53 protein-coding genes (2 of these 53 running past the window's edge) are annotated in these 55,604 nt (G+C 73.9%); 26 read left to right on the top strand and 27 right to left on the bottom strand.

All coding sequences use genetic code 11. The features are described 5' to 3' along the window. A protein-coding gene (locus tag AB0R04_RS06225) for an MMPL family transporter (RefSeq protein ID WP_363368617.1) crosses the window boundary here: on the top strand, window positions 1–275 show its final stretch. Its footprint begins 1,987 nt before the window's first position; only the last 275 of its 2,262 coding nucleotides appear in the window; its start codon lies beyond the left edge, outside the window; the stop codon is at window positions 273–275. Here AB0R04_RS06225 and AB0R04_RS06230 read toward each other — a convergent pair. Then, window positions 255–680 carry a MarR family transcriptional regulator gene (locus AB0R04_RS06230; RefSeq protein WP_363368619.1) on the bottom strand — a complete coding sequence of 142 codons (426 nt, stop codon included), beginning with the start codon at window positions 678–680 and terminating at the stop codon, window positions 255–257. The genes AB0R04_RS06225 and AB0R04_RS06230 overlap by 21 nt on opposite strands. Window positions 681–742: 62 nt before the next feature. Here AB0R04_RS06230 and AB0R04_RS06235 point away from each other — a divergent pair, with 62 nt between their 5' ends. Together AB0R04_RS06235 and coaE are read left to right on the top strand one after the other, a co-directional pair. Continuing rightward, window positions 743–1,384, top strand: coding sequence for an MBL fold metallo-hydrolase (locus AB0R04_RS06235; RefSeq protein ID WP_363368621.1), 642 nt, complete (start codon window positions 743–745; stop codon window positions 1,382–1,384). Window positions 1,385–1,454: 70 nt separating this feature from the next. Then, on the top strand, window positions 1,455–2,057 hold the full coding sequence (gene coaE, locus AB0R04_RS06240; protein WP_063347131.1) for a dephospho-CoA kinase: 603 nt from the start codon (window positions 1,455–1,457) through the stop codon (window positions 2,055–2,057). 3 nt (window positions 2,058–2,060) lie between these two features. On the opposite strand, the gene AB0R04_RS06245 is transcribed toward coaE, so the two are convergent. Further along, entirely contained in the window at window positions 2,061–3,383 is a 1,323-nt protein-coding gene (locus AB0R04_RS06245; protein WP_363368623.1) for a histidine kinase, read from the bottom strand. Window positions 3,384–3,484: 101 nt separating this feature from the next. On the opposite strand from AB0R04_RS06245, the gene AB0R04_RS06250 reads away from it, so the two are divergent. Then, a complete protein-coding gene (locus AB0R04_RS06250) occupies window positions 3,485–4,024 on the top strand; it encodes a GNAT family N-acetyltransferase (protein WP_363368625.1) in 540 nt (179 codons plus the stop codon). A gap of 54 nt (window positions 4,025–4,078) precedes the next feature. On the opposite strand, the gene AB0R04_RS06255 is transcribed toward AB0R04_RS06250, so the two are convergent. Beyond that, the gene (locus tag AB0R04_RS06255; protein WP_363368627.1) at window positions 4,079–4,720 is read right to left on the bottom strand and encodes an HD domain-containing protein; all 642 of its coding nucleotides are present in this window, start codon (window positions 4,718–4,720) and stop codon (window positions 4,079–4,081) included. After that, window positions 4,717–5,517, bottom strand: coding sequence for a hypothetical protein (locus tag AB0R04_RS06260; RefSeq protein WP_363368629.1), 801 nt, complete (start codon window positions 5,515–5,517; stop codon window positions 4,717–4,719). Before AB0R04_RS06260 ends, AB0R04_RS06255 begins: the two co-directional genes overlap by 4 nt. Window positions 5,518–5,596: 79 nt before the next feature. Between AB0R04_RS06260 and AB0R04_RS06265 the strand changes: the two genes are divergently transcribed. Beyond that, window positions 5,597–6,484, top strand: a complete 888-nt coding sequence (locus AB0R04_RS06265) for a LysR family transcriptional regulator (protein ID WP_363368777.1) — start codon at window positions 5,597–5,599, stop codon at window positions 6,482–6,484. A gap of 156 nt (window positions 6,485–6,640) precedes the next feature. After that, window positions 6,641–7,195, top strand: coding sequence for a hypothetical protein (locus AB0R04_RS06270; RefSeq protein ID WP_363368631.1), 555 nt, complete (start codon window positions 6,641–6,643; stop codon window positions 7,193–7,195). A 712-nt stretch (window positions 7,196–7,907) separates the two neighbouring features. On the opposite strand, the gene AB0R04_RS06275 is transcribed toward AB0R04_RS06270, so the two are convergent. The 3 genes from AB0R04_RS06275 to AB0R04_RS06285 all read right to left on the bottom strand — a co-directional run bounded on the left by AB0R04_RS06275 (window position 7,908) and on the right by AB0R04_RS06285 (window position 10,401). Next, window positions 7,908–9,167: an alpha/beta hydrolase-fold protein gene (locus AB0R04_RS06275; RefSeq protein ID WP_363368633.1), complete on the bottom strand. Its 1,260-nt coding sequence runs from the start codon at window positions 9,165–9,167 to the stop codon at window positions 7,908–7,910. A gap of 170 nt (window positions 9,168–9,337) precedes the next feature. Continuing rightward, the gene (locus AB0R04_RS06280; RefSeq protein ID WP_363368634.1) at window positions 9,338–9,559 is read right to left on the bottom strand and encodes a DUF397 domain-containing protein; all 222 of its coding nucleotides are present in this window, start codon (window positions 9,557–9,559) and stop codon (window positions 9,338–9,340) included. Next, window positions 9,556–10,401, bottom strand: coding sequence for a helix-turn-helix transcriptional regulator (locus AB0R04_RS06285; protein WP_363368636.1), 846 nt, complete (start codon window positions 10,399–10,401; stop codon window positions 9,556–9,558). Before AB0R04_RS06285 ends, AB0R04_RS06280 begins: the two co-directional genes overlap by 4 nt. Window positions 10,402–10,720: 319 nt before the next feature. Here AB0R04_RS06285 and AB0R04_RS06290 point away from each other — a divergent pair, with 319 nt between their 5' ends. The 3 genes from AB0R04_RS06290 to AB0R04_RS06300 all read left to right on the top strand — a co-directional run bounded on the left by AB0R04_RS06290 (window position 10,721) and on the right by AB0R04_RS06300 (window position 12,008). Continuing rightward, a complete protein-coding gene (locus tag AB0R04_RS06290) occupies window positions 10,721–11,170 on the top strand; it encodes an ATP-binding protein (protein ID WP_363368638.1) in 450 nt (149 codons plus the stop codon). Continuing rightward, the gene (locus AB0R04_RS06295; protein ID WP_363368640.1) at window positions 11,167–11,454 is read left to right on the top strand and encodes a hypothetical protein; all 288 of its coding nucleotides are present in this window, start codon (window positions 11,167–11,169) and stop codon (window positions 11,452–11,454) included. The genes AB0R04_RS06290 and AB0R04_RS06295 overlap by 4 nt, the downstream gene beginning before the upstream one ends. 92 nt (window positions 11,455–11,546) lie before the next feature. After that, window positions 11,547–12,008 (top strand): hypothetical protein, encoded by a 462-nt coding sequence (locus tag AB0R04_RS06300; protein WP_363368642.1) that lies wholly within the window; start codon window positions 11,547–11,549, stop codon window positions 12,006–12,008. A 22-nt stretch (window positions 12,009–12,030) separates the two neighbouring features. Here the strand turns inward: AB0R04_RS06300 and AB0R04_RS06305 are convergent, their stop codons facing one another. Further along, window positions 12,031–12,462, bottom strand: a complete 432-nt coding sequence (locus AB0R04_RS06305; RefSeq protein WP_363368644.1) for an SRPBCC family protein — start codon at window positions 12,460–12,462, stop codon at window positions 12,031–12,033. Between the two features lie 73 nt (window positions 12,463–12,535). Next, window positions 12,536–13,180 (bottom strand): CatB-related O-acetyltransferase, encoded by a 645-nt coding sequence (locus AB0R04_RS06310; protein WP_363368646.1) that lies wholly within the window; start codon window positions 13,178–13,180, stop codon window positions 12,536–12,538. Window positions 13,181–13,256: 76 nt separating this feature from the next. Here AB0R04_RS06310 and AB0R04_RS06315 point away from each other — a divergent pair, with 76 nt between their 5' ends. Continuing rightward, complete coding sequence (locus tag AB0R04_RS06315) at window positions 13,257–13,901, top strand: SUMF1/EgtB/PvdO family nonheme iron enzyme (protein ID WP_363368649.1); 645 nt, start codon at window positions 13,257–13,259, stop codon at window positions 13,899–13,901. Between the two features lie 66 nt (window positions 13,902–13,967). Next, window positions 13,968–14,489, top strand: a complete 522-nt coding sequence (locus tag AB0R04_RS06320; protein ID WP_363368651.1) for a GNAT family protein — start codon at window positions 13,968–13,970, stop codon at window positions 14,487–14,489. A 106-nt stretch (window positions 14,490–14,595) separates the two neighbouring features. Here the strand turns inward: AB0R04_RS06320 and soxR are convergent, their stop codons facing one another. Further along, window positions 14,596–15,135, bottom strand: a complete 540-nt coding sequence (gene soxR / locus AB0R04_RS06325) for a redox-sensitive transcriptional activator SoxR (protein ID WP_363368653.1) — start codon at window positions 15,133–15,135, stop codon at window positions 14,596–14,598. A 57-nt stretch (window positions 15,136–15,192) separates the two neighbouring features. On the opposite strand from soxR, the gene AB0R04_RS06330 reads away from it, so the two are divergent. Further along, on the top strand, window positions 15,193–15,906 hold the full coding sequence (locus AB0R04_RS06330) for a transketolase (RefSeq protein WP_363368655.1): 714 nt from the start codon (window positions 15,193–15,195) through the stop codon (window positions 15,904–15,906). Window positions 15,907–15,976: 70 nt separating this feature from the next. Then, entirely contained in the window at window positions 15,977–16,870 is an 894-nt protein-coding gene (locus tag AB0R04_RS06335) for a transketolase C-terminal domain-containing protein (RefSeq protein WP_363368657.1), read from the top strand. A 13-nt stretch (window positions 16,871–16,883) separates the two neighbouring features. Here the strand turns inward: AB0R04_RS06335 and treZ are convergent, their stop codons facing one another. The 3 genes from treZ to glgX form a co-directional block, all read right to left on the bottom strand. Then, window positions 16,884–18,638 (bottom strand): malto-oligosyltrehalose trehalohydrolase, encoded by a 1,755-nt coding sequence (treZ, locus tag AB0R04_RS06340; RefSeq protein WP_363368779.1) that lies wholly within the window; start codon window positions 18,636–18,638, stop codon window positions 16,884–16,886. 8 nt (window positions 18,639–18,646) lie between these two features. After that, window positions 18,647–21,172, bottom strand: a complete 2,526-nt coding sequence (gene treY, locus AB0R04_RS06345) for a malto-oligosyltrehalose synthase (RefSeq protein WP_363368659.1) — start codon at window positions 21,170–21,172, stop codon at window positions 18,647–18,649. Between the two features lie 70 nt (window positions 21,173–21,242). After that, complete coding sequence (gene glgX / locus AB0R04_RS06350) at window positions 21,243–23,480, bottom strand: glycogen debranching protein GlgX (protein WP_363368661.1); 2,238 nt, start codon at window positions 23,478–23,480, stop codon at window positions 21,243–21,245. 528 nt (window positions 23,481–24,008) lie between these two features. Between glgX and AB0R04_RS06355 the strand changes: the two genes are divergently transcribed. From AB0R04_RS06355 to AB0R04_RS06385, 7 genes are all read left to right on the top strand, one after another. Next, complete coding sequence (locus AB0R04_RS06355) at window positions 24,009–25,199, top strand: SAV2148 family HEPN domain-containing protein (protein WP_363368781.1); 1,191 nt, start codon at window positions 24,009–24,011, stop codon at window positions 25,197–25,199. Between the two features lie 166 nt (window positions 25,200–25,365). Further along, window positions 25,366–27,078 carry a carboxylesterase family protein gene (locus tag AB0R04_RS06360; protein WP_363368663.1) on the top strand — a complete coding sequence of 571 codons (1,713 nt, stop codon included), beginning with the start codon at window positions 25,366–25,368 and terminating at the stop codon, window positions 27,076–27,078. 185 nt (window positions 27,079–27,263) lie between these two features. Further along, entirely contained in the window at window positions 27,264–27,719 is a 456-nt protein-coding gene (locus AB0R04_RS06365) for a GNAT family N-acetyltransferase (RefSeq protein ID WP_363368665.1), read from the top strand. 85 nt (window positions 27,720–27,804) lie between these two features. Continuing rightward, a complete protein-coding gene (locus tag AB0R04_RS06370; protein WP_363368667.1) occupies window positions 27,805–28,551 on the top strand; it encodes an ABC transporter ATP-binding protein in 747 nt (248 codons plus the stop codon). A gap of 73 nt (window positions 28,552–28,624) precedes the next feature. Further along, entirely contained in the window at window positions 28,625–30,568 is a 1,944-nt protein-coding gene (locus tag AB0R04_RS06375) for an ABC transporter permease (RefSeq protein ID WP_363368669.1), read from the top strand. Window positions 30,569–30,755: 187 nt separating this feature from the next. Beyond that, window positions 30,756–32,009, top strand: a complete 1,254-nt coding sequence (locus AB0R04_RS06380) for a Dyp-type peroxidase (protein WP_363368671.1) — start codon at window positions 30,756–30,758, stop codon at window positions 32,007–32,009. 191 nt (window positions 32,010–32,200) lie between these two features. Continuing rightward, window positions 32,201–32,902, top strand: coding sequence for an exonuclease domain-containing protein (locus tag AB0R04_RS06385; RefSeq protein WP_063347107.1), 702 nt, complete (start codon window positions 32,201–32,203; stop codon window positions 32,900–32,902). A 27-nt stretch (window positions 32,903–32,929) separates the two neighbouring features. On the opposite strand, the gene AB0R04_RS06390 is transcribed toward AB0R04_RS06385, so the two are convergent. Both AB0R04_RS06390 and AB0R04_RS06395 read right to left on the bottom strand, forming a co-directional pair. Then, window positions 32,930–33,946, bottom strand: coding sequence for a polysaccharide deacetylase family protein (locus AB0R04_RS06390; RefSeq protein WP_363368673.1), 1,017 nt, complete (start codon window positions 33,944–33,946; stop codon window positions 32,930–32,932). 285 nt (window positions 33,947–34,231) lie between these two features. Beyond that, window positions 34,232–35,125: an aminoglycoside phosphotransferase family protein gene (locus AB0R04_RS06395; RefSeq protein WP_063347106.1), complete on the bottom strand. Its 894-nt coding sequence runs from the start codon at window positions 35,123–35,125 to the stop codon at window positions 34,232–34,234. A gap of 472 nt (window positions 35,126–35,597) precedes the next feature. Between AB0R04_RS06395 and AB0R04_RS06400 the strand changes: the two genes are divergently transcribed. The 3 genes from AB0R04_RS06400 to AB0R04_RS06410 all read left to right on the top strand — a co-directional run bounded on the left by AB0R04_RS06400 (window position 35,598) and on the right by AB0R04_RS06410 (window position 40,183). Continuing rightward, complete coding sequence (locus tag AB0R04_RS06400) at window positions 35,598–37,745, top strand: MMPL family transporter (protein WP_363368783.1); 2,148 nt, start codon at window positions 35,598–35,600, stop codon at window positions 37,743–37,745. 324 nt (window positions 37,746–38,069) lie between these two features. Continuing rightward, window positions 38,070–38,276 (top strand): cold-shock protein, encoded by a 207-nt coding sequence (locus AB0R04_RS06405; RefSeq protein WP_363368675.1) that lies wholly within the window; start codon window positions 38,070–38,072, stop codon window positions 38,274–38,276. A 158-nt stretch (window positions 38,277–38,434) separates the two neighbouring features. Beyond that, a complete protein-coding gene (locus AB0R04_RS06410) occupies window positions 38,435–40,183 on the top strand; it encodes a DEAD/DEAH box helicase (protein ID WP_363368677.1) in 1,749 nt (582 codons plus the stop codon). Window positions 40,184–40,412: 229 nt separating this feature from the next. Here AB0R04_RS06410 and AB0R04_RS06415 read toward each other — a convergent pair whose 3' ends face one another. The 11 genes from AB0R04_RS06415 to AB0R04_RS06465 form a co-directional block, all read right to left on the bottom strand. Beyond that, window positions 40,413–41,141: a CbiX/SirB N-terminal domain-containing protein gene (locus tag AB0R04_RS06415; RefSeq protein ID WP_363368679.1), complete on the bottom strand. Its 729-nt coding sequence runs from the start codon at window positions 41,139–41,141 to the stop codon at window positions 40,413–40,415. 11 nt (window positions 41,142–41,152) lie between these two features. Further along, on the bottom strand, window positions 41,153–42,073 hold the full coding sequence (locus AB0R04_RS06420; protein WP_063347101.1) for an ABC transporter permease: 921 nt from the start codon (window positions 42,071–42,073) through the stop codon (window positions 41,153–41,155). After that, window positions 42,060–42,863 (bottom strand): ABC transporter ATP-binding protein, encoded by an 804-nt coding sequence (locus tag AB0R04_RS06425; protein ID WP_063347100.1) that lies wholly within the window; start codon window positions 42,861–42,863, stop codon window positions 42,060–42,062. The genes AB0R04_RS06420 and AB0R04_RS06425 overlap by 14 nt, the downstream gene beginning before the upstream one ends. Window positions 42,864–43,036: 173 nt before the next feature. Beyond that, window positions 43,037–44,224, bottom strand: coding sequence for an aliphatic sulfonate ABC transporter substrate-binding protein (locus AB0R04_RS06430; RefSeq protein WP_363368682.1), 1,188 nt, complete (start codon window positions 44,222–44,224; stop codon window positions 43,037–43,039). 195 nt (window positions 44,225–44,419) lie between these two features. Then, window positions 44,420–45,739, bottom strand: coding sequence for a GTP-binding protein (locus AB0R04_RS06435; protein ID WP_363368684.1), 1,320 nt, complete (start codon window positions 45,737–45,739; stop codon window positions 44,420–44,422). 2 nt (window positions 45,740–45,741) lie between these two features. Next, entirely contained in the window at window positions 45,742–46,683 is a 942-nt protein-coding gene (cysD, locus tag AB0R04_RS06440; RefSeq protein ID WP_063347098.1) for a sulfate adenylyltransferase subunit CysD, read from the bottom strand. Then, a complete protein-coding gene (cysC, locus tag AB0R04_RS06445; RefSeq protein WP_279634886.1) occupies window positions 46,680–47,276 on the bottom strand; it encodes an adenylyl-sulfate kinase in 597 nt (198 codons plus the stop codon). Before cysC ends, cysD begins: the two co-directional genes overlap by 4 nt. A gap of 34 nt (window positions 47,277–47,310) precedes the next feature. Continuing rightward, window positions 47,311–48,012, bottom strand: a complete 702-nt coding sequence (locus tag AB0R04_RS06450) for a phosphoadenylyl-sulfate reductase (protein ID WP_363368686.1) — start codon at window positions 48,010–48,012, stop codon at window positions 47,311–47,313. Next, complete coding sequence (locus tag AB0R04_RS06455; protein WP_363368787.1) at window positions 47,993–48,238, bottom strand: hypothetical protein; 246 nt, start codon at window positions 48,236–48,238, stop codon at window positions 47,993–47,995. The genes AB0R04_RS06450 and AB0R04_RS06455 overlap by 20 nt, the downstream gene beginning before the upstream one ends. Next, a complete protein-coding gene (locus AB0R04_RS06460; RefSeq protein ID WP_363368688.1) occupies window positions 48,235–49,959 on the bottom strand; it encodes a nitrite/sulfite reductase in 1,725 nt (574 codons plus the stop codon). Before AB0R04_RS06460 ends, AB0R04_RS06455 begins: the two co-directional genes overlap by 4 nt. 198 nt (window positions 49,960–50,157) lie before the next feature. Next, window positions 50,158–50,241 (bottom strand): putative leader peptide, encoded by an 84-nt coding sequence (locus tag AB0R04_RS06465; RefSeq protein WP_347878562.1) that lies wholly within the window; start codon window positions 50,239–50,241, stop codon window positions 50,158–50,160. Between the two features lie 178 nt (window positions 50,242–50,419). Between AB0R04_RS06465 and AB0R04_RS06470 the strand changes: the two genes are divergently transcribed. Further along, window positions 50,420–51,712 carry a YihY/virulence factor BrkB family protein gene (locus tag AB0R04_RS06470; protein ID WP_363368690.1) on the top strand — a complete coding sequence of 431 codons (1,293 nt, stop codon included), beginning with the start codon at window positions 50,420–50,422 and terminating at the stop codon, window positions 51,710–51,712. Between the two features lie 160 nt (window positions 51,713–51,872). On the opposite strand, the gene AB0R04_RS06475 is transcribed toward AB0R04_RS06470, so the two are convergent. Further along, a complete protein-coding gene (locus AB0R04_RS06475; protein ID WP_363368692.1) occupies window positions 51,873–53,561 on the bottom strand; it encodes an FtsW/RodA/SpoVE family cell cycle protein in 1,689 nt (562 codons plus the stop codon). 302 nt (window positions 53,562–53,863) lie between these two features. Between AB0R04_RS06475 and AB0R04_RS06480 the strand changes: the two genes are divergently transcribed. Both AB0R04_RS06480 and rsgA read left to right on the top strand, forming a co-directional pair. Continuing rightward, window positions 53,864–54,859: a cytochrome c oxidase assembly protein gene (locus AB0R04_RS06480; RefSeq protein ID WP_363368694.1), complete on the top strand. Its 996-nt coding sequence runs from the start codon at window positions 53,864–53,866 to the stop codon at window positions 54,857–54,859. 323 nt (window positions 54,860–55,182) lie between these two features. After that, window positions 55,183–55,604 carry the start of a ribosome small subunit-dependent GTPase A gene (gene rsgA, locus AB0R04_RS06485; RefSeq protein WP_363368696.1) on the top strand. It continues 712 nt past the right edge of the window, so only the first 422 of its 1,134 coding nucleotides appear in the window; its start codon is at window positions 55,183–55,185; its stop codon lies beyond the right edge, outside the window.

Raw genomic sequence — 55,604 nt, forward strand, 5'->3', positions numbered from 1 at the left:
TGGCCGTCGCCGTCGCGGTGGACGCCACCCTGGTGCGCTGCCTGCTGGTGCCCGCCGCGATGAGCCTGTTCGGCGAGTTCAACTGGTGGGCGCCCGCCCCGCTGCGGCGCCTGCACCGGCGCTTCGGGCTGAGCGAGCACGTCGAACTGCCGACCGTCGGCGAGGCGGCTGTCGGCGAGGTGGCCGTGGGCGAGGCGGCCCTCGGCGCGACGGCCGTCCCGGCCCCGCGGCCGGAGGCCAGGGACCTGGTGGGTTCAGCGCAGTCGGCGCAGTAGGTCGACGCCCGCCCTCAGGGCCAGCCGCTCCTCGGGGGTGAGGCGGGCCTCGATGGCGGTGGCGATCCGCTGCTCCCGGCGGGCGCGCTGCTCCAGCAGGGCGGCGCGGCCCGCTCCGGTCGCGGTGACCAGCAGTTTCCGGCCGTCGGTGGGGTGGGGCTGTTGGGTGACGAGCCCGGCCTCAATCAGCAAGGCGACGGTGCGGGCCATCGACTGGTGGCGGACGCGCTGGTGCTCGGCGAGTTCGGCGACGGTGCAGGCGCGTTCGTCGCGGACGAGGAGGCCGAGGACACCGGCCTGGTTCTGCGGCAGCTCGTCGCCCGGGCGCAGGGAGCGGACCAGGTCGCCGATGGCGGCGCGCAGCTCGGCGGCGAGTTCGAGGGTTTCGGGAGCCGGACTGTTCATGGGAGAAGCCTACCGGGAATCTCCACAGCAAAACTGTGCAGTCCTGCTGTATGGTCGGCCGCATGAGGATCACCAAGTTCGGACACGCCTGCGTACGCCTGGAGCACGACGGGACGACCGTCGTCGTCGACCCCGGGGCGTTCACCGACCCCGCCGCGCTGACCGGGGCCGACGCCGTCCTGATCACCCACGAGCACATGGACCACTTCGAGGAGGCCCGGCTGCGCGCCGCCCTGGAGGCCGACCCGGCCCTGCGGGTGTGGACCAACAGCGCGGTGGCCGCCCAACTGGACGGCGTGGCGCAGCGCGTCGCCGTGGTCGGCGAGGGCGACGCCTTCGAGGTCGGCGGGGTCGGGGTGAGCGTGCACGGCGAATGGCACGCGGTCATCCACCGGGACATCCCGCAGGTGAAGAACATCGGCTTCCTCTTCGACGGCCGGCTGTTCCACCCCGGCGACGCCTTCACCGTGCCGCCGCACTCGGTGGACACCCTGCTGCTGCCGCTCGCGGCGCCGTGGAGCAAGGCCGGTGAGGTCGTCGACTACGTCCGGGAGGCGGCCCCGCGCGTGGCGGTGCCGGTGCACGAGGCGACGCTCAGCCCGATCGGGCACATGATCGCCACCCGGCTGCTCGGGCCCGACGGGCCGGGCACCGGCGCGGAGCTGACCGTGCTGGGGGAGGGCGAGAGCCTGGAGCTCGGCTGACGGCGCCGGGGGGCGGGGTCGGGTGGCCGGTCCATGGCGTCGGCGGTCCGGGCGCCGGTAGCCTGACGCCATGCTGAAGATCGGACTGACGGGTGGCATCGGCGCCGGCAAGAGCGAGGTGTCCCGGCTCCTCGCCGCCCACGGCGCGGTGATCGTGGACTCCGACGTGATCGCCCGCGAGGTGGTCGCGCCCGGGACGGACGGTCTGGCAGCCGTGGCCGCCGAGTTCGGGCCGCAGGTGCTGCGCGAGGACGGCGCGCTCGACCGCCCGGCCCTCGGCGCGATCGTCTTCGCCGACCCGGCGCGGCTCCAGGCGCTGAACGCGATCGTCCACCCGCTGGTGCGCGCCCGGTCCGCCGAACTGGAGGCCGCGGCCGCGCCCGACGCGGTGGTGGTGCACGACGTGCCGCTGCTCGCGGAGAACGGCCTCGCCCCGCTGTACGACCTGGTCGTGGTGGTCGACGCGGCCGACGACGTGCGGGTGGAGCGGCTGGTGCGGCTGCGCGGGATGGCCGAGGAGGAGGCCCGGGCCCGGATGGCCGCGCAGGCCTCGCGGGCGGACCGGCTGGCGATCGCCGACGTGGTGATCGACAACGGCGGGCCGCTGGAGGCGCTCGCGCCCCGGGTCGACGAGGTGTGGGCGGAGCTGGTGAAGCGCGTCGCCGCTGCCTGAGGTTCAGGCGGCGGTCAGCGGCAGGCGGGCCCGGACGGCGAAGCCGCCCTCGGTGGTGGGGCCGGCCTGCAGCGTGCCGCCGAGGTCGTCGGCGCGGGTGCGCATGCCGTCCAGGCCGTGGCCGCCGGAGGGCAGTTGAGGCCCGTCCGGGTCGGCCGCCGTGGCGGGGGAGTTGACGATGTCCAGGCGCAGCCCGTCCGGGTGGACCTCGACGGTGACGGCGACCTCGGCGGCCGGGGCGTGCTTGTGGGCGTTGGTCAGGGCTTCCTGGACGATCCGGTAGGTGGCGTACTGCACGGCCGGTCCGGGGGTGGGCAGTCCTTCGGCGGGGCCGGTGAGGGTGAGGTCGACGGCGAGTCCGGCCTGGCGGGACTCCTCGACCAGGGCGGGCAGCCCGTGCAGTGAGGGGCCCTGGTCGGAGGCCGGGGTGAGGACACCGAGCAGGCCGCGCAGCTCGGTGAGGGCCTGGAGGCCGAGGGCGCGGATCAGGCCGAGGGTCTCCCGGACGGCGGTCGGGTCGTCGGCGGCCGCGACCTGGCAGGCGCCGGCGTGCAGGGTGATGAGGGAGACGCGGTTGGAGACGACGTCGTGCATCTCCCGGGCGAGCCGGGCGCGTTCGGCGGCGGCGGCGCGCTCCTCGGCGTACCGGCGGGCCGCCTCCAGCAGCCGGTTGCGTTCGGCGAGCGCGGCGACGGCGCGGGCGCGCTGATGGGCGGTGAGGCCGAGCGCGAGCGGGACGGCGCCGAAGACCAGTGGGTCCTCGGCCAGGTTGGCGAGGGCGGAGAGGCTGCTGACGTCCCCGAGGTCCATGGGGACGAGCAGGCGCACCCCGGCCAGCACGGCCAGGACGGCCAGCACCCGGGTGGCGCCGCGCCGCGTGGCCAGCCCGTAGAGGGCGACGGCGAGCGGGAGTTGGCCGCCCAGCAGGGTGACGGCGGCGACGGCCGCCGGGTAGCGACGGCGGACGGCGAGGGCGAGCGCGCCGGCCGCCACCAGGCTCGCGTTGACCGGCGCCGAGGTGGTCGGCCCGATGTCGGGGTCGCCCGCGGCGAGCGGGACGAGCACCAGCAGCACCAGGGCGGTCGGCCCGAGTGCGACGACCGGGCCGGGCAGGCGCAGCGGCGGGCCCGGCAGCGGCACCGCGGCGAGGGCGGAGTCCAACTGGTCGGCGGGGTGGGGCTGGTGGGTGGCGTCGGTGTGGTGGGCGGCGTCGGGCTGGTGGGTGGCGTCGGGCTGGTCGGTGGACGGGTGGTGCTGGTGACGGGTGGGGTCCAACCGGCCGGTGGGGCGCCGGAGTCGGGGCCGCTGCTGGGTGGGCTGGCGCATGGGGGCATGCTCGCACACCCCGTCCGGCCCGGGGTGGCGAGCGGGCCGCAGTGGCCGGGAACAGCCTGGAATTCGCCTTCCCCGGAAGGGATCATGGTCGGATGGATGATCGTTTCTCTCCCGAGCCGCCGACCGTCGTCCGGCTGCCGCAGTACACCCGCGCCGACCAGGACGAGATCCTCGGCCCCGGCGACGACCCGTACGGCGTCGCCTACACCGGACTGACCTGGCTCCCCAAGGACATCCACTTCGGCGTCCGGGCCGCCGACGGCCGGCTCGTCGCGCACACCGGGCTGCTGCCGCTCCCGCTCACCGTCGGCGGCACCGACCTCACGGCGGTCGGCGTCGGCGGCGTCGCCGTCGCCCCCGACCAGCGCGGCGCCGGCCTCGCGCAGGCCTTGGTCCGGGCCGCCCTCGGCCACGCCCGCACCCTCGGCCACCGCCACGCGCTGCTGTTCTGCCGCCCGCCGCTGGCCTCGTTCTACCGGGGGCTCGCATTCCGCGAGGTCGCGGAGGAGGTGACGGTGGAGCAGCCCGAGGGGCGGTTGGCGGTGATGCCGCTGCGCACCATGTGGGCGCCGCTGGCGGAGGGCGCCGGGTGGCCGGAGGGGCCGGTGCGGTTGCGCTCGCTGCCGATGTGACGTGCCCTGTGGGGGGGGAGTGGGGGTGGGGGTTGGGCGTTGGGCCGGGCGGGGTCACTCCGGCCAGGCGGAGTTCTCGATCACGGAGGCGAAGTCGGTCCGCTCGAAGTCCGGGTCGAAGTGGGCGAGGACGTCCGCCTTGACGTTGCCGAAGGCGGTCTCCGGCTTGGGCGCGACGCCGTCGTGGAAGGCGCGCAGGATGCCGCGCTTGAAGTCCGGGCGCGGATGGGCGGCGACCACCGCGTCCCGGTCGGCGGCGGCGAGATCCGCGTACCCGATGCCGAGCACGTCCAGCTCCACCCCGGCGGTGGTCAGCGCGATCTCCGGCTCCAGGAACTCCGGGATGCCGGGCGTGGTGTGCAGGGCGATCGCCTCCCACACCAGGCGCACCCGCCGCTCGTCCACCCCGTGCCCGCGCAGGAAAGCGGCGGCGGCCTCGGCGCCGTCCACCTCGAAGCGCCGACCGGAGGCGTGGTGCTCGGGGCCCAGGCCGAGATCGTGGAACATCGCGGCCAGGTACAGCAGTTCGGGATCGAAGTCGAGCCCCCGGCGGCGGCCCTGGAGGGCGCCGAACAGGTAGACCCGGCGGGAGTGGTGGTACAGCAGCTCGGTGGTGGCGTCCCGGACCAGCTCGGTGGCCTCGGTGGCGAGGCGGCTGTCGGGGATCCGGACTCCGGCGATCTCGGTGGCGGTCATGCGGTGGCCTCCAGAGTGGTGGTGCTCGGGTCGGTGCCCGGGACGGTGGCGGTCGGCGTGGTGGCGGTTCGGTCGGCAGCAGTCGGCGAGCCCGCCGCGTGGGCGACGGCGGCGCCGGCCAGCGCGCGGATCATGGCGTGCGCCCGGGTGCCGTCGCCGGACAGCTCCGGCTGGAACAGCGAGGCGAGGAAGAACGGGTGGTCCGGCAGTTCCAGGACGCGCACCTCGCCCGCGCCGTCCGCGCCGCTGAACCGCAGCCCGTGCGCGCGCAGTCGGTCCAGGTAGTCGGCGTTGAGGCCGTACGCGCAGTGGTAGCGCTCCAGGGTGCGGGTGGTGCCGAGGACGCGCTCGGCGAGCGTGCCGGGGGTGATCGCGACCGCCCCCTCGTGGCCGACCAGGGAGCAGGCCAGCGGCACGATCACCTGCTCGTCCCGCTCCGGGTGCTCCTCGCCGTGGACGGCCCCGCCGAGGCCGCAGACGTTGCGGGCGTACTCCAGCACCGCGTGCTGGAACCCGGCGCAGGTGCCGAGGAAGGGGATGCCGCGCTCGCGGGCGGTCCGGACGGCGGCCAGCGCGCCCGCCTCGCTGCGGTAGGGGCTGCCGGGGAGCAGCCAGATCGCGTCGAAACCGTCCAGGGCGCCGGGCGCCCCGGCGTCCTCGGTGGGGATCCAGTAGGCGTCCAGGACGAGCTGCTCGCGCTCGGCGAGGGCGTCGAGCAGGCCGGGGATGCGGGCGTGCGAGCGGATGGCGGGGGAGCGGTCGCCGACCAGGGCGATCCGCGGGGTGAGGTAGGTCATGGGACTATCCTGACCCCGCACCCGAGATCAGCACCAACGATGATTTCTTACCCCTCGATCAGAAGAGTTGATGACTGTCGTGGATCCGCAGCAGCTGCGCACCTTCGTCACCGTCACCCGCCTCGGCTCCTTCTCCGAGGCCGCGCGGGAACTCGGCTACACCCAGTCCGCGGTCTCCCAGCAGATCGCCGCCCTGGAGGCCGACCTCGGGACCGGCCTGCTCAGCCGCCGCCCGGTCGGTCCGACCGAGGCCGGCCTACGGCTGCTGGAGCACGCGGCGCCCCTGCTGGTCCGATTGGAGGCAGCGCGCGCCGACGTCGCACGCCTGGCCGGCGCCCCGAGTGCCCGGCTGGTGCTCGGTGCCACCCCGCTGGCAGTCGGAGCGACCCTGGGGCGCGCACTCGGCGAGGTGCGCCGGGCCCACCCGGCGGCCGACCTCGTCGTCCGGGTCCTCGCCCAGGACGCGCTGCCCGCTCAGGTCGCCACCGGCGAGGTCGACCTCGCCCTGATCGACGGCCTCGCCGCCCCCAGCGACCCGCTGCCGCTGCCCGACGTCGGCCCGCTCACCACCGTCGCCGTCGACGAGCAGCCCGTCGCCGTCGCCCTCCCGGCCGGCCACCCCCTCGCGGGCCGCACCGGCGTCGCGCTCGCCGACCTCTCGGCCGCTCGCTGGCTCGACGCCCCTGACCTCACCCCGACCGCCGCCCGGCTGCGCGCCGCCGCCGGCGTCGACGGCTTCCGCCCCGCCACCCGCTACCGGGGCACCGACGTGCACGGGCTGCTCGCCCTGGTCGCCACCGGGCACGGGCTCAGCCTGCTCCCGGCGTCCGTCCTCGCCGGGGCGCCCGGCGTCGCGTCCGTGCCGATCGCCGCCCCGCGGCTGGTGCACCGCACCGAACTGGTGCACGGCAGCCTGCCGGAGGGGCCGGCCGCGCTGCTGGCGCGGCTGCTGTCGGGCACGCCGTGAGCCCGCGCCCCGGATCGCGCCGGGCGCCCGCGGTGTTTGTGGAGGTGCGATCACCGGTCGTTCACGTCCTGGGACTGACGGTGGCCGCATGGGTGGTGCTGTCATGGGCACAGTCGTCCGGCGAGAGGCCGGGCAAGGCCTAGGAGATCTCCCCACATGATGCTCCGTCAGCGTCTCACCGTCGTCGCCGCGGCGGCCGTCCTCGCCGCCGCCGGGCTCGCGGCCGGCACCGCGCAGGCCGCCCCCGCGAAGGGCTCACCCGTCAAGATCCGTCCGCTCGTGGCGAGTTGTTCGCAGGCCTACCTGCCGCTGCCCGACCCGTCCTGCACACCGGGCGCCTACAACCCGGACGTCACCCAGGCCACCATCGGCCAGACCATCTGCGTCTCCGGCTGGACCTCCACCGTCCGCCCGCCGACCAGCTACACCAACGCGCTGAAGGCGCAGCAGATCGCGCAGTACGGCTACGCGGACACCAACCTGTCCGACTACGAGGAGGACCACTTCGTCCCGCTGGAGCTCGGCGGCGCCCCGCGCGACCCGCGCAACCTCTGGCCCGAGCCCCGCTACGGCAGCCAGACCGCGACCGGCAAGGACGGCGTCGAGACCAAGCTGAAGAACGCGGTCTGCAAGGGCACGGTCGGCCTCGACGACGCCCGCAGCGCCATCGTGACCGACTGGACCACCGCGCTCAGCAGCCTCGGCCTCTGACCCTCTGGTCCTTTGGTTTTCGTGCTGGTGCGGCGGTCGGTCCGTCCGGTCCCCTGTGCCGGACGGGCCGACCTGCCGTCCGCCCCGGGCGCCGCCTCGGCGGTGCGCGGGGCCGTCTGTGGTGGTTCTGTGGTGGTGGTCGGGGCGTGGCGCCGGGTCAGCGGCCCGAGCGGCCCGGGGCCGGGCCCGCGGTGGTCCCGGGCCGTGTGTGCGCGGCGCCGTCCGCCCGTTCCCGTTGCCCGGTCGCCTCGCGGATGCGGGCACTCGGCATGGCTGTTCCCTTCCCCCGTACGTTCTGCCGCCCGGCCGCCGGCCCGCTGCGCTCCTCTGTTCCGAGGGGCGGTCGGGGTCGGCTGCGTCGACGGCGGTCGAAACTTATGCCACCGGGCCGCCGGGAGCAAAGCGGGATACCGGCGGGTAGGCCGCCTTCCCCGGCCGCTGCGGGGGCGTTGGTGGTGAACGTGTGTGCGGGCGTGTCGGAAGGTATGGCGGGCCCTCGGCGCCAGACCGGTCGGCGGGACGGCGCGCGGTCGCGGATTCCCCCTGCCGGGCGGGGGTCTGCCGGTCGGCAGCAGCCCCGGCCGACCCGCCCGTGCGGGCCCGCGGCCGGTCGCGGCGGACGGCTGAATGCCAAGGCTTTCCCCTGACCGGATCCGCTGCCCTCCCTTCGGGCGACCGGCCCGGCGCGGCATGCCCCCGGACCGGTGGCGGATCAGGCGTGGGTGCCGGGGACGCCGAGCTGCTGGGCGAGCCAGGGGAGGGCCTGGGCGAAGGTGGCGGCGCCGGTCTGCCAGGTGTGCTTGCCGGAGCCGACGGCGGTGGTGGTGCGGATGCCGTCCTTCCGGGCGGCGTCGTTGAGGGCCCTGGCGGACTCGATCTGGCCGTGCTCCTCGTCGCCCTGCCCGAAGTAGCCGGAGACGCCCTGGTACTTGGGGTGGTGGGCGAGGACGGTCAGCGGGTCGTGGGCGGCCCAGGCGGCCGCGTCGCCGCCGTACAGCTCCTGGACGGTGTGGTCCTTGTCGCCGGTGGAGGGGCCCTTGTCGCCGGAGAAGTCGCCGAAGTGGGTGAAGACGTTGGGGTGTTCGACGGTGAGGTCGACGGCGCAGGTGCCGCCCATGGACCAGCCGGCCACGCCCCACTTGTGCGGGTCGGTGGCGGCGTTGAAGGTCTTCTGGACGAACGGCGGGACGTCCTTGAGCAGGTGGCTCTCGGAGTTGCCGTGCGGGCCGTCGACGCACTCGGTGTCGACCCGGAAGCCGCCGGTCGCGTCGACGAAGACGAGGATCGGCGCGAAGCCGTTGTGCTTGGCGGCGAAGTCGTCCGCGGTCTTCACGGCGTTGCCGGAGCGGATCCAGTTGTCGGGCGCGGCGAACTCGCCGCCGATCAGCTCCAGCGCCGGCAGCTTCGGCCGGTTCTGGCTGCGGAACCACGCGGGCGGCAGGTAGACGAGCTCCTGGCGGTGGGTGAACCCGCTGGCCGTGCTCGGGATGTCCACCTGGACGATGCGGCCGGTCTTCGTCTTCCCGTGCAGGGAGCCGAGTTCGGCGAGCGTGATCTGCTCCGGCAGCGGCTGCCCGCTCAGTTCGCCGATCGCGTCGTCGAGGGTCGGGTAGTAGCCGGTGGCGATGTTCACGCTGTTGGCGGCGCAGAACAGGGCGAGCAGCGCGGCCGGCGGCGCGAGCGCCCGGCGCCACCAGCGGGCGCCGCGCCAGCCGAACCCGAGCGCGCTGACCGCCGCGACCGCGACCCCGCCCCACAGCCACACCCCGAACGGGATCGGGTCGGTGATCCCGGCGAGCGTGAGCACGCCGACGGCGGCGAGGGCGGTGAGCAGCAGCGCCGTCCCGAGGGCGACCGGGCCCCACTTCAGCCGCCAGGCCCGGTCCCGCCAGCCGAGCGCGGCCAGGAACAGGGCGAGGGCCACGGCCTGGACGGCCCAGGGGAACCAGCCGCCGAGCAGGGAGACGTTCATCTGGCGGAGGCTAGGGGTGCCGGATGAGAAGTCGATGAGAGGCTGGCAGGCCGCTGGAAGGAGCCTGGGGGCGCGAGTCGATGCACTCGGAACGGTGTCGTGGACCGGGTGTGGACGTCAATCCGGGGGCGGCCCCGTGCTCGGCATGGGGCCGCCCAGGACAGTTGAGGCTAGCGAGCTACCGGGAGCTCGCCCGCCTGGACGGCGGCGATGAAGGCCTGCCAGGCCTCGGGGCTGAAGCTGAGGGCCGGGCCGTGCGGGTCCTTGCTGTCGCGGACCGGGACGATGCCGGTGATGCCGTCGGAGACTTCGACGCAGTCGTCGTTCGGATTGCTGGCGCTTGCCTTCCTCCACTGCACGGGGAGTGCGGAGGCGACAGGGAAGTGGGTCACTTGAGCATGTCTCTCTTCTGTGTGATGAGGCTACGCGACTCGTCGAGGGCCAAGGCGGTTGCCATGATTTCGTCGAACGCCGCTCGATAGACATCGACTTGGTCCGGGTCCTCAACCCAGTCGCTGCTGAGCATTCCGCTGAGCAGAACCAGGTCGAGATCGCGTTGCCGAAACTCCAGGAGTGCGAACGGCCCGGTCATACCGGGGTGCGGCGGAGCCATGGCCGGCATGACCTGGATCCTGATGTTGGGGAGCCGGCTGAACTGCAGCAGCTTGTCCAGCTGGTCAGCCATCACGCCTGGGGCGGCACTCATGGTCAGGGCCGACTCGTGGATCACGGCCCATAGCTTCAGCGGGTTCTCGGATCGAGTCAGGACGGACTGCCTGTTGATCCGGACTTCGACTCGCTCTTCGACGCTGGGCTTCTCTATGACGCCGCTGGAGATGATGGCGTGAGCGTACTGGCGCGTCTGGAGCAGGCCAGGGATGTAGGCAGACTGATATGACTTGTTACCCACTGCGGTTTCTTCGAGGCGGATCAGATCCGTGTAGAGCGGGTTCAACTGCTCGTAGCCCGCGATCCAGCCGGGACGCCGCTTGTCTCGAAGGATCTCGACGAGGACCTCTTTGAGCTCCTCGTCGCACTCGTAGAAGTCGAGCAGCGCGCGGACGACGTCCGGCTTGAGCTGGACGCGGGCGTTCTCGTATCTGCTGAGCTTCACCAGGTTGACGCCGTCGACCTGGGCCGCCACCTCTTCGGCCGACAGGTTCTTGAGCTCGCGAAGTCGCCTGAGCTCGGCTGCGATGCGCCGGTATCGCACGGCTGGTACTGCGACCGCCATCTATGTGACCCCTTCAAAGCTTCCAAGAACCAGTGTGCATGGCGTATGTGATGCTTCGCCACCACCTTCGGGGAGTCTAAGGGTGACGCCTTGCCACTCGAAGTGAAAGTTTTCATATTTGCTCGACTTGCCTTGCGCTTCCGATGTGGCATGCAGCATGCTTTGAGTAACGGAGTGCTAGCTGACTGTGAACGCCTGTGTAGGTCGGTGGGCGCGCATTCCGGCGCCTCGTGCTGGGTGCTGCGCTGGTCGCGGAAGCCCGCCGAGTCGGCAGCTCTGCCTTGGATCTTCTCCACTCGCTCCCGAAGGTGGCTTCGCCATGTTCGAATCGCCTGACAATCCCCCCGAGTTCGTGTCCAGCTGCTGGCTGCTGCGCAGTCGGCGGTCGCCGGCGAAGGCCCGGCAGGCGCTCTTGCGGCTCCTCGACTCGACCCCCGCCGGTGAACTCTTCGCGGACTCCGGCCTGTTGGTGGTCTCCGAGCTCGTCACCAATGCCGTCGTGCATGGCACTCCGATCGGCAACCGGCTGTGGCTCTCCCTCTCCCTCGGCCCCTCCCGGCTGCGCATCGAGGTGCACGACGCGCGCCGTGACCGCGCGCCGCTCCTTCGCCCTGCGTCCGCCGATGACGAGTCCGGGCGGGGCCTTCTCCTCGTCAAGCTCCTGTCCGAGCGCTGGGGTTGCTGCCCGCGCGTGCCCATCGGGAAGATCGTGTGGTCGGAGATCGGTTCCGCCGCCGCCTCCTCCGCCCCCGTGGAGCGTGTGGCGTGAACGAGGACCGCCTGGTCACCGCCGAGATCACCGGCGGTCTGATGCCGCCGACGATCTACGCCCTCCTCCCCAAGGCGCTCGACGCCCTCTGGCGTTCCCTCCAGTTCCAGCCCATGAGCCGTTCCCAGTGGCTCTGGTTCGAGCGCTACCTCACCGGCCCGTCCGCCGACCGCTTCGTCGCCGGCTACCTCACCAGTGCGGGCCCGCTCGACCTCCCTGTCGTTCTCCCCGACTCCCTCCACCACCTGCGTCTCGGCTGGACGCCCCTTGGGGGCGAATGGTGAGCCGTCGCGCGACGGGCCGGCCCTGTCGCTCCTCCCGGCGTGGTGCGTGCTAGCTTTGAACGCGTTCAAATAAGTGGGCGCAAGGGGGAGCCGTGGCCGTGGTGCCGGGGAGTGCGAGGGTGCTGGCGGGGCTGGCGGCCGCGGTGTGCCTGCTCCCGCTGGTGCTCGCGGCGGTGGCGTTCGGCCTGGGCGGCTCGTTCTTGTTCCTGCACGTGATCGCGCTGGTCAGCACCGTGGCCGCCGCCGTGCCGGTCTGCTACCGGGAGCGGGGCCCGTTCCGGATCGCCTGTGCGGCGGCGGGCGCGGTGGTGGCGGTCGCCTCGGTGCCGCTGCTGTTCGTGGGCATCTGGTTCGTGATCGGGTTCGGCGCGTGGCTCATGCTGGCGGCCTTCCTGTTCCTGCCGGTCGCCGCGATCCCCGCGCTGGTGGCCGCGTTCCAGCGCGCCCGCGGCCCCGAGTACGGCCAGACGGCGGCCGTCCTCGGGTGGACGGTGGGGGTGCTGTCGCTGTTGGGCTGGTCGCTGGTCGCGTTCTACGTGGTGGTGGGGCGCTGATGTCCCGGACGGCCCGCCGCCGTCAGCCGGCGAACCGCTCGCGCAGCGCCGTCAGGCCGGCCGTGAACACCCCGCGGAGGCGGTCGGCGGAGTCCTTGCGGTGCTCGGCCTCGACGTCGTACGTGGCGCCCCACTCCACGAAGCTGGCGTCGAGCGCGGTGACCGGGGTGACCCGCAGCGTCGCCCGGTAGCCGTACAGCTCGAATGCCCCCTCGGGGAAGCTGTAGGTGTAGCTGCGGGCCTCCTCGTCGTAGGCGAGCAGCGTCTCGCGCAGCGCCGCGCCGTCGATCTCGAACACCCGGACCGACCCGATCGCGTTGCCCGTCAGCTCGTTGCCGAGGCTGCTGGCCGGCAGCCCCGGGTGCCAGCCGCCGAGGTTGTGGAAGTCCCCCAGCAGCTCCCACACCTGCTCGGCCGGAGCCTCCACGACCGTGCTGACCTTCGTACCTGCCATCGTCGTCACCTTTCGCCGGCCTTCGTACGGACGGACACCATCCTCGGTCCGGCGCGCGGCGGGCGCCAGGGCGTCACCGTCCCGGCGCGGCCGCTTCGAGGTCGTCGACGGTGCCGGACATGACGGTGCGCAGGTGCCGGGTGAGGTGCTCGGTCGGCCAGTCCCACCAGGCGAGGGCGAGCAGGCGGGCGATGTCCGCCTCGGCGTAGCGGGTGCGGATGAGCTTGGCCGGGTTGCCGCCGACGATCCCGTAGTCGGGGACGTCGTCGACGACGACGGCGCCGGAGGCGATGATCGCGCCGTGGCCGATGCGCACGCCGGGCATCACCATGGCGCCGTAGCCGATCCAGACGTCGTTGCCAACCACCGTGTCCCCCCGGCCGGCGAGGCCGGTGATCAGGTCGAAGTGCTCGGCCCAGCTTCCGCCCATGATGGGGAACGGGAAGGTCGAGGGGCCGTCCATGCGGTGGTTCGCCCCGTTCATGATGAACCGGACCCCCGTGCCCAGCGCGCAGAACCTCCCGATGACCAGCCGCTCCGGGCCGTAGTGGTAGAGCACGTTGCGCGTCTCGAACGCGGTCGCGTCGTCCGGGTCGTCGTAGTAGGAGTAGTCGCCGACGTCGATCAGCGGGGACGTCACCAACGGCTTGAGGAGCACCACGCGCGGCTGCCCGGCCACCGGGTGGAGAGTCGAAGGGTCCGGCGGGACGGAACTCATGGCGGTGTTACTCCTGATCGTCAGGTGTGAAGAGCGGAAAGGACATTGATCATCCCACGGGCTAGGATCGCGGCCCATGGATGCGAGCACCCGAACCGACCTGATCGCCGTCCCGCCCGGCCGCGTCACGCTGTCGGACCGCCGTACGCAGCGGAGCTGGACCGTCGAGCTCGCCCCCTACGAGCTGGCGCCCTGTCCGGTCACCCGCGAGCAGTACGGCGCCGGGGCCGGCGACCGGCTCCCCGCCGACAGCGTCTCCTGGTACGACGCCGTCCGCTACTGCAACGACCTGTCCCGGCGGGACGGGCTGGCGCCGGCCTACCGGCTCGACGGCGAGTCCGTCACCTGGGACCGCGCCGCCGACGGCTACCGGCTGCCCACCGAGGCCGAGTGGGAGCACGCCTGCCGCGCCGGAACGGACGGCCCCCGCTACGGCCCGCTCGACGAGATCGCGTGGCACCGCGGCAACTCGGACGAGCGCCCGCACCCGGTGGGCGGCCTGCGCCCCAACGGCTTCGGCCTGTACGACCTGCTCGGCAACGTGTGGGAGTGGTGCTGGGACGTGTACGACGCCGAGGTGTACGGCGACTACCGCGTGCTGCGCGGCGGCGGCTGGTTCGACGAGCACTGGAGCTGCCGCGCCTCCGTCCGCCGCCGCAGCCACCCCACCCTGCGGATCGACGACGTCGGCTTCCGGCTCGCCCGGACGATCACCGTCTGAAGGCGCGCGCCGCGGGGAACCCGGGCCAGGTCATGGACCGTTGGGCCCTGCATGAACGATGCACCGGTGTCCCTCAGACCGATCGGCGAAGCCGACCTCGCCCCGCTCGAAGCACTGCTGAACGACCCTCGGGCGTCGGGCCCGTTCCAGTGGTTCGGGTGGCGCGACCCCGGGCGGACCCGGCGCCTCTGGGCGGAGAGCGGCCTGCTGGCGCCCGAGCAGTCGATGCTCGCGGTGCTGTCCGGGGGCGAGTTCGCCGGGTTCGTCGCCTGGCGCCAGGTCGGCCGGCCGGACCTGGCGCCGTACTGGAACCTCGGCATCATGATCCGCCCGGAGGCGCGCGGCCGGGGCATCGGCACGCGGGCCCAACAACTGCTGGTGGACTACCTGTTCGCCCACACCGTGGTGATGCGGCTGGAGGCGGACACCGAGGACACCAACCTCGCCGAGCAGCGCGCGCTGGAGAAGTGCGGCTTCGTCCGTGAGGGCGTCCAGCGCAGCATGGGCTTCCGGGACGGCCAGTGGCGTGACGTGGTCCGCTACAGCCTGCTGCGCACCGACCCCCGGCCGCTTTCTGACCGAACCTAGGCGATCCCGAACCACTCCTCCGCGAGGGCGTCCAGCGTCCGCGCGGAGGGCTTCAACTCCCGCCGAGGTGGGCCGGGATGAGGGAAGCGCCCCGCGCCGGAGCGGTTCAGTGGGGTCCGCAGGCGTCGGTGGCGGCGGGGGAGAGGGGTTCCGGGCCGCCGGCCGGGTCGCGGGTGAGGAGGTAGCGGGCGCCGGGGCCGGTGTCGGCGGCGCGGTCGGCGGCGTTGTAGAGGGAGCAGCGGGAGAGGGAGAGGCAGCCGCAGCCGATGCAGCCGGTCAGCTTGGCCTTGAGGCGCTGGAGCTCGGCGATCTGCTCGTCGATGCGGCTCTGCCAGGATTCGGCGACCCGGTCCCACTCGGCGCCGCTGGGGGCGGGGCGCTCGGGGAGCCGGTCGAGGGCGACGCGGGCCTCGTCGAGGGAGAGTCCGACGCGCTGGGCGGCGCGGACGAAGGCGATCCGGCGCAGCGTGCCGCGGGGGTAGCGGCGCTGGCCGCCGGCGGTGCGGGTGGCGTGGATGAGGCCGAGGCTCTCGTAGTAGCGCAGGGCGGAGGCGGCGAGGCCGCTGCGGTGGCCGAGTTGGCCGATGGTGAGCAGGTCGTCGCGGTGCGGGCCGGGTGCTCGGCCGTGGTCCGGGGTCGCGGTCATGGGCACCCACTCTAGCCGCTTGACCTCAAGTCGACTTTAAGTTGCACCATCGTGGTCATGACGACGAACGCAACCGCGGACCTCGCGGAAACCACCCGTTTCGAGGACCTGTCGGCGCTGATGGGCCTGATGACCGGCGACGAGAAGCACGGCCCGGCCGCCACCTCCACCCTGGACGCGCTCTGGGTGCTGTACGACCGGGTCCTGCGGGTGAGTCCGGAGCGGGCCGGGGCGCAGGACCGGGACCGCTTCCTGCTCTCCAAGGGCCACGGCCCGATGGCGTACTACGCGGTGCTCGCGGCCAAGGGCTTCATCGACCCCGGGGTGCTGCCGAGCTTCGGCGGTTACGACTCTCCGCTCGGCCACCACCCGGACCGGATGCTCGTCCCCGGGGTGGAGATCGCCTCCGGCTCGCTCGGGCACGGCCTGCCGCTGGGCGTCGGCACGGCGCTCGGGCTGCGGGCGCAGGGCCTGACCGACCCGGCGGTGTGGGTGCTGGTCGGCGACGCCGAGTTCGACGAGGGCTCCAACCACGAGGCGGTGGCCTTCGCCGGTGCGTACGGACTGGAGCGGCTGCACGTGGTGGTGATCGACAACTCCTCGGCCACGCACGGCTGGCACGGCGGCATCGCGGCCCGGTTCGCGGCCGAGGGATGGTCCACCGCGACGGTGGACGGCCGCGACCACGAGGCGCTGTACCGCGCCTACACCGCCGAACACCCGGGCCGCCCGCACGTGGTGGTCGCCCGGGTCGAGCCCAAGGACTCCTGAGCCCGGGAACCCTGCGCCCGAGAACCCCCACGCACGCGCCAACCAGCACGAACCGAAAGGCACTTCACCGATGGACACCATGCGCGACCGCTTCATCGACGTCACCAGCCGCCTGCTGGACGAGGACCCCCGGCTGGCCGTGGTGCTCGCCGACATCACTGCGGCCGCCTTCGCCCCGGCCCAGCAGCGCCACCCGGACCGGGTGGTCAACGTCGGCATCCGCGAGCAGCTGCTGATCGGCGCGGCCGGCGGCCTGGCGCTGACCGGGATGCGTCCGATCGCCCACACCTTCGCCAGCTTCCTGATCGAACGGCCTTTTGAGCAGGTCAAGTTGGACCTCGTCCACCAGGGCGTCGGCGCCGTCCTGGTGAGCGCGGCCGGCTCCTACGACTGGCCGGCCGGCGGCCGCACCCACATGTCCCCGGGCGACGTCGCCCTGCTGGACACCCTGCCGGACTGGACGGTCCATGTGCCGGGCCACCCGGACGAGGCCGAGCAGCTGCTGCGCCACGCCGTCGCGGACGGCGACCGCAACGTCTACGTCCGCCTCTCGGCGCACCAGAACGCGCAGGCCCTGCCGGTCGAGGCGGGCCGGTTCACCACCGTGCGGCAGGGCTCGCGCGGCGTGGTCCTCGCGGTCGGGCCGATGCTGGACGCGGTGCTCGCGGCCACCGAGGGCCTGGACGCCACCGTGCTGTACGCGGCGACGGTGCGCCCCTTCGACGCGGCCGGGCTGCGGGCGGCGGTGGGGGAGCGGGCGGACGTGGTGCTGGTGGAGCCGTACCTGGCGGGCACCTCGGCGAACGAGGCGCACGCCGCCCTGACCGACCGCCCGCACCGGGTGCTGGGCCTGGGCGTGCCGCGCGAGGAGCACCGGCACTACGGCTCGATCCCGGAGCACCTGAGCGCCTACGGCTTGGACGCGGCCTCGCTGCGGGAGCGGATCGCCACCTTCCTCTGGTGACGCGCGTGGTGGGTCAGACCGCGCCGACCGCCACCGCGCCGACCGCCACCGCGACGATCGCCACCGCGTCCGCCCCCAGCCGTACCGCCGTCCCGTCCAGCGCCGCCGCCCCGAAGGCCGCGACCAGTTCGCGCCCGGTCCCGTCCAGTGGCAGGGCGGCCTCGGTGGGGCCGAGGTTGACGGCGATCCGGTACGGTCCCCGGTGCACCACCAGCCAGCGCGCCGCCTCGTCGTACGCCACCCGTACCGCGCCGAGGCCGGGGTCGGACAGCTCCGGCCGGTCGCGGCGCAGCCGGATCAACGTCCGGTGCCAGGTGAGGAGTTCGGCGTGCGGGGCGCGTCGGGGCTCGGTCCAGTCGAGGACGGAGCGCAGGACGGTGGCGGGCTCCTGCGGGTCGGGGACGGACTCGGCGGCCCAGCCGTGGTCGGTGAACTCCCGGCGCCTGCCCTGCCGGACGGCCTCGGCGAGCTGCGGGTCGGTGTGGTCGGTGAAGTACTGCCAGGGGGTGGCCGCGCCCCACTCCTCGCCCATGAACAGCATCGGGGTGAACGGCGAGGTGAGCACCAGCGCGGCGCCGCAGGCGAGCCGGCCGGTGGTGAGGCAGGTGGAGATGCGGTCCCCGAGGGCCCGGTTGCCGATCTGGTCGTGGGTCTGGAGGTAGCCGAGCAGCCGGTGTCCGCCGTCCGGCGGGAAGGGGCGGCCGTGGCCGCGGCCGCGGAAGCCGGACCAGGTGCCGTCGTGGAAGAAGCCGCGGGTGAGCGTCTTGGCGAGGGCGGCGAGCGGGTGGCGGGCGAAGTCGCCGTAGTAGCCCTGGGATTCGCCGGTGAGCGCGCAGTGCAGGGCGTGGTGGAAGTCGTCGCTCCACTGCGCGGTGAGGCCCTGGCCGCCGGCCGCGCGCGGGGCGGTGGTGTGCGGGGTGTTGAGGTCGGATTCGGCGATCAGGAACAGCGGGCGGTTGGTCGCGACGGCCAACTTCTCGACCTGGTGGGACAGTTCCTCCAGGAAGTGGACGGCCCGGTCGTCCGCGAGGGCGTGCACGGCGTCCAGCCGCAGGCCGTCGATCCGGTAGTCGCGCAGCCAGCCGAGCGCGCTGCCGATCAGGTAGCGGCGCACCTCGTCGGAGCCGGGGGCGTCCAGGTTGACCGCCGCCCCCCACGGCGTGTGGTGCCGGTCGGCGAAGTACGGGCCGTACGCGGGAAGGTGGTTGCCGGAGGGGCCGAGGTGGTTGTGGACGACGTCCAGCACCACGCCGAGGCCCTTGCGGTGGGCGGCGTCGACGAAGCGCTTCAGCCCTTCGGGCCCGCCGTACGGCTCGTGCACGGCCCACGGCGAGACCCCGTCGTAGCCCCAGCCGTGCCGGCCGGGGAACGGGCAGACCGGCATCAGTTCGACGAAGTCGACGCCCAACTCGACCAGGTGGTCGAGGTGCTCGGCGGCGGCGTCGAAGGTGCCGCGGGGGGTGAAGGTGCCGATGTGCAGCTCGTACAGCACGGCGCCGGGCAGCGCGCGGCCGCGCCAGCCGGTCTGCGACCAGCGGAACGCGGCGTGGTCGACCGGGCGGCTGGGGCCGTCGGGGCCGTGCGGCTGCCAGGAGGAGCGCGGGTCGGGCAGCGGCGGCCCGCCGTCGAGGCGGAAGGCGTAGTCGCCGGCCGGAGCGCGGCCGGTCCACCAGCCCGGGCGGTCCGGGCACCGGGCCAGCGGATGGGCGGAGCCGTCGACCTCGACCTCGACCCGGTCGGTGGCCAGGGGCGCCCACACCTCGTAGATCCGCACGCTCAGCTCCTCCTCGTCAGCAGCGCCACCGGCCGGTCCGCCAGCAGCCGCGCGACGGGCACCGGGCCCGCCGGGTGGGTCCGCAGCGTCAGCAGGTCCGTCCAGGGCCCGCCGTCGGGCAGCTCCAGGACGGTGCCGCGCCAGCCGCCGGCGCGTTCCAGCCCGTACGGGAGCCGGGTGACGGCGGTGACCACGTCGGCGCCGCGGGCGAAGGCCAGCAGGTGGTCGGCGGCGGGGCCGGCGGCGGTCAGCGGCCGGTAGGGCCCGAGCGGGCGGTCGCGCCGCAGGTGCAGCGCCGCCCTGGTGAGGTGCAGCTTCTCGCGGGCGAGGTCGCCGGGGCGCGGGGCGGCCGCGTCGGTGAGCCGGACGGCGAGCGCGCCGAGGTCCACCACGCCCCGGTTGTCCGGGTCGACGAGGGTGTACAGCGGCTCCTCGCTGCCCTGGTAGAGGTCGGGCACGCCCGGGACGGTGAGGTGCAGCAGCGCGGCGGCGAGGGTGTTGGCGCGGGCGTACGGGGCGAGGGCGTGCACCAGGCCCTCGATCCGGGGCAGCAGTCCGGGGTTGGTGTGGACGGCGCGGGCGCGCGCGGTGAGCGCCTGCTCGAAGCGGGCGTCGGGGGTGGTCCAGGAGGTGTGCAGTTTGGCCTCGCGGGCGGCCTTGAGGAGGGCGGCGACGAGCCGGTCGGGGTCGATCGGCCAGGCGGCGACGAGGGTGTGCCAGAGCAGCCAGTCGCCGTCGCGGGCACCGGGGTCGGGGCCGTGGCCGGGGTCGTGGCCGCCTTCGCCGTCGGGGCCGGCGCCTGGGCCGGGCCCGGCGGCGGTGGACCAGGCGGCGGCCTCGGCGGCCCAGGCCTCGGGCTGCTCGGCGAGCACGGCGAGCCGGGCGCGGGCGTCGGCGCTGCGCTTGGTGTCGTGGGTGGACAGCACGGTCATGCTGTGCGGCCAGGCGCGCTCCAGGTAGCGGCACCAGTCGTGGAACCGGGCCGGAGGCAGCCCCGGCCGGCCGGGCTCGCCGCCGACCTCGTTGAGGCCGGGCAGCGCGTTCCACCGGTAGAAGGCGGTGTCCTCGACGCCCTTGGCGGCGACGGCGGCGGCGGTCTGCGCGAAGCGCTCGCAGAACTCGTCCTTCTGCGGCCCGCTCCCCAGCTCCCCGAGGGCCAGGGCGGCGACCAGCCGGTCCGTCGGGTCGGCCGAGCCGTCCAGCGCCGCGCGCAGCTGCTCGGCGGAGGCCGGCGGCACCGGCTCCCCGGGCCGGGCGTACGGCCGGTACGCCGGGTAGCCGGTGAACAGCCGCCGCAGCGCCGCGCGCAGCCGCCAGGGCGCGTGGTCGGCGTACGCGGGCTCGGCGGCGCCGATCCGCAGCGCGATCCGCACCAGCCGGTCGACCTCGGCGGCCAGCTCGCCGTGCGGCGCGGTCATGTCGGCCCGCCCGCGCCGGGCGGCGGCGACCGCCGGGTGGGGGTCGGCGCAGGGTTCGCCGTCCGGCGCGGAGCCGGTCAGGAACGCCGCGTACGCCCCGGCCAGCCGGCAGGCGCCCGCGTGGTCGGTGAGCACGCCGTCGATGCGGCGCAGCGCGTCGTAGCCGGTCGTCCCGGCGACCGGCCAGTCCGCGGGTAGCCGCTCGCCGCCGGTGAGGATCTTCTCGACGACGGTGTACGCCCCGCCGGTGGCGCCGGCGAGGCGGCGCAGGTAGCCGCGCGGGTCGGCGAGCCCGTCGGGGTGGTCGATCCGGAAGCCGTCGACGATGCCGTCGGCGTGCAGCCGCAGCAGGGTGGCGTGGGTGGCGGCGAACACCTCGGGCTCCTCGACCCGGACGGCGATCAGCTCGTTGACGGTGAAGAAGCGCCGGTAGTTCAGTTCGGTGCGGGCCAGCCGCCACCAGGCGAGCCGGTACCACTGGCGGGCGAGCAGCTCGTCGAGCGGCAGCCCCGAGGTGCCGGGCCGCAGCGGCAGCTCGTGGTCGTGGTAGCGCAGCACCTCGCCGTCCACCACCAGCTGGTCCAGCACGGCGCCGAGCCGGTCGCCGAGCAGCGGCAGCAGCACCCGGCCGCGCGCGGGGGCGTCGACGGGGCCCGGCTGGGCCGCCCAGTCGATGTCGAACCAGCGCGCGTACGGCGAGTCGGGGCCGTCGCGCAGCACCTGCCACAGCGGCTGGTTGAGCCGCTCGGGGACGGGCACCGCCATGTGGTTGGGCACCACGTCGACGAGCAGCCGCAGGCCGTGCCGGTGGGCGGCGGCGGCCAGTGCGCGCAGGGCGGCCTCGCCGCCGAGCTGCTCGCTGACCCGGCCGTGGTCGACGGTGTCGTAGCCGTGGGTGGAGCCGGGGGCGGCCTCCAGCAGCGGGGACAGGTGCAGGTGGGAGACGCCGAGGGCGGCGAGGTAGGGGACGGCGGCGGCGGCGTCGTGGAGGGTGAAGCCGGGTTGCAGCTGGAGGCGGTAGCTGGCCGTGGGGGCCGTGGCGGTAGCGGTGGCGGATGAGGGGGAGGTGGCGGCCGGGCGGGGCGGTGCGGGCTCGGCGGCGGAGGTCATAGGTCCATGAGTACCCGGGGGAGCCCGCCGCCAAGACCCGCTGCTGGTCCGAACAGGTGAGCGCAGGGTGTCAGGCCGGCCGCTGGAGCACCATCAGCGAGCGGTCGGTGAGCCACAGCGCGTCCCCGGCCTTGACCCGCGCGCCCGCGCCCGGGGCGGGCAGCCGGGCCTGCGCGGTGTCGACCACGACCTGCCATTCCTGCCCGTGGTCGGCGGGCAGGGTGAACTCCAGCGGCTCGAAGTGCGCGTTGAACATCAGCAGGAAGGAGTCGTCGACGATCCGCCCGCCGCGCCGGTCCGGCTCGGAGATGGCGTAGCCGTTGAGGAAGACGGTCAGCGACTTGGCGTAGCTGGCGCCCCAGTTGCGCTTGGTCATCTCCTCCCCGCCGGGGGTGAACCAGGCGATGTCGGTGAGGTCGTCGTAGCCGCCGGAGTCGTAGCCGCCCGAGAGGTGACTGCCCGAGAGGTGACCGCCCGAGGGGTGACGGCCGGAGGCGTGACCGCCGGAGGGGCGGCCGCCGGCGGCGAGCGTCCCCGGCCCGGGGCGCCCGGGGACCGGCCGCCCGTGGAAGAAGCGCCGCCGCCGGAACACCGGGTGGTCGCGGCGCAGCCAGATCATCCCCTGGGTGAACTCCAGCAGCCGCGCCTCGGGCCCGTCGCCGTCCGGCCAGTGCACCCAGGTGAGTTCGTTGTCCTGGCAGTAGGCGTTGTTGTTGCCCTGCTGGGTGCGGCCGAGTTCGTCGCCGTGGGAGAGCATCGGCACGCCTTGGGAGAGCATCAGGGTGGCGATGAGGTTGCGCTGCTGGCGGGCTCTGAGCTCCTCGACGGCCGGGTCGGTGCCGGGGCCCTCGACGCCGCAGTTCCAGGAGCGGTTGAAGGACTCGCCGTCGCGGTTGTCCTCGCCGTTGGCCTCGTTGTGCTTGTCGTTGTAGGAGACGAGGTCGCGCAGGGTGAAACCGTCGTGGCAGGTCACGAAGTTGATGGAGGCGATGGGGCGGCGGCCGTCGTCCTGGTAGAGGTCGGAGGAGCCGGTGAGCCGGGAGCCGAACTCGGCGAGGGCGGCGGTCTCGCCGCGCCACAGGTCGCGCACGGTGTCCCGGTACATGCCGTTCCACTCGGTCCACAGCGGCGGGAAGTTGCCGACCTGGTAGCCGCCCTCGCCGAGGTCCCAGGGTTCGGCGATCAGCTTGGCCTGGGAGACCACCGGGTCCTGCTGGACGAGGTCGAAGAAGGAGGAGAGCCGGTCGACCTCGTGGAACTGCCGGGCCAGGGTGGCGGCGAGGTCGAAGCGGAAGCCGTCGACGTGCATCTCGGTGACCCAGTAGCGCAGCGAGTCCATGATCAGCTGGAGCACGTGCGGGCTGCGCATCAGCAGGCTGTTGCCGGTGCCGGTGGTGTCCTCGTAGAAGCGCTGGTCCCGGGCGAGGCGGTAGTAGGAGACGTTGTCCAGCCCGCGCAGGGACAGCGTCGGCCCGAGGTGGTTGCCCTCGGCGGTGTGGTTGTAGACGACGTCCAGGATCACCTCGATCCCGGCCGCGTGCAGCGCCTTGACCATCGACTTGAACTCCTGCACCTGCTGGCCCCGGTCGCCGCTGGAGGCGTAGGAGGAGTGCGGGGCGAAGAAGCCGATGGTGTTGTAGCCCCAGTAGTTGGACAGGCCCAGGTCGCGCAGCCGGTGGTCGCGGACGAACTGGTGCACCGGCATCAGCTCGATCGCGGTGACGCCGAGCTTGGCCAGGTGCTCGATCACCGCCGGGTGGGCCAGGCCCGCGTAGGTGCCGCGGATCTCCTCGGGGATGCCCGGGTGCAGCCGGGTGAGGCCCTTGACGTGCGCCTCGTAGATGACGGTGCGGTGGTAGTCGGTGCGCGGCGGGTGGTCGGTGCCCCAGTCGAAGTACGGGTTGATCACGACCGAGTGCATGGTGTGCGGGGCGGAGTCGAGGTCGTTGCGGCGCTCGGGCGCGCCGAAGTGGTAGCCGTAGACGGCCTCGTCCCAGTCGATGTGCCCGCTCATCGCCTTGGCGTACGGGTCCAGCAGCAGTTTGGCGCTGTTGTGGCGCTGGCCGAGGCCGGGGTTGTACGGGCCGTGGACGCGGAAGCCGTAGCGCTGGCCGGGCTGGACGCCGGGGAGGTAGGCGTGCCGGACGAAGGCGTCCGTCTCGCGCAGTTCGACGGCCGTCTCCGAGCCGTCCTCGTCGATCAGGCACAGCTCGATCCGGTCGGCACTCTCGGAGAACACCGCGAAGTTGGTGCCGGCCCCGTCGTAGGTGGCGCCGAGGGGGTAGGGCTTACCGGGCCAGACCTGCATGAGTCCTCAACTTCCTTGCACTCAACGGAAACTGACGTGTAGTCCGATAACGTGCCCGGACCCGGACGCTCTCTTCCCGGCCGGGCGGCCGGGCATGTGCGGCGCTCGCGCGCCGTGACGCACGGCACAGTGCGCATACTCCCCGAGCCTTCCCCCGGCGGCCGGGACATGTGCGGCCGGTTCGCCCGAACGGGTGTCCAGCCCGCATTCCTGTGATAAGCGGGGCCGGGCTCGCGGCGGGCGGGCCTGCGATGGGCGGGGCTTGCGATGGGCGTGGGTCTGTGAAGGGTGGGCCTGGTGGTGGTGCCGGGCCCCGGGGGCCATCCGGCTGCGCACCGCTCGCGGCGGGCAGTACCCTTGATCGTCCGGCCGCCCCCGGGCCGGTGGCGCTCCATCAGCCGCGCAGGGGCGGAGCGTAGAGCAGCAGACCAGGTGAGGTGGCGCATGGTGTTCCCCGCCGGCGGCCGCGGCCCGGGGCCCGACGGCCCCGACCGGGGCGGCGCCCGCAGCGAGGCGCCCACGGTCGTCATGCGCCCCACCCTGTCCGGCCGCCCCCTGGTACCCGCCCAGGGCGGCCCGGTCGAGATCCCCGCCCTCGCCTGGTCCGCCGCCGAATGGGAGGACGCCTACCAGCGGGTCCGGCTGTCCGGCCGCGCCTACGTCTGGCTCAACCTCGTCGAGCAGCGGCTGCGCTCCCTCGTCGACGAGGTGCTGCACCCCATCTACGCCCCCGCCCACGGCGAGGACTGGGTCACCGCCGCCGCCGGCCCCGCCGGCGAGGAGTGGGCGCACCGGGCCGGAGCCGTCCGCGAGGTCAGCCGCCGCAAGGGCTACCTGCTCGACCCGGCCGACGACGACCCGCTGGTCTTCCTCACCCTGCCCCAGCTGCGCGAGCTGATGGTCCAGCACTGGCCCTGCTTCGAGCCCTACCTGTCCGACCGGCGCGAGATCGAACTCGCCCTGGACGAACTGGAGGTGGCCCGGCACGTGGTCTCCCGCAACCGGGTGCTCACCCAGACCGTCCTCGCCCAGACCGAACGCGCCGCCGCCCGCCTGCTCGCCGTCCTGGACGGCGGCGCCGGCGGCGTGCCCGCCGACGTCGTCGAGTCGCTGGTGGCCGGCCGGTACGCGGACGTCGTCGCCGTGCACGCCGACCGCGTCCGCCTCCAGCGCGACCTGCCCGTCGAGGACCTGCTGGAGGGCGCCCGGCGCCTGGACGCGCTCGGCATCGGCCTCGGCATGCTCTGCCAGAACTACACCGGCAAGCGGCTGGTGCGCCTGGCCGGCGACGGCTGCCGGGTCCGCCTGCTCTTCCTCAACCCGGCGAGCAGCGCCGTCCGCCGCCGCGAACGCGAACTCGGCCTCGGTCGCGGCGAGTTGTCGCGCTCCATCGAGATGAACATCATGCACGTGCGCCGGGTGCGGGCCCGGCTGCGCGACCAGGGCGGCTTCGAGATCCGGGTCTTCGACGAGACCCCGCGCTTCACCGCCTACCTCGTCGAGGGCCCCCGCCCGACCGGCCAGGTCGGCGGCCGCCGCCAGAGCCGCGACCTCGGCGTCATCCAGCCCTACCTGCGCCGCGCCCGGGGCATGGAGTCCCCGGCCCTGGTGCTGCGCGGCGGCGCCGGCCAGCAGCCCGGCGGCAGCGAACAGGGCCTGCTGGAGGTCTATCGCGAGGAGTTCGAGGGCGCCTGGGGCGACTCCCGGCCGGTGTCCTGAACCCGCACCCCCCACTCCTGACGGACCGTCAAATTCCCTTCTCCACCCCCGGGTGGAGACCCGGAACTCCATCCGTGCGGCGGCGACACCCCCGGGCCGCGCCGCGCAAGCTGGAGGCGGGGTCGCGGCCGCACGAGCGGCGCGACGACGTCGAGGGGAGTGCGCCGTGGTGTACGGAACGAAGCGCGGGACAGTGCGCGGAACAGCATGGGGGGCCGCGCGCGGAAGGCTGCGCGACGGGCCCGGGGCGGGGCTGCGCGGAAGACTGCCGGGGAAGGCCCGAACCGCCCACCGGCGCTGGCCGCTCGCGCTGGCCGGCGTGGCGGCGGCCCTGCTGGGCCTGCTGCCGGCCGTCCCCGCCGAGGCCCGGGAGACGGGCGGCTGCCGAACGGCGACCTCCGTCGGCCGCCTGCAAGGGGTGGCCCAGGACGGCCGGTGCGCCTACCTGGGCGTCCCGTACGCGGCGCCGCCCACCGGCGAGCGCCGGTTCCGCCCACCGCAGCCGGCCGCGCCCTGGTCCGGAACGCTGCGCGCCACCCAGACCCGCCCCGGCTGCCCGCAGGACCTGAGCGCGGGCGGCGGCGGCACCGAGGACTGCCTGTACCTCAACGTGTGGTCGGCGCACGGCGGAGGCGCCCGCAAACCCGTCATGGTCTTCCTGCACGGCGGCGCGGACGAACTCGGCGCCGCCGGCCAACCCGTCTTCGACGGCGGCCTGCTGGCCGAGCGCGGCGACGCGATCGTGGTGAACCTGGACTACCGGCTCGGCATCCTGGGCTGGACGGAACTCGGCGCGCTCGACCCGTCCTACGCCGACTCGGGCAACAACGGGCTGCGCGACGAGAGCGCCGCGCTGGCCTGGGTGCGCCGGCACGTCGGCGCCTTCGGCGGCGACCCGGGCAACGTCACCGTCTTCGGCCAGTCGGCCGGCGCGATCTCGATCAGCGCCCTGCTGGCCGGCGACCACCCCGAGCAGCTCTTCCAGCGCGCCATCGTCGAGAGCGGGCCCGGCTACCTGGTGCACACCGCGGCCGCCGCGCGGGCCACCGCCGGAAAGGTCTTCGCCACCGGCGGCATCCACACCGTCGCGGACCTCGACCGGCTGAGCACCCCACAGGTCCTCGAACTCCAGGAACAGGTCCAGCACGGGCTCTCCGGACTGTCCTCCGCGGTCTTCTTCGGCCCCTCCGTCGACGGGGCGCTGGTGCCCGGCCCGGTCGTCGAACGGATCGCCGCCGGCAGCGCCCGCGACGTCGACGTGATGACCGGCACCACCGAGAACGAGACCGACTACTGGGCGCTGTTCGACCCCACGCTGCCGGACCTCCCGCTGAGCGCCTACCGCAACCTGCCCCCGGTGCTCGCCGACCGCAAACAGCAGCTGTACGACCGGTACGCCGCCGACCGCCCCGGGGCCACCGAGGGCCGGGTGGTGAACGCGATGCTCACCGACCAGACCGAGCGGATCCCCACCCTGCGCCTGGCCGAGGCCCAGTCCCGCTGGCGGCCCACCTACGTCTACCAGTTCGACTGGCACGTGCCCTACGTCCCCGGCCTGCCCGCCGCCCAGAACCTGGGCGCCATGCACACCCTGGAACTGCCCTTCGTCTTCGGCGGACTGGACCTCGGCGCGATCCCGCGCGGCGCGCAGACCGTCGCCGCCCAGCGGCCCGAACTCACCCGGCTGTCCGAGCGGATGGCCGACGCCTGGGCCTCCTTCGCCCGCCAGGGCGAGCCGGGCTGGCCGTCCTACACCGCCGACGCGCGGGCCACCCGGATCTGGGACCTGAACCCCAGCGTCCAGTACGCCCCGCACGACGACGAACGCGCCCTCTGGGACGACTACTCCTTCCCCGCCCTGGACCTCGGCACCCGCTGAGGCCTTCCCGCCTTCCCGCCTTCCCGCCTTCCCGCCCTCCCGCCGGCCCGCCTTCCCGCCTTCCCGCCGGCCCGTCGGAGCAGGGGGCCGGGCCACCGCCCGGCCCCCTCGGCGCGCCCCGCCCCGGTGTCCGACCCCTGAAACCCGCTGGCCAGGCCGGTGCGGCCGCTGCCACACTGCGGGCCGTGAACAGCTTCCCCGCCTGGACCCTGCGCCCCGCCACCGCCGCCGACGTCGAACCCGTCGCCGAACTCAGGGCCGTGGTCCTGCGCGCCGACCTCGAACGCCTCGGCCGCTACGACGACGACCGGGTCCGCAGTCGCCTGCGGGCGGGCTTCCCCAGCCGCCACAGCTCCGTCATCCTCGTCGACGGCGCCTTCGCCGGCTCCGTCACCGTCCGCCCCGGCGAGCAGGGCGGCCGCTGGATCGAGCACTTCTACCTCGCCCCCGCCCACCAGGGCCGCGGCCTCGGCAGCGCCGTCCTGCGCCACCTCCTCGCCCAGGCCGACGCCGCCGGCGAGCCCGTGCGCCTCGACGTCCTCCAGGGCAGCCCCGCCCGCCGCCTCTACGAACGCCACGGCTTCGTCCTCGACCACGAGGACCCGATCGACGTCTACCTGGTCCGCGAGCCCGCCGCCTGAACCGGGGCCGCCGCCTGAACCGGGGCCGGCCCAGCGGTCGGGGCTGGTCGGAGCAGGGGCGGCCGTGGTAGTCATAGCCCCCGTGATGATCATGGGGGATGACGAGGCCGTACTGCGCCTCGAACAACTGCACCGCACCTACGGGACCGGGCCGGAGGCCGTCCACGCGCTCAGGGGAGTGGACGTCGACTTCGCCCGCGGCACCTTCACCGCCGTCATGGGCCCCTCCGGCTCCGGCAAGAGCACCCTGCTCCAGTGCGCCGCCGGGCTCGACCGGCCCGACGGCGGCCGGGTCGTCCTCGACGGGGCCGACCTCGCCGCACTCACCGAGAGCCGGCTGACCGTCCTGCGGCGCGAGAAGCTCGGCTTCGTCTTCCAGGCCTTCAACCTGGTCGGCTCGCTGACCGCCGAACAGAACGTCGGCCTGCCGCTGCGCCTGGCCGGGCGCCTCCCCGACCGCGCCGACGTCCACCGCGCCCTCGCCCAGGTCGGCCTCGGCGAACGCACCGGACACCTGCCCTCCCAGCTCTCCGGCGGCCAGCAGCAGCGCGTCGCCATCGCCCGCGCCCTGATCACCCGCCCGCAGGTGCTCTTCGCCGACGAGCCCACCGGCGCCCTCGACAGCGCCAGCAGCCGCGACGTCCTCGCCCTGCTGCGCGAACTCGTCGACCGCGACGGCCAGAGCACCGTCATGGTCACCCACGACCCGGTCGCCGCCTCCTACGCCGACCGCGTGCTCTTCCTCGCCGACGGCCGCCTCGTCGCCGACCTCGACCACCCCACCGCCCCGCAGATCGCCGAGCGGATGACCGCCCTGGAGACGGCGGCATGAGCGAGCGGAGCGAGTTCATCATCGAGAGGTGCGCGTGGGCGAATGCCCCCGCCGAGCGCAGCGAGGTGGGCGCATGAGTTCCTTCGTCACCCTGCTGCCCGTCGCCGCCGCCGCACTGCGCCGCCGCAAGGCCGCCTTCGCCGGCTCCTACCTCGCCCTGACCCTCGGCGTCACCCTGGTCGCCACCACCGGCACCCTGCTCGACAACACCGCCGGCGACGACTCCCCGCTCGGCGCGCCCTCCCTCCACAAGGTGCTCCTGTTCAGCGCCGCGATGGCTGCCTTCGTCGCCGTCTTCGTCGTCGCCGGCACCTTCGCCTTCGCCGTCGCCCAGCGCCGCCAGGAGATCGCGATGCTGCGCGCCGTCGGCGCCACCCCCCGCCAGGTCGTCGGGCTGATCACCGGCGAGGCCGCCGTCGTCGCCCTCGCCGCCGCCGTCACCGGCTGCCTGCTCGCCCTGCCCGGCGCGCCCGCCCTCGCCGCCTGGCTGGTCGCCCGCGGCGCCGCCCCGGACGGCTTCGCGGCGCACCCGGCCCCCGCCCCGCTGCTCACCGCCGCCGCCGTCGGCCTGCTCGTCGCCCTGCTCGGCGCCGTCACCGCCGCCCTGCGCGCCGGCCGGGTCCGGGCCGTCGAGGCACTCGGCGACGCCGCCGTCGACCGCACGGTCATGACGCCCGTGCGCTGGGCCTGCGCCCTCGCCGGGCTGCTCGCCCTGGCCGGCACCGTCGGCTACTACCTGGCCGCCCCGACCATGCCCGCCGCCCCCGGCGACCAGCCGGCCGACCCGCAGCTCGCCTCCCAGTGGGTGCTCGGCGCCGACCTGCTGACGATCACCGCCCTCGCCCTGTTCGCCCCGCTGATCGTCCCGCCCCTGGTCCGGGCGCTCAGCGCGCCACTGGCCCGCGCCGTCGGCGCCGCCCCCCTGCTCGCCCGGCAGAACGCGCTCACCGCCGTCCGCCGCACCGTCTCCACCGCCACCCCCGCCTTCCTCACCATCGCCCTCACCGGCACCGTCATCGGCTCCACCGCCGCCTTCGCCGACGCCATGACCGCCCAGAACCGGGCCACCACCGCCGCCCGGTACGTGCTGCGCCCCGGCGCCACCCCGCTGCCCGACGACGCCGCACACCGGCTCACCGCCGACCGGCCCGGCCTGCGCGCCACCGCCACCACCCCCACCGTGGTCACCGGCCTCGGCGCCGCCCCCGCCGACTTCGCCGACCCCGGCGAGGACTCACCCGCCTCCGCCCCCTCCGCCGCCACCGTCGTCGACGGCGACCTCGCCACCGCCTGGACCCTGCCCGTCGTCCAGGGCGCCGCCGCCGACCTGCACGGGCCCACCCTCGCCGCCTCCACCGACCAGGCCCGCGGCCACGGCTGGACCCTCGGCGACCAGGTCCACCTGCGCCTCGCCGACGGCACCGTCACCGCACTGCGCCTCGCCCTCGTCTACCGCACCCAGCTGGGCCTCGACGAGATCCTGCTCAGCGGCGACGCCACCACCGCCCACCTGGCCGGCGCCCACCCCGGCGCCGTCCACCTCTCCGCCGAACCCCCGGCCGCCGACCGGCTCGGCGGCGAACTCACCGACGCCCGCGCCCCCGGCCCCGACCCCGGCGCCCACTACGCGTGGATCGCCACCACCACGATCCTCGGCCCCGCCCTGCTGTACGCGCTCATCGCGATCGCCAACACCATGGTGATGTCCGCCGCCGACCGCCGACGCGACTTCGCCGTCCTGCGGCTGGCCGGCACCCTGCGCCGCCAGGTGCTGCACATGGTCGCCCTGGAAGCCGTCCTGGTCGTCGCCACCGCCGCCGTCCTGGCCCTCGCCGTCACCGCCCTCACCCAGTACGGCACCACCGCCCTGCTCAACCACCGCATCCTGGCCGGCCAGGCCGCCATCGACCCGCACCTGCCCTGGCTCCCGCTCGGCGCCGCCGCGGCCGTCTGCCTCGCCCTGGCCGTCGCCGCCAGCGTGCTGCCCAGCCGGATCGCCCTCGCCCGCGCCCGGTGACGTTCGGCCGGTGACGTTCGCCCGGTGACCTTCGCCCGGTGCCGGTCTCCTGGTGACGTTCGCTCAGCGGCCCTCACCCGGGTGACCCCCGCCCGGGTGAGGGGAGTAGGCCGGACGGATGGTGACCGGCGGTCGGGCGCGGCGCTCACCCGAGCACCGGGCCCGACCGCTTGTTAGCGTCCCGTCCATGATCGACAGCCCGCACTCCACCGGCTCCGAACACCCCCGCGCCACCCGCCGAGGCCTCCTGCGCACCGCCCTCGGCGCCACCACCGCCGGAGCCCTCACCCTCACCGGCGCCCGCCCCGCCCAGGCCGCGCCCCGCCCCGCCACCCGGCGCATCGACTTCCACGGCCGCCACCAGGCCGGCATCACCAACCCGCCCCCCGGCTACGGCACCTTCCTCGCCCTCGACGTCAAGGCCCGCGACCGCAAGGCCCTCGAAACCCTCCTGCGCACCCTCACCGACCGCATCCGCTTCCTCACCACCGGCGGCACTCCGCCCGACCTCGGCCCCGCCACCGCCCCCTCCGACAGCGGCACCCTCGGCCCCGACCTGCCCACCGACGACCTCACCGTCACCGTCGCCGTCGGCGCCTCCCTCTTCGACACCCGCTACGGCCTCACCCGCCACCGCCCCCGCCGGCTCACCGCCATGCGCCCCTTCCCCGTCGACGCGCTGCGCCCCGCCGAATGCCACGGCGACCTCTCGCTCCAGATCTGCGCCGAGAACCGCGACACCGTCCAGCACACCATCCGCGACCTGCTGCGCAGCACCCACGGCCTGATCCGCCCGCGCTGGCAGCTCGACGGCTTCCAGAACCGCTCCCGCCCCACCGGCGCCGCCCGCAACCTGCTCGGCTTCAAGGACGGCATCGAGAACCCCGACACCGCGAACGCCCGCGAACTGGACGCCCTCGTCTGGGTCGGCGAGGGCGGCGACGAACCGCGCTGGGCCGCCGGCGGCAGCTACCAGGTCATCCGCGCCATCCGCACCCTCGTCGCCGGCTGGGACGAGGTGCCGCTCCAGCAGCAGGAACGCCTGATCGGCCGGCGCAAGAACGACGGCGCCCCGCTCGGCGCCGCCGGCGAGACCGACACCCCCGACTACCGCAACGACCCCGACGGCGCCGTCATCCCCCTCGACTCCCACATCCGCCTCGCCAACCCCCGCACCGACGGCACCCGCGGCAGCCGCATCCTGCGCCGCGCCTTCAACTACGACCGCGGCCTCGACCCCGACGGCGAACCCGACCTCGGCCTCGCCTTCTGCTGCTACCAGCAGGACGTGGCCCGCCAGTTCGAAGCCGTCCAGACCCGCCTCAACACCGAACCCCTCGCCCGCCACCTCCGCCCCACCGGCGGCGGCTACTTCTACGTCCTCCCCGGCGCCCACGACACCACCGACTGGCTCGGCCGCCCCCTCCTCACCACCACCTGAACGCCCGGGTTCGCGCGCCCGTCGCCCCAACCGGGGCGCGGGCGCCCGCCGTTGGGGCGACCTGCCGAAACCGAGGAGGGCCGTCCGCCGCCGCACCGGCCCGCACCCCGACCGCCCCAGCGGCCGGGTTGTCGGTGGGGCGGGTGATGATGGGGGCTGTTTCGAGAGGCAGGACGGAAGGACACCCCCTTATGAGCTGGTGGCAGCAGCCACTGGTCGGCTTCGACCTGGAGACCACGGGCACCGACCCGGCCGTGGACCGCATCGTCACGGCCGCGCTCGTGGACACCGTCGGGGCCCGCCGGGTGGGGGCCGTGCACTGGCTGCTCGACCCCGGGGTCCCGATCCCGGCCGAGGCGGAGGCGATCCACGGCATCGGCGACGACCTGGCCCGCGGCAAGGGCCGGCCGGCCAAGGAGGCGGTGGAGGAGATAGCCGGCGCGCTCTGCGAGCGGCTCGCCGCAGGGCGCCCGGTGGTCGCGTTCAACGCGCCGTTCGACCTGTCGCTGCTCGACGCCGAGCTGCGCCGGTACGGGCTGGTGCCGCTCGCCGAGCGCCTCGGCGCCCCGGTCGGGCCGGTGCTGGACGCGCTGGTCGTCGACCGGGCGGTGGACAAGTACCGCAAGGGCTCGCGCACCCTGCAGCGGGTCTGCGAGGTGTACGGCGTCGAGCTGACGGACGCGCACGAGGCGGGCAGCGACGCGCTGGCGGCCGTCCGGGTCGCCGTCGCCCTCGCCGAGCGCTACCGGGCCGAGGTCGGCGACGTCGCGCCGGCCGAGCTGCACGGGCGCCAGATCGGCTGGTACCGGGAGTGGGCGGAGGGCTTGCAGGCGTGGCTGCGCCGCGGCAAGGACCCGCAGGCCGTGGTCGACCCGCGGTGGCCGATGAGGTAGCCGCCCCCGGTGTGGCCGGTGAGTCGGCTATTCGGCGGGCCAGTCGAAGGTGTAGCCCTGGGCGACCAGCCAGGGCAGCAGCTGCTTGAGCGCGGCCACGGTCTGGGTGCGGTCGCCGCCGCCGTCGTGCATCAGGATCACGCCGCCGGGCTTGAGCTGCTTCTGCACGGTGGAGACGATGGCGGGCACGCCCGGGCGGGACCAGTCGCGCGGGTCGACGGACCAGCCGAGCGAGGACATGCCGAGGCTCGCGGTGATCTGTTCGTTGTCGGCGTTGAAGCCGCCGCCGGGGGCGCGGAACCAGTCGACCCGGGTGCCGGGGCCGCCGGCCTTGACGATCATGTCCCTGGCGGCGGAGATCTCGTAGACGGCCTTGTCGTGGGGGAGCTTCGCGAACGGCTGCGGGTGGTGGACGCTGTGGTCGCAGAGCCGGTGGCCGGCCGCGAGGACGCGCTTGACCAGGGCCGGGTTGGCGGCGGCGTTCTGGCCGATCTCGCAGAAGGTGGCCTTGGCGTGGTACTGGGCGAGCAGGTCGAGGATCTGGCCGGTGGCGGGGCCGGGGCCGTCGTCGAAGGTGAGCGCCACGGTGCGGCCGCCGGAGGCGGTGGAGCCGATGACGGTGCCCGGCTTGACCGGCGCGGGCGGCGGCGCGGGGGTGCCCGCGGGGGTGGTCGCGACGGCCGTGGTGGTGACCGGGGTGCTCGGCGTGCCGCCGTGGGGCGGGGCGCTCGTCCCGGCCGGCGCCTGGGGCGTGTGCGGCTTCGGGGCGGCCGGCGGGGCGGCGGAGGCGGGTGCGCCGTCGGAGCCGGGGGTGGGCGCGACGGTGGCGACGGGCCCGTCGGTCGGCCGGCCGTCGGTCGGCGCGAGGGTGATCGGGGGCTGGGTGCTGACGCCGGCCGTCGGCTGGAGGGCTCCGCTGGCGGTGCCGCACGCGGCCAGTCCCAGGGCGGCGGCCGCCACGACGCAGCCTGCGACCAGCCGGCGGCGGGCCGTGAGCGCCGTACGGGTCGGGGGGGAGGGCCGGCGGGTGGCGGAGTGGGGCATGGCGGCGGCTCCTGTGGTGCAGAGGGGTGCAGAGGACGGGCGCCGATCCCTCGGTCAGGATGACTGTCCGATAGGACGCCGAGCGTACGTGCCCCGGTTGCGGAGCGGACCGCAGCGCCGTAGGAGTCTTCTCACACGCGCCCGGGTTGGCGCCCCCGCGGCCCGCCGGGTATCCCGGGGGCCGCGCCGGGGGCGGTCCCGGCACCTCAGAGGCCCGGCACCTCAGAGGCCCGGTACTTCAGGAGCCGTCACTTCGGAAGCTCGACGCCCCAGGAGCCCGACGCCTCAGAACGGGTACCAGCGCACCTCGGTGGCGCCCTCCCGCAGCGAGGCGACCCGGCGCCGGAACTCCGCCAGCGCGGCCGGGTTGCCGGGTACCTGCTGGGCGACCCAGGAGGCGCTGGCGGTCTCCCGGGCCCCGCGCAGCACCGCGAAGCCGGGCCAGGCGCGCACGTCCCAGCCGTACGCCTCGACGAAGGCCCGGTACTCCTCGCCGGGCACGCCGTACCGGTCGTGGCTGAGCGCGAGGACCACCAGGTCGTGTTCGCGCAGGTCGTGCGAGACGTTCTCCAGGTCGAGCAGGACGGGCCCGTCCGGGCCGACGTGGACGTTGCGGGGCAGCGCGTCGCCGTGGATCACGCCGGGGTGCAGGTGCGGGGCGAGGTCGGGCAGGGCGGCGGCGAAGCCGTCGCGGCGGTGGCGCAGGAAGGCGACGTCGGCCGGGTCGACGTGGCCCTCGGCGGAGGCCAGCCAGCGTTCGACGGGGGCCAGCAGGTCGCGGTGGGCGAGCGGGAAGGGCGGCAGCGGCAGCCGGTGCAGGGTGCGCAGCAGCGGGGCGAGGTCGGCGGGGCGGGCGGGGCGGACGGCGGGGGCGAGCCGGTGCCAGAAGGTGACGGGGTGCCCGTGGGCGAGCTGGGGCTCGGCTTCCACCGCGTCGTACGGGCGGACCACCGGGACGTCCTGGGCGGCGAGCCAGTGGGCGACGGCGAGTTCGTGCCGCGCCCGTTCGTACAGTTCGGGGCCGCGGCCGACCTTGGCGACGACGGCAGGGTCGCCGAGGTCGAAGACGGCGTTCTCGCCGAGTGCGAGCAGCCGGGCGTCGCCGGGGCCGGGCAGTCCGGCGGACTCGCAGGCGTGGGCGAGCAGCAGCCGGGCGCGGCCTTCGTCGAAGGGGATCATGGCGGTGCTCCGTTGGGGCGGCGTTCATCCGGAGGCCTCCGGACGGTGATCATCATGACGGACCGGGGTGGGGTTTTCCCTACCTTCCTACCCTGACATCTCCTCCTAGGGGGTAGGGGGAGAGATCCACCCTGAGGGGGAGCTGTCTCCACCCGGAGCACGAGGTCAAGGGGGGTGCGCCCGGGGGAAACTGGGTCGGGGCCGCTGAGCGGCGGCCCCGACGGGGGTTGGACCACGGGGGCTCCTTGCCGGTCGGCAAGCAAGTGCTCGTAGGATGACGCCCAGACCTACTTACCTGCCGACCGGCTAGGGAGCGCCGCCGCGTGTCTCCCGCCGGTCCAGCCGTCGCCCGGCGTCCCGTCCCCCAAGGGCTGCGGTGAACCATGCCCAGGAGGCATCGAGCATGTTCCACCGACTAGGACAATTCGTCGTACGCCGCGCGTGGTGGGTGATCATCGCGTGGGTGATCGGAATGATCGCCGTCATCATGACCGCGCCGAAGGTCAGCTCGCAGACCGACGAAGCCGCGTTCCTCCCCAAGCACTACGAGTCCATCCAGGCCGCACAGGTGCAGGAGCGGGCCTTCCCGGCCGCCTTCACCCCGGGCGCGCTCGCACTCTTCGAGCGCAACGACGGCGCCGCGTTCACCGACGCGGACAAGGCCGCGATGGGCAAGCTCGTCCAGGACCTGACGGCCAAGAAGATCGACGGCGTCGAGAAGATCATCCCGCCGTCCGACCAGCTGGGCATATCCCCGGACCACAAGTACGCGATGGCCATGATCGCCGTCGACAAGTCGAAGCAGCAGGACCAGAACAAGACCGCGGACATCGCCAAGGCCATCCGTGACGACGGCAAGGCACTGGCCTCCGGCACCGACCTGAAGTTCCAGCTCGGCGGCCCCGCCGCCCAGGCGCTCGACCAGAAGGAAGCCTCCGGCTCGGCCGAGGGCATCATCACCATGGCCACGGTCCTGCTGGTCATCGTGATCGTCGGCATCATCTTCCGCGGCATCCTGGCCGGCCTGCTGCCGGTCCTGGTCTCGCTGATGATCGCGCTGCCCGCCTCCATCGGCCTGATCAACTACGCGACCGACATCTTCGACCTCAAGAGCACACCCATCCTGATGGCGATCCTGATCGTCGTCGTGCTCGGCGTCGGCACCGACTACTTCCTGTTCCTCGCCTTCCGCTACCGCGAGCGGCTGCGGGCCGGCGACGACCGCAACGCCGCCGTGGCCAACGCGGTCGGCCGGGTCGGCGAGGCGATCGCCTCCGCCGCCGGCGCCGTCACCATCGCCTTCGCCGCGCTGATCCTCTCCAGCCTCGGCATGTTCCAGGCGCTCGGCCCCGCGCTGGCGATCGCGGTCGTGGTCACCGCCCTGGCCTCGATCACCCTGGCCCCCGCACTGCTCGCGGTCATCCCCGCCCGCGCCGTCTTCTGGCCCGGCAAGAAGTGGACGAACGAGCCGAGCACCGCGCGCTTCACCGCGCTCGGCCGGATCGTCCAGAAGCGCCCGGCGCTGGCCGCCGTCGCCTCCGGCGGCGTACTGCTCGCCCTGTCCGTGGGCGCGCTCGGCTACAACGGCAACTTCGACATGGCCGGCAGCTCCATGCCCAAGGACAAGGAGTCGATGGTCGTCCAGGACACGATGGCCAAGGGCTTCTCCGCCGGCGCCGCCGACCCGAGCCAGGTCTACCTGAGCAGCACCGACGGCAAGAAGCTCGACCCGGCCTCCTTCCCGGCCTACGCCGACAAGCTGCAGGGCGTCGGCGGGGTCTCCAAGGTCTACCTGCCGAGCGCCGACGCCAAGAGCATCAGCGCCGACGGCGCCACCGCCCAGTTCACCGTCATGCTCAAGGACGCCCCGGCCAGCAACGAGGCGATCGACGCGGTGACCGAGCTGCGCACCGTCGCCCACGCGCAGGCCCCGGCCGGCAGCGAGGCCAAGGTCGGCGGCCTCACCTCGGTGTTCAAGGACATCAACCTGGCGATGACCCACGACTACAAGCTGGTCTTCCCGATCGCCGGGCTGCTGATCCTGCTCATCCTGGCCCTCCAGCTGCGCAGCGTGGTCGCCCCCTGGTACCTGATGGCCTCGGTCGGCCTCGGCTTCAGCGCCACGCTGGGCGCCACCACGCTGATCTTCCAGAAGATCGGCAACGAGACCGGCCTGATGTTCATGATGCCGATCCTCATCTACCTCTTCGTGGTGGCGATCGGGACGGACTACAACATCCTGATCATCGCCCGTCTGCGCGAGGAGGCCCGTGCGGGCCGCAGCCCGCGCGAGGCGGCCCGCGAGGCGCTGCGCCACGCCGGCCCGACCGTCGCCGCGGCCGGCTTCATCCTGGCGGCCTCGTTCGGGACGTTCATGCTCGCGGGCAACACCTTCATGATGGAGTTCGGCTTCGCCATGGCCTTCGGCATCGTGCTGGCGGCCTTCGTGATGGCGATGTTCTTCACCCCGGCGCTCACCGCGCTGATCGGCAACCGGGCCTGGTGGCCCGGCCACGGCGCCGACCCCGAGCACGGCCACGGCCACGGCGGGGGCCACGGTGCCGGCCCGGCGCCGGCGGCGGACGCGTACGGCGTGCCGGAGCCGGCCGGACGGCGCTGATCGCCTCGTTCGGACACGGGCGACGCCCGACCGATGCGCCAAACAGGTGGCGTCCCGCTTCGGCGGGGCGCCGCCTGCCCCCTTTCCCTGGCCGTCAAACGTGATCTGTCGAGCACAAAACTCCCCGGTCAATCGGGGTGTCGCCGTGCTACAGTCGACCCAGTTGCAGTTTTGGTTCCCATGAACGCATGTGTGCGCCTGCTGGTCCCAACCAACAGGCGCATTTGTTTTGTCCGGTGTTTCAGTCTCCGGATGGGGATCGCGGCTACTCCGGGGTTCACGCAGTGTGAATCCCTGATGCCCCAGTTTTTTGAGGAGACGGTTATGGCTACCGGCACCGTGAAGTGGTTCAACAGCGAAAAGGGCTTCGGCTTCATCGAGCAGGCCGAGGGCGGCCCGGACGTGTTCGCGCACTACTCGAACATCCAGGCCAACGGCTTCCGTGAGCTCGTCGAGGGCCAGCAGGTCGAGTTCGACGTCACGCAGGGCCAGAAGGGCCCGCAGGCCGAGAACATTCGCCTCGTCGGCTGACGTCAGCCTCCACGCTGACTCGCGATCTCGCGAAGCGGGGGCCCGTACCACACGGTGCGGGCCCCCGCGCATGCCGCCGTACGGCCGGGGCGGCGAATTTTCCTACCGACGGCCGACCAGCCCCTACCCGGGGCTGCCGACCGACGTATGGAGACTTCGTGACCACCCCTGCCCGCCCGCCGCGTGACCGCGCCGCCCGCACCACCGACCAGGCCCGCCGCGGCGAGAACCCGCGCCGCAGCGCCGGCGCCGGCCGCGCCGAGAACGCCGGCCGCACCGGCGCCGGCGACCGCGCCCGCCGCGGCGAGAACCCGCGTGGCACCGGCGACGCCGAGCGCGCCCGCAAGCCGCGCGGTCGCACCGGCGCCCCCAAGAACACCCGCGCCGCCGCCGTGCCCGAGGCCGCCGAATTCACCGTCGTCGAGGGCACCCCGGCCCGGCCCCCGGCGGACACCTTCGCCGAGCTGGACCTGCCCAAGGGCATCCTCAGCACGCTCACCCGCGAAGGCGTCATCGCGCCGTTCCCGATCCAGGGCGCCACCCTGCCCGACTCGATCGCCGGCCGCGACGTGCTCGGCCGCGGCCGCACCGGCTCCGGCAAGACCCTCGCCTTCGGCCTGCCGCTGCTCGCCCGCACCGCCGGGCGCCGCGCCGTCGCCCGCTACCCGCTGGCGCTCGTCCTGGTGCCCACCCGCGAGCTCGCCCAGCAGGTCACCGACGCGCTCACCCCCTACGCGACCGCCGTCAACCTGCGGATCACCACCGTCGTCGGCGGCATGTCGATCAACCGCCAGGCCAACGCCGTCCGCCGTGGCACCGAGGTCCTGGTCGCCACCCCCGGCCGGCTCGACGACCTGATCGGCCGCGGTGACGTCAACCTGTCCGACGTCGCCATCACCGTCCTCGACGAGGCCGACCAGATGGCCGACATGGGCTTCCTCCCGCAGGTCAGCAAGCTGCTGGAGCAGGTCGCCGAGGGCGGGCAGCGGATGCTGTTCTCCGCGACCCTGGACCGCAACGTCGACCGCCTGGTCAAGCGCTTCCTCACCGACCCGGTCACCCACTCGGTCGACCCGTCGGCCGGCGCGGTCACCACCATGGACCACCACGTCCTCCAGCTGGACCAGGCCGACAAGGCGTCCACCACCGCGCACATCGCCTCCCGCGACGGGCGCGTGATCATGTTCGTGCACACCAAGCACGGCGCCGACCGCCTCGCCAAGCAGCTGCTCGCCACCGGCGTCCGGGCCGCGGCCCTGCACGGCGGCAAGTCCCAGCCGCAGCGCAACCGGGTCCTCGACCAGTTCCGCGACGGCCACGTCACCGCGCTGATCGCCACCAACGTCGCCGCCCGCGGCATCCACATCGAAGGCCTCGACCTGGTCGTCAACGTCGACCCGCCGGTCGACCACAAGGACTACCTGCACCGCGGCGGCCGCACCGCCCGGGCCGGCGAGTCCGGCACCGTCGTCACCCTCGTCCTGCCCGAGCAGCGCCGCGAGGTCAACCGGCTGATGACGGTCGCGGGCATCCGCCCCACCGTCACCAAGGTCCGCCCCGGCGACGCCGACCTCGCCAAGATCACCGGCGCCCGCACCCCCAGCGGCGTCGCGGTCGCCGTCGCCGTCCCCGCGCCCGCCGAGGCCCCCGCCGCCAAGGCCGACGCCAAGTCCGGCAACCCGCGCCGCCGCCCCGGCAAGCGCTCCGCGCTGCCCGCCGACGTCGACATGAACGGCAACCCGCGCCGCCCCCGCCCCAAGCAGCGCATGGGCGGCGCCGCCGCCCAGGGCGACCGCCCCCAGGCGGCCGGCTTCATCGGCCGCTCCTCCGGCCGCGCCAAGCCCGGCAGCGGCGCCAAGTCCGGCTCCAACTACGGCACCGGCCGCCAGCGCCGCGCCTTCGACTAACCCCCGGCGAACCACCGACGGCCCGGCCCCCTCACCCGAGGGGGCCGGGCCGTTTCGCTTGGGTGCGGTGTCATCGCGGCGGCTGCGCGGTACCAGCTGCGGGAGCGTGCGGCCCGTAGTGCCCTGCACTTCGAGCGGGCGCGGCACTGGGAGGCGGTCGGACAGGCCGAGCGTCTTCACCAGGCGGAGAAGGCGGCTCGGTGACGGCCGCGCCGGGGCCCGCTCCGGCTCAGGCGGTGAGGGCCGGGGCGACGGCCGCTGCCAGGCGGGCCTCGTCGTAGCGCTCCAGGAGGAGGGTGGCCAGTTCGGGGGCGGGGCCCAGGACGTCGGCGACGGCGTCCGCTCCGGCGGCCGCGTCGGCGATGCGGTCGGGCAGGAGGCCAGGGGCCAGCAGGTAGGGGGAGACGGCGGTGCGGGCGGCGCCCGCGGCGCGCAGGGCGGCCAGGGCGTCGGGCACGCGCGGGCCGGTGGCGGAGGCGTAGGCCACCTCGACGGCGGCCCAGCCGCGGCTGCGGCGCCACGCGGCGGCCACCGCGCGGGTGGCGGCGTCGGCGGCCGGGTCGGAGGAGCCGGCCGCCGCGAGCACCACGCCGGTGCGGGCCCGGACGGCGGCCGAGCGCACGTCCACCCCGGCCTCGGCGAGGCGGCGCTCCAGGGCGGCGAGCAGCAGCGGCGACGGGCCCAGGACGGCGGCGACGGGCAGGGCCGCGCCCGCCGTGCGCAGGGCGGCCGGGATGTCGTGCTTGGCGTGGTACGCCCGGTTGAGCAGCAGCGGGACGGCCACCGCGTCGTCGAGCCGCCCGACGACCTGCGGGATGCGCGGCGCGCAGTGGTCCAGGTAGGCGGTGGCGACGTCCAGCCCGGGGCGCAGCGCCCGCACCTCCTGGACCAGTGCGGCCACGGTCGCGGCGTGCCGCGGGTCGCGGCTGCCGTGGGCGATCAGCAGGAGGGCGGGCATCGGCGTCGGCCTTACTTGGCGGCGGCCAGCAGGCCGCGGTTGCGCAGCACCCGGCGTTCGACCGGGGTGAAGACGAGCAGTTCGATGGCGATGCCGACGAACAGGATCAGGATGATGCCGAGCAGCACCCCGGACATGTCGGAGAACTCGCGCTGGTCCTCCAGGAACCGGCCCAGGCCCCGGCCGAGGTCGGGGGAGGAGGCGACGAGTTCGGCGGCCATCAGGGAGCGCCAGGAGAACGCCCAGCCCTGCTTGAGGCCGGCCAGGTAGCCGGGCAGCGCGGCGGGGATGAGGACGTGCCGGGCGCCGGTGAGGCCGGTGGCGCCGATGGTGCGTCCGGCGCGCAGGAACAGCGGCGGCACCTGGTCGATGCCGGCGATCAGGCCGTTGGCGATGGAGGGGACGGCGCCGAGCAGGATGACCGCGTACATCATCTGGTCGTTGATGCCGAGCCAGATGACCGCGGCCGGCACCCAGGCGACCGAGGGCAGCGACTGCAGGCCCTGGAGGACCGTGCCGATGGCGGTGCGCACCGGCCGGACGCGGGCGACGACCAGCCCGATCGGGGTGCCGATGACGACGGCGAGCAGGAAGCCGGACAGGCCGCGCCAGACGCTGGTCCAGATGATCGAGAACAGCGTGCCCTGGTACCAGAGGTCCTGGGCGGAGTGCCACACGTCGGTCGGGCTGGGCAGCTTGTAGGCGGAGGTGAGGTGCAGGCTGTACGCCCCCTGCCACAGGGCGAGCACCACGAGGACGCCGATCAGCGGCGGCAGGGCCTTGGTCCGCAGTGCCTGGCCGAGCGAGCCGCGCTGGGCGGAGACGGAGTCGAGGGCGTCCAGGCCGGCGCCGACCCCGGCGGTGTCCGTGGCGGCGGCCTTGTCGGTCTTGTCGGCCTTCTCCAGGACCGGGGTGCTGTCAGTGCTGGCCATGGCGACGGATCTCCCCACGCAGTTCTTCGGTGATCTCGATGGACAGGTCGGCGACGCCGGCGGATTCGATGCGGCGCGGCTGCGGCAGGTCGATCCGCCACTCGCGGGCGACCCGGCCGGGGCGGGAGGAGAGCAGGACGACGCGCTGGGCCAGGCGCACGGCCTCGCGCACGTTGTGGGTGACGAACAGGACGGACAGCTGCCGTTCGGCCCAGATCCGGGTGATCTCGTCGTGCAGCACGTCGCGGGTGATGGCGTCGAGCGCGGCGAACGGCTCGTCCATCAGCAGCACCTGGCTGCCCTGGGCGAGCGCGCGGGCCATCGCGACGCGCTGGCGCATGCCGCCGGACAGCTCGTGCACGCGCTTGCCGTACGAGCCCTTGAGGCGGACGAGTTCGAGCAGGCGCTCGGCTTCGGCGCGGCGCTCGGCGCGGGGGACGCCGGCCAGCTTGAGGGCGAGTTCGATGTTGCGGCCGGCGGTGAGCCAGGGGAACAGCGCGTGCTCCTGGAACATCAGCGCGGGGCGGCCGCCCGGCACCTCGATGGCGCCGGCGGTGGGCTGGTCGAGGCCGGCGACCAGGTTGAGCAGGGTGGACTTGCCGCAGCCCGAGGCGCCGAGCAGGGTGACGAACTCGCCGGGCGCGACGTCGAGGGTGATGTCGTCCAGGACGTGGGTCTGCGCGCCCGGGCGGCCGAAGGACTTGTGCACGTGCGAGATCCGGACGGCGGGCGCGGCGCCGCCGGCGCCGGCGCCGGCGGTGTCCGCCGAGGTGGTCAGTGCCGGGGTCATCCGGGCACCTCCTGCGTGAGTGGTCTGGCTGAGGGCTGGCGGAGCGGGGGCCGGGGCCCGGCCCCGCCCGTCCCGGTGGGCATCGATCGCGGATCGACCGGGTGGGCGGGGGTCCGGACCGCGGAGTCGGGGCGGACTCGGCGCCGCGCGGTGCTGTTCGGCGCCGGGTGGAGCTACTTGGCGCCGAGTCCGGCGTCCGCCACGGGGCCCTGGCCCTTGGCCGCGAGCACCTTGTTGAGCAGGGTGAGGTCGTAGATGCCGGTCAGGTTGGCCCCCGCGCCAGCGGAACTTGATTTGGGCAGCTTGAGGAGCCCGGCGGTGACGGCGTGGTCGGCCTCGGCCTGGAGGGTGTTCGCCAGCGGGTCGTCGAGGAAGTCGATGTCGGCCCAGGCGGGGTCGAGGATGGCCGGCTCCAGCGCGTTGCCGGCCTCCTTCTTGATCGCCTCGTTGGCGTCGGCCTTGGCCTTGTCCGGGTTGGCCTTGATGAAGGCGTTGGTGTTCACCGAGCCGCGCAGCACGGCCTCCACCACGTCCGGGTGCTCCTTGAGGAACTTCTGCGAGACGATGATGTTGGTGATCACGAACTTCTTGTCCGGCCAGACGTCCTTCTCGTTGAGCAGGACCTTCGCGCCGAGGGTGACCAGCTTGGAGGCGGTGGGCTCGGGCACCCAGGCGCCGTCGATGGAGCCCTGCCGGTAGGCGTCGGGGGTGACCTTGTTGTCGGTGCGCACCACCGAGACGTCGCCGGCGCCGGACGCCGCGTCGACCTTGAATCCCTTGCCCGCCAGGTAGTTGAGCAGCGCCACGTCCTGGGTGTTGCCCAGCTGCGGGGTGGCGATCTTCTTGCCCTTGAGGTCGTCCAGCGAGGAGATCTTGTCCGGGTTGACCACCAGCTTGACCCCGCCGGAGGCCGAGCCGCCGATGATCTTCAGGGACTGGCCGTCGGACTTGGTGTAGCCGTTGATCGCGGGGGAGGGGCCGATCCAGCCGATGTCGATGGAGCCGGCGTTGAGCGCCTCGATCTCGGAGGGGCCCGCGTTGAAGACCTGGGTCTTGATCTGGGTGGCGCCCAACTCCTTCTGGAACAGCCCCTCCTGGAGGCCGACCAGGGCGGTGCCGTGGGTCAGGTTCGCGAAGTAGCCGATCTTCACGGTGTCCGCGGACAGCTTCGCGCCGGAGGCGCCGGCCGAACTGGCGGCGGAGTCGGCGCCCGCCTTCTTGTCGTCCGCCTTGGAGCCGTAGCTGCACGCCGACAGCAGGGTCACGGCGGTCAGGCCGGCCACGGCGGCCACCGCGGAGCGTCTGATCCGGCCGGCGTTGGGGCGGGCATGGGTATGCGAGGGGGCCAGGTTCGGTGCCATGGTGAAGTCCTGTTCATCGACGGACCGTCGGGAGGCGGTCTCGGGGACGTGGCGGTCGCCCGTCGGGGCGGCCGGGGGTCGCAACTCAGCGCTGTCGGCCCGCACATCGGGTCAGGCCGCCCTGGCCGCTGCCGAGGACGCCGCTGCCGATGCGGCCGCCTTCCTTGTCCATGTCCGAGAACGCCTCGCTGGGCATCAGACCCAGTCCTCCTCAGCGGGTTCGGTGGCGCGTACGGTCGCGAAGGCCTCGCCCGCCATGCCGGCGGTGAGGGTGGTGCCGTCGGCCGGGTCGATCAGCAGGAACGAGCCGGTGCGGCGGTTGTCGCAGTAGGCGTCGAGCGCCAGCGGCTCGGCGGTGCGCAGCACCACGTGGCCGAGGTCGTTGACGTTCAACCCCTGGGCGCCGGAGCGCTGTTCGAGGGTGTCGATGTCGATGCGGTAGGTGATGTCCTTGACCAGCGCGCGCACGGTGCGGGTGGTGTGCTTGAGCAGGACCTTGTCCCCGGCGCGCAGCGGGCGCTCGTTGAGGTGGCTGACGGTGGCCTCGATGTCCCTGGTGGGCGCGGGGATCACACCGGCCGCGATCAGGTCGCCGCGGGAGACGTCGAGGTCGTCGGCGAGCCGGACGGTGATCGACTGGGGCGCCCAGGCGAGGTCCGTCTCGCGGCCGAGCGCGTCGATCCCGGCGACGGTGGTGGTGTGGCCCGAGGGCAGCACCGTCACCGGGTCGCCGACCCGCAGTACGCCGGAGGCCAACTGCCCGGCGTAGCCGCGGTAGTCGGGGTGCTCCTCGCTCTGCGGGCGGATCACGTACTGGACGGGGAAGCGGGCCGGATCGGTGTCCGGGTCGCTGCCGACCGGGACGGTCTCCAGGTGCTCCAGCAGGGTCGGGCCGCCGTACCAGTCCATGTGCGCGGACGGCTCGACGACGTTGTCCCCGGCGAGGGCCGAGATCGGCACGGCCACCACGTCGCCCACGCCGAGCGAGGCGGCGTAGGCGGTGAACTCCTCGGCGATGGCGGCGAAGACGGGCTCGGCGTAGTCGACCAGGTCCATCTTGTTGACGGCCAGCACCACGTGCGGCACCCGCAGCAGCGCGGCGACGGCGGCGTGCCGGCGGGTCTGCTCGACGACGCCGTTGCGGGCGTCGACCAGCACCACGGCCAGTTCGGCGGTGGAGGCGCCGGTCACCATGTTGCGGGTGTACTGCACGTGCCCGGGGGTGTCGGCGAGGATGAACCGCCGCCGGGGGGTGGCGAAGTAGCGGTAGGCCACGTCGATGGTGATGCCCTGCTCGCGCTCGGCGCGCAGGCCGTCGGTGAGCAGCGCGAGGTCGGGCGCGTCCTGGCCGCGGTTCAGGGAGGCGCGTTCGACGGCCTCCAACTGGTCGGCGAGCACGGACTTGGAGTCGTGCAGCAGGCGGCCGACCAGGGTGGACTTGCCGTCGTCGACGGATCCGGCGGTGGCGAAGCGCAGCAGCGACGTGGCGGTGGCTTCCTGGGTGGTGCTGGTCATCGTTAGAAGTACCCCTCGCGCTTGCGGTCTTCCATCGCGGCCTCGGACAGCTTGTCGTCGGCCCGCGTCGCGCCGCGCTCGGTGAGGCGGCTGGCGGCGATCTCGGCGATCACGGCCTGGATGTCGGTGGCGTCCGAGTCGACGGCGCCGGTGCAGGACATGTCGCCGACGGTGCGGTAGCGGATCAGCCGCCGCTGGACGGGCTCGTTCTCCTTGGGGCCGCCCCACGCGCCGGCGGTCAGCCACATGCCGGCGCGGGCGAAGACGTCCCGCTCGTGGGCGTAGTAGATCTCCGGGAGGTCGATGCCCTCGCGCTCGATGTACTGCCAGACGTCCAGCTCGGTCCAGTTGGACAGCGGGAAGACGCGCACGTGCTCGCCGACGGCGTGCCGGCCGTTGTACAGCGACCACAGCTCCGGGCGCTGGCGGCGAGGGTCCCAGGCGCCGAACTCGTCGCGCAGGGAGAACACCCGCTCCTTGGCACGGGCCTTCTCCTCGTCGCGGCGCCCGCCGCCGAACACCGCGTCGAAGCGGTTCGTCTCGATGGCGTCGAGCAGCGGGACGGTCTGCAGCGGGTTGCGGGTGCCGTCCGGGCGCTCGCGCAGCCGGCCGTCGTCGATGAAGTCCTGGACGTGGGCGACGTGCAGGCGCAGGCCGTGCTCGGCGACGACGCGGTCGCGGTAGGCGATCACCTCGGGGAAGTTGTGCCCGGTGTCGACGTGCAGCAGCGAGAACGGCACGGCGGCCGGGTGGAAGGCCTTGAGTGCCAGGTGCAGCATGACGATGGAGTCCTTGCCGCCCGAGAACAGGATCACCGGGCGCTCGAACTCCCCCGCGACCTCGCGGAAGACGTGCACCGACTCGGCCTCCAACGCGTCCAGGTGGGACAGCGCGAAGGGGGTGTCTTCGTGGGTGCGGACCGGGCCGTCGGTCGCGGTGGTCATGCGAGACCCCTCTCGGTCAGGAAGGCGTGCAGCTCGGCGGCGGACTCGGCGACCGCGCGGCCCTGCGTCTGGATCCGCAGCTCCGGCTTCTGCGGCGCCTCGTACGGGTCGTCCACGCCGGTGAGGCCGGCCAGCTCCCCGGCGGCCTGCTTGGCGTACAGGCCCTTGACGTCGCGTTCGGCGCACAGCTCGACCGGGGTGGCGACGTGGACCTCCAGGAACTCGGTGCCGGCCGCCGCGTGCCGCTCGCGCACCGCGGCACGCGAGTCGGCGAACGGGGCGATCACCGGGGCGAGCACCTTGACGCCGTGGGCGGCGAGCTTCTCGGCGACGAAGCCGATCCGGGTCACGTTGGTGTGCCGGTCCTCGCGGGTGAAGCCGAGGCCCTTGGAGAGGAACTCGCGGATCTCGTCGCCGTCCAGGACCTCGACCCGGTGGCCCTCGGCGCGCAGCCGTCCGGCCAGCGCGAAGGCGAGCGTGGTCTTGCCCGCGCTCGGCAGCCCGGTCAGCCACACGGTGGCGCCGCGCTCGCAGGGGGCGGCCGCGGGGGCCGCCTCCGCGGCTCCGTCGGCGGCCCGGGTGTGAGCTGTCACAGTCTCAAGTCCTTCGTCGGTAGTGGGGGGTGGGTCAGAGGTGGATGCCGCACTCGGTCTTGCCGGAGCCGGACCAGCGCCCGGCCCGGGCGTCCTCGCCCTCGGCGGGCTTGCGGGTGCAGGACAGCGGCGAGCAGCCGATCGAGGTGTAGCCCTCCCACAGCAGCGGGTTGAGCAGCACCCCGTGGGCGGCGACGTAGGCGTCCACGTCCTCCTGCGTCCACCGGGCGATCGGGGCGATCTTGACCTTGCGGCGCCGGGCGTCCCAGGACACCACCGGGGTGTCCGCCCGGCTCGGGGACTCGTCGCGGCGCAGCCCGGTCGCCCAGGCGTCGTAGCCGCCGAGGCCGCGGTTCAGCGGCTCGACCTTGCGCAGCGAGCAGCACAGGTCCGGGTCGCGGTCGTGCAGGTGCGGCCCGTGCTCGGCGTCCTGCTCGGCCACGGTGCGCAGCGGCCTGAGGGTGATGACGTTGACCGGCATGGTCGCGGCCACCGCGTCCCGGGTGCCGATGGTCTCCGGGAAGTGGTAGCCGGTGTCCAGGAACACCACGTCCACGCCGGGGAACACCGAGGAGGCGAGGTGGGCGACGACCGCGTCCTCCATCGAGGAGGTGACGCAGAAGCGGCGGCCGAAGGTGTCGGCGGCCCAGGCCAGGATCTCCTGGGGCGTCGCCTCCTCCAGCTCGCGGCCGGCCCGGACGGCTATCTCCTCGTAGTCAGTCGTCGCGCTGGTCACCGGACGAACCCCCGTCGGTCGCAGTCGAGTTGGGCGCAGTCATGATGGCCGCGTTCGAGGAGGTCGCGGTCGGGGCCGGGGCGGTCGGGGACAGCAGGCCGAGGAACTTCAGCTGGAAGGCGCGGCGGCACCCGTGGCACTCCCAGGCGCCGTGCCCGGCCTCGGAGGGGCGCAGGTCCTCGTCCCCGCAGTACGGGCAGAAGAACGGTGCGGCACGCTCACTCACGACAGCTGCTCCTCGCCGGCCCGGGCCGCCCACTGGGCGAAGCGCTCGCCCTCGGTGCGGTCGGCCTGGTAGCGGGTCAGGACGCGCTCGACGTAGTCGGGCAGGTCGTCCTTGGTGACCTTGAGGCCGCGGACCTTGCGGCCGAACCCGGCCTCCAGACCGAGCGCGCCGCCCAGGTGCACCTGATAGCCCTCGACCTGCTCGCCGTTGCCGTCCGGGACGAGCTGGCCCTTGAGGCCGATGTCGGCGACCTGGATGCGGGCGCAGGCGTTCGGGCAGCCGTTGATGTTGATGGTCAGCGGTTCGGCGAAGTCCGGCAGGCGCTTCTCCAGCTCGTCGATGAGCGTGCGGCCGCGCTCCTTGGTCTCGACGATGGCGAGCTTGCAGTACTCGATGCCGGTGCAGGCCATGGTGCCGCGGCGGAACGGCGACGGGGTGACCCGCAGGTCCAGCGCTTCCAGGCCGGCCACCACCGAGTCGACCTGGTCCTCGGCGATGTCGAGGACCAGCATCTTCTGTTCGGCGGTGGTGCGCAGCCGGTCGCTGCCGTGCGCGGCGGCGAGGTCGGCGATCTGGCCGAGCAGCCGGCCGTCGACCCGGCCGACGCGCGGCGCGAAGCCGATGTAGTACCGGCCGTCCTTCTGCCGGTGGACGCCGACGTGGTCGCGCCAGCGGCCGCTGGGCTCCTGCGGGGCGGGGCCGTCGACCAGCCGGTACGTGAGGTACTCGTCCTCCAGCACCTGGCGGAACTTCTCCACGCCCCAGTCGGCGACCAGGAACTTCAGCCGGGCGCGGTTGCGCAGCCGACGGTAGCCGTAGTCGCGGAAGATGCCGATGACGCCGCCGTAGACGTCGGCGACCTCGTCCAGCGGGACCCAGGCGCCCAGGCGCACGCCCAGCTTGGGGTTGGTGGACAGCCCGCCGCCGACCCACAGGTCGAAGCCGGGGCCGTGCTCGGGGTGGACCACGCCGACGAAGGCGACGTCGTTGATCTCGTGCGCGACGTCCAGCAGCGGGGAGCCGGAGACGGCGGACTTGAACTTGCGCGGCAGGTTGGAGAAGTCCTTGTTGCCGATGAAGCGCCGCTGGATCTCCTCGATGGCGGGGGTGCCGTCGATGATCTCGTCCTCGGCGATGCCGGCCACCGGGGAGCCGAGGATGACGCGCGGGGTGTCGCCGCAGGCCTCGGTGGTGGACAGGCCGACGGCCTCCAGCTTCTGCCAGATCGCCGGGACGTCCTCGATCCGGATCCAGTGGTACTGGACGTTCTGGCGGTCGGTCAGGTCGGCGGTGTTGCGGGCGTACTGCTCGGAGACCTCGGCGATCGCCTTCAGCTGGGCGACGGTCAGCCGGCCGCCGTCGACCCGCACGCGCAGCATGAAGTACTCGGCGTCGAGCTCGTGCGGCTCCAGGATCGCGGTCTTGCCGCCGTCGATGCCCTCCTTGCGCTGGGTGTACAGGCCCCACCAGCGCATCCGGCCGCGCAGGTCGGCGGGGTCGATCGAGTCGAAGCCCCGGTGCGCGTAGATCGTCTCAATACGTGTCCGTACGTTGAGACCGTCGTCGTCCTTCTTGAACTGCTCGTTGGCGTTCAGGGGGGTGAAGTGGCCCATGCCCCACTGGCCCTCGCCGCGGTGACGGGTCACCTTGCGAGGCGCGGCGGGGCGTCGCGCGGCGGCGCGGTCGGCCGTGGGCTCGGCGGTCTCGGGGGTGGTGGCCATGGTGAAGTCCTTCGGGGCAGATGGCTCTGACGCCGGGTGGGTCGCTGGGGGTGCGCGGCGGTGCGGTGCTGCTGTGACCTGCGGGTATTCCCAGGGCCGGGGAGAGCAGTGACCGTGGCCGGCCGGGCGCCTGCGCGTCCGCTCCAGCGGGGACTGCGAGGTGGGTGGCGCCGGGTGCGGTGGTGCGGCGGGGTGGGCTCAGATCGCCGGACAGATGGCGCTGGACACGCGAAGGAGATCGACGTGGAGTCGACCAACTAGGGTGGTTCCGGCGCTCGGCATGGCAAGAGATTGGCACGGCGCGGGACTTGCGGTCCACTAACATCCGGATGGTGGACGCTGATGTTTCGTTATGTGAGACAGTCGGGGATTCCCGCCGCTCCCCGCCCCGGCGCCCGTCCACGCGCCCGTACCCCGGGGGAGATCAACCGCGCGGCCCCGGCCCGATACCGTTAGACCCGTGCAAGCAGCAGGCGAGACGAGCAGACCGAACCCCGAACGGCCCTCCCGGCGCCGGGGCAAGGGCTCCCGACGCGCGGCCAAACAGGCCGCCTGGCGCCGTACGGCGTGGGAGCTGGTCAAGGACACCACCAACACCTGCGTCGAGTACCGGGTCACCGGACTCGCCGCGGAGGCGGCCTTCTTCACTCTGCTGTCGATCCCGCCGCTGCTGCTCGGCCTGGCCGGCACCCTCGGCTACCTCGACGAGTTCCTCGGCGCCGGCACCATCGACCGGCTCAAGCACGACATCGTCTCGGCCTCCGGGACGGTCCTGTCGGACTCGTCCGTCAAAGAGGTCGTGGTGCCGCTGCTGGACCAGGTCTTCGCCCACTCCCGGCCCGACCTCGTCTCGATCGGCTTCCTGCTGTCGCTGTGGTCCGGCTCCAGAGCGCTCTACATCTTCATCGACACCATCACCGTCATGTACGGGCTCGACGGCAAGCGAGGCATCGTCAAGACCCGGCTGATGTCCCTCGGCCTCTACTTCGGCGCCCTCGTCATCAGCTCCCTGGTGCTGCCGCTGCTGATGGCCGGCCCCGGACTCATCGAGAACGCCGTGCCCGGCGTCGCCGGACTGGTCGGCGCCGCCTACTGGCCGGTCGCCATCGTGCTGCTGATCGTCTCCCTCACCACCCTCTACCACCTGGCCGTCCCCGTCTCCACCCCCTGGCGTGAGGACGTCCCCGGCGCCCTGGTCGCCCTGGTGGTGCTGGTCGTCTGCAGCGTCGCCCTGCGGATCTACCTGGTCAGCTCGGTCGAGGTCCCCTCGGTGTACGGCTCGCTGGCCGCGCCGGTGGCCGTACTGCTGTGGATCTTCGTGGTCGCCCTGGCCGTCCTCATCGGCGCCGCCATGAACGCCGCCATAGACCGCCGCTGGCCCACCCTGGAGACCGCCGACGCCCGCGCCGAGAACGAGCGCGCCCAGGAGGAGGCCGCCGCCGCCGTGGTCCGCGAGGTCGCCGCCCGGCGCGCCGCCGAACGGGCCCGGCGCGCCCGCGAACTCGGCCTCGCCGAAGGCGCCGAGGAGGAGTGGGTCGAGGAGGACGGCGACGACGTCGACGTCCCCTCCGAGTACCCGGAACGCTGGGCCGACGTCCTGGCCGCCGACAACGTCCGCGGCCGCCTCACCGCCCGCGGCGGGCCCCACCACCGGCCCGGGCCGCCCCCGCCGGACAGCGACCGGCCGGCCGGGCCGCCGCCGGAGCGGCGGGCGCCCGACTACCCGCCCCGGCCGCCGTGGGAGCAGCGGTAGCGGTAGGGCTCCGGCACCACGACGAGCGGCACAGGGCCTCCCCCGCATCCCGCTGGGGAGGCCCTGTGCGTCGGTTCGTCTCCTGACGTCCGTTCTTCTCCTGGCGCCGGTCGTCTCCTGGCGTCGGCTCGCCGTTGCCCGGAGGGCGGCCGGCGGACGGTCAGGCGGTGGACGGGTTCGGCGGGAAGGGGGACTGCGGGGCCGGGTGGTACCCGTACGGGGACTGCCCGGCCGGGGGGTGCGGGGCGGCCGGGTTGACCTCGGTCCGGTCCGGATCCGGGCCCGGGGCGGCCGGGCGTGGGAGCGTCAGCTCCGGGGCCGTCGGGTTCGGGCCGCTAGGCGCGGCCGGGTTCGGGCCCGGGTTCGGGCTCTGGTTCGGGCCCGGATCCACCGCGGCCGGACCGCCCGGGGCCGCCGCCCGGCCCGCCGGCCCGGTCTGCGCCGGGAGCGGATCGGGGCTCGGCGGCGCCGGCTCCAGCGCCGTGCGCCCGGCCGAGTCGCTCAGCTTGATCAGCAGCGCCACGATCAGCCAGTTCGCCAGCAGCGACGAGCCGCCCGCCGCCAGGAACGGCAGCGCCTTGCCGGTCAGCGGCACCAGCCCGCTCACCCCGCCGACCACCACGAACACCTGCAGCGCCAGCGCCGTCGACAGCCCCGTCGCCAGCAGCTTGCCGAACGGGTCGGTCAGCCCGACCGCCGTCCGCAGCCCGCGCTGGACCAGCAGCAGGTACACCAGCAGCACCGCCGTCACCCCGGCCAGGCCCAGCTCCTCGCCGATCGTGGTGAAGACGAAGTCGCTGCGCCCGGCGAAGCCGATCAGCCACGGCCGCCCCGAGCCCAGGCCCGTCCCGGTCAGGTGCCCGGTGCCCAGGCTGAACAGCGCCTCGGCAGGCTGGTCGGAGATGATCGCCGGGTCGTGGTGCTCCTTGTAGATGTCGAGCGGGTGCAGCCAGGCCTCGACGCGCCCGTGCACGTGCGGCTCCACGGTGCCGACCACGGCCGCGCCGCCGACCGCCATCAGCAGGCCGAGCACCACCCAGCTGGTGCGCTCGGTCGCCGCGTACAGCATCACGACGAAGACGCCGAAGAAGATCAGCGAGGTGCCGAGGTCGCGCTCGAAGACCAGCACCAGCAGGCTGACCACCCAGATCGCCAGCACCGGGCCGACGTGCCGCCCGCGCGGCAGGGTCATCCCCCAGATCTTCCGGCCGGCCAGCGCGAGCGCGTCCCGGGAGGCCATCAGGTAGCCGGCGAAGAAGATCGTGATCGCGACCTTCACGAACTCGTCCGGCTCGAAGGAGAGCCCGAACAGGCGGATCCAGCGCTTGGCGCCGAAGTCCTCCGGCCGGCCCGGGAAGAACGCGGGCGCCGCCAGCAGGATCAGCGCCCCCGTCATCAGCAGGTACACGTACCGCTGGAAGAACCGGTGGTGCTTGATCAGCGCGATCAGCGCGATCGCCACCGCGACCGAGACGAACACCCACATCAGCTGCGAGGGCGCGGCCGGGAGCTTCTGGTAGTCGCCCTTCTTGGCGTGCGCCGCCGCGTAGGAGATGTCCAGCCGGTCCAGCAGCATCAGCCCGAAGCCGGTCAGGAAGACGCCCAGCGGCAGGATCAGCGGATCCGCGTACGGGGCGAACCGCCGCACCGCCAGGTGCGCCGCCCCGGCCAGTCCGCCCAGCGCCAGGCCGTGGACCAGCAGCCCGGGCGGCATCTTGCCGGTCAGTGCCAGATCGGCGTCGATGTGCCCCGCCAGACAGACGGCCACCGCGAGCGCCAGCAGGCCCAGCTCGATGTTGCGGTGGCGCGCCGCCAGCCGGCGGCCCTCGCCGCGTGCAGTGCCTTGCACCCTTGTCGTCCCCTTGTCATCACCCGCGTGGCCGGTATCGCCGACGGTGCATCCTGCCAGACGAACACGGCCCTGCGCCGGTTGCGGTCCGGGGGCCGTCGAGGCCGGAACTTTGCCTGGGCAAAGCTTTTTCCGGGCTCGGTAAAGCTTTGTTCAGGCGCAGGTATAGAGGCGGGCCCCGGGCGCGGCGGGCCCCGGCCGGGAGGCCATCATGGCCGGGGCGCCGCGGTCCGGTCCGCGGCGCCCGCCGGACCGCCGGACGGCGCCGGCGGCGGCAGGGCGCGAACGAGGTGGGCGGACGGATGGACGGCGCGGTGCGAGTGCTCGCCTACAGCGGACCACCGCCCTGGCAGTGGTCCGACCTGGCCACCGCGTGGACGGCCGAACCGCTGGTGCTCACCCTCTCCGTGCTGCTCGGCGGCTGGTACCTGGCCGCGGTGCGCACCGTCCACCGGGCCGGCGGCGAGCGCTGGCAGCCCTCCCGCACCGCCGCCTTCCTGAGCGGGCTGCTGCTGTGGATCTGGTGCACCTGCTCCGGCCTCGGCGTGTACGAGCGGATCCTGTTCACCGACCGGGCCGTCCAGGTCGTGCTGCTGCTGATGCTCGTCCCGCTGCTGCTCGCCCTCGGCGCGCCGGTCTCGCTGCTGGTCGCGGCCGCGCCGCCGGCCCGGCGCGAGCGCATCCTGCGGGCGCTGCGCAGCCGGCCGTCCAAGGTGCTGATGTTCCCGGCCGTCTCCACCGCTCTGCTGATGGCCCCGCCGTGGCTGCTCTACTTCACGCCCTGGTACGAAGAGTCGGTGTCCAGCGCGTTCGGGAACGTGCTGCTGCACTTGGCGCTGGTGCTGCTCGGGCTGGCGTACTTCTGGCCGCGGCTGCAGATCGACCCGGTCGGGCGCGAGTACCCGCACCTGGTCGGGCTGTTCATCACCTTCGCCGAGGTGATCTTCGACGCGGGGCTCGGGCTGGTGCTGATCTACGGCGGCCACCTGGTCGCCGAGCACTACTACGTGGCGCTCGGGCGGCCGTGGGGGCCGAGCCTGGCGCAGGACCAGACCTGGGGCGGCAACATGCTCTGGGTGCTGGGCGACCTGGTCGGGCTGCCATTCCTGGCCGCGCTGGTGCGGCGGATGGTGGTGCAGGGGCGGGAGGAGATCAAGGCGGTGGACGCCGAACTGGACGCCCGTTTCGAGGAGGCCGCGGCGCAGGCGCAGGCGGCGGGGCTGCCGGCCGAGGAGGAGGCCGGGATGCGGCCCTGGTGGCTGGACGACCCGAACCTCAAGCACCGGTACGGCGGGTAGTCGGCTCCGGCGGGTTCCTGGGCGCGGGCCCGCACTTTTGTAGGTCCAATGTTGGTCCCTTGTGGATCCCTTCACCGCGTTTCCGCAGGTCAAAAACCAGTTGGCCCCGCCACCCCCACCAGCTAGCGTTTGTCCCGTCCAGATCGGGGGCCTTCACGGCCGCCCGAGGAGTAGAGAGCAGGAGGTGAACCCCGTGGTCGTTGTCGCCCCGATAGCTGCCTTGGGCAGTACTCGCGTTCACCTCCTCTTCCCGGCCGCCGGCTGACCTCTTCCGCGCCAGCCGCAGCCCGCCGGGATCATCTCCTCCCGAAGGGCCCACCGCGTTGTTCAACGCTGCCTCCACTTCGTCGTTCCTCTCCACCTCCCCCTCTGGTTTCCCCTCTGACGAGCTGCCGCTGTCCGGCTACGGCTGGACGCCCGAGCTCGCCGAACTCTTCACCCCGCTCGCCGAGGCCGGGCTGATCCCGGCCCGGATCGTCCGGGTCGACCGCGGCCAGTGCGACGCCGTGCTCGCCGATCCGGAGACGGGCGAGCCGCGCACCGTCCGGCTCGACACCCGCCCGGTCGGCGACGCCGACATGATCAACTGCCCGTGCACCGGCGACTGGGCCGCCGTGGACCTCCACGCCCAGCCGATGGCCGCCGTCACCGCACTGCTGCCCCGCTCGACCGCGATCATCCGCAAGGTGGCCGGCAAGCGCTCCGACGGCCAGGTGCTCGCCGCCAACGTCGACACCGTCCTGAT

The sequence above is a fragment of the Kitasatospora sp. NPDC056731 genome, from assembly GCF_040687675.1.
In the GTDB taxonomy this organism is placed as follows: Bacteria; Actinomycetota; Actinomycetes; order Streptomycetales; family Streptomycetaceae; genus Kitasatospora.

Coding starts and splice junctions, on each gene's coding strand:
- AB0R04_RS06385 (WP_063347107.1), top strand. CDS start 32,201: ATGAGCTGGTGGCAGCAGCCACTGGTCGGCTTCGACCTGGAGACCACG.
- AB0R04_RS06260 (WP_363368629.1), bottom strand. CDS start 5,517: ATGACCTACCTCACCCCGCGGATCGCCCTGGTCGGCGACCGCTCCCCC.
- AB0R04_RS06270 (WP_363368631.1), top strand. CDS start 6,641: ATGATGCTCCGTCAGCGTCTCACCGTCGTCGCCGCGGCGGCCGTCCTC.
- glgX (WP_363368661.1), bottom strand. CDS start 23,480: ATGCAGGTCTGGCCCGGTAAGCCCTACCCCCTCGGCGCCACCTACGAC.
- AB0R04_RS06390 (WP_363368673.1), bottom strand. CDS start 33,946: ATGCCCCACTCCGCCACCCGCCGGCCCTCCCCCCCGACCCGTACGGCG.
- AB0R04_RS06235 (WP_363368621.1), top strand. CDS start 743: ATGAGGATCACCAAGTTCGGACACGCCTGCGTACGCCTGGAGCACGAC.
- AB0R04_RS06395 (WP_063347106.1), bottom strand. CDS start 35,125: ATGATCCCCTTCGACGAAGGCCGCGCCCGGCTGCTGCTCGCCCACGCC.
- AB0R04_RS06305 (WP_363368644.1), bottom strand. CDS start 12,462: ATGGCAGGTACGAAGGTCAGCACGGTCGTGGAGGCTCCGGCCGAGCAG.
- AB0R04_RS06465 (WP_347878562.1), bottom strand. CDS start 50,241: ATGCCGAGCGCCGGAACCACCCTAGTTGGTCGACTCCACGTCGATCTC.
- AB0R04_RS06250 (WP_363368625.1), top strand. CDS start 3,485: ATGGATGATCGTTTCTCTCCCGAGCCGCCGACCGTCGTCCGGCTGCCG.
- AB0R04_RS06435 (WP_363368684.1), bottom strand. CDS start 45,739: ATGACCAGCACCACCCAGGAAGCCACCGCCACGTCGCTGCTGCGCTTC.
- AB0R04_RS06420 (WP_063347101.1), bottom strand. CDS start 42,073: ATGGCCAGCACTGACAGCACCCCGGTCCTGGAGAAGGCCGACAAGACC.
- AB0R04_RS06245 (WP_363368623.1), bottom strand. CDS start 3,383: ATGCGCCAGCCCACCCAGCAGCGGCCCCGACTCCGGCGCCCCACCGGC.
- AB0R04_RS06480 (WP_363368694.1), top strand. CDS start 53,864: ATGGACGGCGCGGTGCGAGTGCTCGCCTACAGCGGACCACCGCCCTGG.
- AB0R04_RS06290 (WP_363368638.1), top strand. CDS start 10,721: ATGTTCGAATCGCCTGACAATCCCCCCGAGTTCGTGTCCAGCTGCTGG.
- AB0R04_RS06375 (WP_363368669.1), top strand. CDS start 28,625: ATGAGTTCCTTCGTCACCCTGCTGCCCGTCGCCGCCGCCGCACTGCGC.
- AB0R04_RS06430 (WP_363368682.1), bottom strand. CDS start 44,224: ATGGCACCGAACCTGGCCCCCTCGCATACCCATGCCCGCCCCAACGCC.
- AB0R04_RS06335 (WP_363368657.1), top strand. CDS start 15,977: ATGGACACCATGCGCGACCGCTTCATCGACGTCACCAGCCGCCTGCTG.
- AB0R04_RS06405 (WP_363368675.1), top strand. CDS start 38,070: ATGGCTACCGGCACCGTGAAGTGGTTCAACAGCGAAAAGGGCTTCGGC.
- AB0R04_RS06310 (WP_363368646.1), bottom strand. CDS start 13,180: ATGAGTTCCGTCCCGCCGGACCCTTCGACTCTCCACCCGGTGGCCGGG.
- AB0R04_RS06460 (WP_363368688.1), bottom strand. CDS start 49,959: ATGGCCACCACCCCCGAGACCGCCGAGCCCACGGCCGACCGCGCCGCC.
- AB0R04_RS06425 (WP_063347100.1), bottom strand. CDS start 42,863: ATGACCCCGGCACTGACCACCTCGGCGGACACCGCCGGCGCCGGCGCC.
- AB0R04_RS06275 (WP_363368633.1), bottom strand. CDS start 9,167: ATGAACGTCTCCCTGCTCGGCGGCTGGTTCCCCTGGGCCGTCCAGGCC.
- AB0R04_RS06285 (WP_363368636.1), bottom strand. CDS start 10,401: ATGGCGGTCGCAGTACCAGCCGTGCGATACCGGCGCATCGCAGCCGAG.
- AB0R04_RS06355 (WP_363368781.1), top strand. CDS start 24,009: ATGCGCCCCACCCTGTCCGGCCGCCCCCTGGTACCCGCCCAGGGCGGC.
- coaE (WP_063347131.1), top strand. CDS start 1,455: ATGCTGAAGATCGGACTGACGGGTGGCATCGGCGCCGGCAAGAGCGAG.
- AB0R04_RS06230 (WP_363368619.1), bottom strand. CDS start 680: ATGAACAGTCCGGCTCCCGAAACCCTCGAACTCGCCGCCGAGCTGCGC.
- AB0R04_RS06400 (WP_363368783.1), top strand. CDS start 35,598: ATGATCGCCGTCATCATGACCGCGCCGAAGGTCAGCTCGCAGACCGAC.
- AB0R04_RS06330 (WP_363368655.1), top strand. CDS start 15,193: ATGACGACGAACGCAACCGCGGACCTCGCGGAAACCACCCGTTTCGAG.
- cysD (WP_063347098.1), bottom strand. CDS start 46,683: ATGACCACCGCGACCGACGGCCCGGTCCGCACCCACGAAGACACCCCC.
- AB0R04_RS06255 (WP_363368627.1), bottom strand. CDS start 4,720: ATGACCGCCACCGAGATCGCCGGAGTCCGGATCCCCGACAGCCGCCTC.
- AB0R04_RS06415 (WP_363368679.1), bottom strand. CDS start 41,141: ATGCCCGCCCTCCTGCTGATCGCCCACGGCAGCCGCGACCCGCGGCAC.
- treY (WP_363368659.1), bottom strand. CDS start 21,172: ATGACCTCCGCCGCCGAGCCCGCACCGCCCCGCCCGGCCGCCACCTCC.
- AB0R04_RS06315 (WP_363368649.1), top strand. CDS start 13,257: ATGGATGCGAGCACCCGAACCGACCTGATCGCCGTCCCGCCCGGCCGC.
- AB0R04_RS06370 (WP_363368667.1), top strand. CDS start 27,805: ATGATCATGGGGGATGACGAGGCCGTACTGCGCCTCGAACAACTGCAC.
- soxR (WP_363368653.1), bottom strand. CDS start 15,135: ATGACCGCGACCCCGGACCACGGCCGAGCACCCGGCCCGCACCGCGAC.
- AB0R04_RS06380 (WP_363368671.1), top strand. CDS start 30,756: ATGATCGACAGCCCGCACTCCACCGGCTCCGAACACCCCCGCGCCACC.